At 70.7% G+C, this 45675-nt stretch carries 55 protein-coding genes and 1 pseudogene; 24 read left to right on the plus strand and 32 right to left on the minus strand.

Annotation, left to right across the window (positions count from 1 at the left end; genetic code table 11):
• Positions 1-610: NAD(P)/FAD-dependent oxidoreductase (locus tag ETD86_RS19425; RefSeq protein WP_138667573.1), on the minus strand; the 610-nt coding region annotated here is incomplete at its 3' end.
• 227 nt (positions 611-837) lie between these two features.
• Between ETD86_RS19425 and ETD86_RS19430 the strand changes: the two genes are divergently transcribed.
• Complete coding sequence (locus ETD86_RS19430; protein WP_138667574.1) at positions 838-1740, plus strand: hypothetical protein; 903 nt, start codon at positions 838-840, stop codon at positions 1738-1740.
• Between the two features lie 38 nt (positions 1741-1778).
• Here ETD86_RS19430 and ETD86_RS19435 read toward each other — a convergent pair whose 3' ends face one another.
• From ETD86_RS19435 to ETD86_RS55240, 3 genes are all read right to left on the minus strand, one after another.
• Complete coding sequence (locus tag ETD86_RS19435; RefSeq protein WP_138667575.1) at positions 1779-2762, minus strand: BtrH N-terminal domain-containing protein; 984 nt, start codon at positions 2760-2762, stop codon at positions 1779-1781.
• Positions 2763-2953: 191 nt separating this feature from the next.
• Positions 2954-3385, minus strand: coding sequence for a type II toxin-antitoxin system PemK/MazF family toxin (locus ETD86_RS19440; RefSeq protein ID WP_138667576.1), 432 nt, complete (start codon positions 3383-3385; stop codon positions 2954-2956).
• Positions 3386-3451: 66 nt separating this feature from the next.
• Positions 3452-3607, minus strand: a complete 156-nt coding sequence (locus tag ETD86_RS55240) for a hypothetical protein (protein WP_170223161.1) — start codon at positions 3605-3607, stop codon at positions 3452-3454.
• Between the two features lie 229 nt (positions 3608-3836).
• Between ETD86_RS55240 and ETD86_RS19445 the strand changes: the two genes are divergently transcribed.
• From ETD86_RS19445 to ETD86_RS19455, 3 genes are all read left to right on the plus strand, one after another.
• Positions 3837-4613, plus strand: a complete 777-nt coding sequence (locus ETD86_RS19445) for a thioesterase family protein (protein ID WP_246148009.1) — start codon at positions 3837-3839, stop codon at positions 4611-4613.
• Positions 4614-4712: 99 nt separating this feature from the next.
• Positions 4713-5384, plus strand: a complete 672-nt coding sequence (locus ETD86_RS19450) for a hypothetical protein (protein ID WP_138667577.1) — start codon at positions 4713-4715, stop codon at positions 5382-5384.
• Positions 5384-5932, plus strand: coding sequence for a DUF6529 family protein (locus ETD86_RS19455; RefSeq protein ID WP_138667578.1), 549 nt, complete (start codon positions 5384-5386; stop codon positions 5930-5932). The genes ETD86_RS19450 and ETD86_RS19455 overlap by 1 nt, the downstream gene beginning before the upstream one ends.
• Positions 5933-5972: 40 nt before the next feature.
• On the opposite strand, the gene gndA is transcribed toward ETD86_RS19455, so the two are convergent.
• Together gndA and ETD86_RS19465 are read right to left on the minus strand one after the other, a co-directional pair.
• Positions 5973-7397, minus strand: a complete 1425-nt coding sequence (gene gndA, locus ETD86_RS19460; RefSeq protein WP_138667579.1) for an NADP-dependent phosphogluconate dehydrogenase — start codon at positions 7395-7397, stop codon at positions 5973-5975.
• Positions 7398-7461: 64 nt separating this feature from the next.
• Positions 7462-8151, minus strand: a complete 690-nt coding sequence (locus ETD86_RS19465) for an HAD family hydrolase (protein ID WP_138667616.1) — start codon at positions 8149-8151, stop codon at positions 7462-7464.
• 24 nt (positions 8152-8175) lie between these two features.
• Between ETD86_RS19465 and ETD86_RS19470 the strand changes: the two genes are divergently transcribed.
• From ETD86_RS19470 to ETD86_RS58240, 6 genes are all read left to right on the plus strand, one after another.
• Positions 8176-8820 carry an SDR family oxidoreductase gene (locus ETD86_RS19470; RefSeq protein WP_138667580.1) on the plus strand — a complete coding sequence of 215 codons (645 nt, stop codon included), beginning with the start codon at positions 8176-8178 and terminating at the stop codon, positions 8818-8820.
• The gene (locus ETD86_RS19475; RefSeq protein ID WP_246148010.1) at positions 8817-9020 is read left to right on the plus strand and encodes an aldo/keto reductase; all 204 of its coding nucleotides are present in this window, start codon (positions 8817-8819) and stop codon (positions 9018-9020) included. Before ETD86_RS19470 ends, ETD86_RS19475 begins: the two co-directional genes overlap by 4 nt.
• 175 nt (positions 9021-9195) lie before the next feature.
• Complete coding sequence (locus tag ETD86_RS19480) at positions 9196-9435, plus strand: hypothetical protein (protein ID WP_138667581.1); 240 nt, start codon at positions 9196-9198, stop codon at positions 9433-9435.
• Positions 9436-9587: 152 nt separating this feature from the next.
• Positions 9588-10988, plus strand: a complete 1401-nt coding sequence (locus ETD86_RS19485) for a PP2C family protein-serine/threonine phosphatase (RefSeq protein WP_138667582.1) — start codon at positions 9588-9590, stop codon at positions 10986-10988.
• Between the two features lie 395 nt (positions 10989-11383).
• Positions 11384-11590: a cold-shock protein gene (locus tag ETD86_RS19490; RefSeq protein ID WP_138667583.1), complete on the plus strand. Its 207-nt coding sequence runs from the start codon at positions 11384-11386 to the stop codon at positions 11588-11590.
• 258 nt (positions 11591-11848) lie between these two features.
• Positions 11849-11986 carry a hypothetical protein gene (locus ETD86_RS58240; RefSeq protein ID WP_246148011.1) on the plus strand — a complete coding sequence of 46 codons (138 nt, stop codon included), beginning with the start codon at positions 11849-11851 and terminating at the stop codon, positions 11984-11986.
• A gap of 57 nt (positions 11987-12043) precedes the next feature.
• Here ETD86_RS58240 and ETD86_RS19500 read toward each other — a convergent pair whose 3' ends face one another.
• On the minus strand, positions 12044-12364 hold the full coding sequence (locus ETD86_RS19500) for an STAS domain-containing protein (protein ID WP_138667585.1): 321 nt from the start codon (positions 12362-12364) through the stop codon (positions 12044-12046).
• An 861-nt stretch (positions 12365-13225) separates the two neighbouring features.
• Here ETD86_RS19500 and ETD86_RS55245 point away from each other — a divergent pair.
• The 3 genes from ETD86_RS55245 to ETD86_RS19510 all read left to right on the plus strand — a co-directional run bounded on the left by ETD86_RS55245 (position 13226) and on the right by ETD86_RS19510 (position 14621).
• Positions 13226-13390 carry a hypothetical protein gene (locus tag ETD86_RS55245; RefSeq protein WP_170223162.1) on the plus strand — a complete coding sequence of 55 codons (165 nt, stop codon included), beginning with the start codon at positions 13226-13228 and terminating at the stop codon, positions 13388-13390.
• Positions 13387-13710, plus strand: coding sequence for an STAS domain-containing protein (locus ETD86_RS19505; RefSeq protein ID WP_138667586.1), 324 nt, complete (start codon positions 13387-13389; stop codon positions 13708-13710). Before ETD86_RS55245 ends, ETD86_RS19505 begins: the two co-directional genes overlap by 4 nt.
• Before the next feature lie 479 nt (positions 13711-14189).
• Positions 14190-14621 carry an ATP-binding protein gene (locus ETD86_RS19510; RefSeq protein ID WP_138667587.1) on the plus strand — a complete coding sequence of 144 codons (432 nt, stop codon included), beginning with the start codon at positions 14190-14192 and terminating at the stop codon, positions 14619-14621.
• A 66-nt stretch (positions 14622-14687) separates the two neighbouring features.
• On the opposite strand, the gene ETD86_RS19515 is transcribed toward ETD86_RS19510, so the two are convergent.
• The 11 genes from ETD86_RS19515 to ETD86_RS19560 form a co-directional block, all read right to left on the minus strand.
• Positions 14688-15425 carry a GAF and ANTAR domain-containing protein gene (locus ETD86_RS19515; protein WP_138667588.1) on the minus strand — a complete coding sequence of 246 codons (738 nt, stop codon included), beginning with the start codon at positions 15423-15425 and terminating at the stop codon, positions 14688-14690.
• 199 nt (positions 15426-15624) lie between these two features.
• Complete coding sequence (locus tag ETD86_RS19520) at positions 15625-16626, minus strand: acyl-CoA desaturase (protein ID WP_138667589.1); 1002 nt, start codon at positions 16624-16626, stop codon at positions 15625-15627.
• Between the two features lie 19 nt (positions 16627-16645).
• On the minus strand, positions 16646-16960 hold the full coding sequence (locus tag ETD86_RS19525; protein WP_246148012.1) for a UBP-type zinc finger domain-containing protein: 315 nt from the start codon (positions 16958-16960) through the stop codon (positions 16646-16648).
• A 371-nt stretch (positions 16961-17331) separates the two neighbouring features.
• Entirely contained in the window at positions 17332-18966 is a 1635-nt protein-coding gene (gene ptsP / locus ETD86_RS19530; RefSeq protein ID WP_138667590.1) for a phosphoenolpyruvate--protein phosphotransferase, read from the minus strand.
• Positions 18959-19240: an HPr family phosphocarrier protein gene (locus ETD86_RS19535; protein ID WP_138667591.1), complete on the minus strand. Its 282-nt coding sequence runs from the start codon at positions 19238-19240 to the stop codon at positions 18959-18961. The genes ptsP and ETD86_RS19535 overlap by 8 nt, the downstream gene beginning before the upstream one ends.
• 12 nt (positions 19241-19252) lie before the next feature.
• Positions 19253-20257 carry a zinc-binding dehydrogenase gene (locus ETD86_RS19540; RefSeq protein WP_138667592.1) on the minus strand — a complete coding sequence of 335 codons (1005 nt, stop codon included), beginning with the start codon at positions 20255-20257 and terminating at the stop codon, positions 19253-19255.
• A gap of 115 nt (positions 20258-20372) precedes the next feature.
• A complete protein-coding gene (locus ETD86_RS19545; RefSeq protein WP_138667593.1) occupies positions 20373-20822 on the minus strand; it encodes a PTS mannitol transporter subunit IIA in 450 nt (149 codons plus the stop codon).
• A complete protein-coding gene (locus ETD86_RS57055; RefSeq protein WP_211370162.1) occupies positions 20815-21114 on the minus strand; it encodes a PTS lactose transporter subunit IIB in 300 nt (99 codons plus the stop codon). Before ETD86_RS57055 ends, ETD86_RS19545 begins: the two co-directional genes overlap by 8 nt.
• A gap of 3 nt (positions 21115-21117) precedes the next feature.
• Positions 21118-22218: a mannitol-specific PTS transporter subunit IIC gene (gene mtlA, locus ETD86_RS19550; RefSeq protein WP_211370163.1), complete on the minus strand. Its 1101-nt coding sequence runs from the start codon at positions 22216-22218 to the stop codon at positions 21118-21120.
• Between the two features lie 51 nt (positions 22219-22269).
• Positions 22270-23232, minus strand: a complete 963-nt coding sequence (gene pfkB, locus ETD86_RS19555) for a 1-phosphofructokinase (RefSeq protein ID WP_138667594.1) — start codon at positions 23230-23232, stop codon at positions 22270-22272.
• A complete protein-coding gene (locus tag ETD86_RS19560) occupies positions 23229-23990 on the minus strand; it encodes a DeoR/GlpR family DNA-binding transcription regulator (protein WP_138667595.1) in 762 nt (253 codons plus the stop codon). The genes pfkB and ETD86_RS19560 overlap by 4 nt, the downstream gene beginning before the upstream one ends.
• Before the next feature lie 108 nt (positions 23991-24098).
• On the opposite strand from ETD86_RS19560, the gene ETD86_RS19565 reads away from it, so the two are divergent.
• From ETD86_RS19565 to ETD86_RS19575, 3 genes are all read left to right on the plus strand, one after another.
• Positions 24099-24944, plus strand: a complete 846-nt coding sequence (locus ETD86_RS19565; RefSeq protein WP_138667596.1) for a D-alanyl-D-alanine carboxypeptidase family protein — start codon at positions 24099-24101, stop codon at positions 24942-24944.
• Positions 24945-25151: 207 nt separating this feature from the next.
• Positions 25152-26300, plus strand: a complete 1149-nt coding sequence (locus ETD86_RS57060) for an RICIN domain-containing protein (protein ID WP_138667597.1) — start codon at positions 25152-25154, stop codon at positions 26298-26300.
• Positions 26301-26378: 78 nt separating this feature from the next.
• Entirely contained in the window at positions 26379-27248 is an 870-nt protein-coding gene (locus ETD86_RS19575; protein ID WP_211370164.1) for a hypothetical protein, read from the plus strand.
• 20 nt (positions 27249-27268) lie between these two features.
• Here ETD86_RS19575 and ETD86_RS19580 read toward each other — a convergent pair whose 3' ends face one another.
• The 5 genes from ETD86_RS19580 to def are packed head-to-tail and all read right to left on the minus strand — an operon-like array spanning position 27269 to position 30718.
• Positions 27269-27628, minus strand: a complete 360-nt coding sequence (locus tag ETD86_RS19580) for an MmcQ/YjbR family DNA-binding protein (protein ID WP_138667598.1) — start codon at positions 27626-27628, stop codon at positions 27269-27271.
• Positions 27629-27637: 9 nt separating this feature from the next.
• Positions 27638-28054, minus strand: a complete 417-nt coding sequence (locus ETD86_RS19585) for a CBS domain-containing protein (RefSeq protein ID WP_138667599.1) — start codon at positions 28052-28054, stop codon at positions 27638-27640.
• Between the two features lie 55 nt (positions 28055-28109).
• Positions 28110-29555: a pyridoxal phosphate-dependent decarboxylase family protein gene (locus ETD86_RS19590; RefSeq protein WP_138667600.1), complete on the minus strand. Its 1446-nt coding sequence runs from the start codon at positions 29553-29555 to the stop codon at positions 28110-28112.
• Entirely contained in the window at positions 29548-30168 is a 621-nt protein-coding gene (locus ETD86_RS19595) for a helix-turn-helix domain-containing protein (protein WP_138667601.1), read from the minus strand. The genes ETD86_RS19590 and ETD86_RS19595 overlap by 8 nt, the downstream gene beginning before the upstream one ends.
• A 7-nt stretch (positions 30169-30175) precedes the next feature.
• Complete coding sequence (def, locus tag ETD86_RS19600; RefSeq protein ID WP_246148013.1) at positions 30176-30718, minus strand: peptide deformylase; 543 nt, start codon at positions 30716-30718, stop codon at positions 30176-30178.
• A gap of 127 nt (positions 30719-30845) precedes the next feature.
• On the opposite strand from def, the gene ETD86_RS19605 reads away from it, so the two are divergent.
• A complete protein-coding gene (locus ETD86_RS19605; protein ID WP_138667602.1) occupies positions 30846-31640 on the plus strand; it encodes a class I SAM-dependent methyltransferase in 795 nt (264 codons plus the stop codon).
• Positions 31641-31644: 4 nt separating this feature from the next.
• On the opposite strand, the gene ETD86_RS19610 is transcribed toward ETD86_RS19605, so the two are convergent.
• Complete coding sequence (locus tag ETD86_RS19610; RefSeq protein WP_138667603.1) at positions 31645-32160, minus strand: hypothetical protein; 516 nt, start codon at positions 32158-32160, stop codon at positions 31645-31647.
• A gap of 39 nt (positions 32161-32199) precedes the next feature.
• The gene (locus tag ETD86_RS19615) at positions 32200-33144 is read right to left on the minus strand and encodes a hypothetical protein (RefSeq protein ID WP_138667604.1); all 945 of its coding nucleotides are present in this window, start codon (positions 33142-33144) and stop codon (positions 32200-32202) included.
• A gap of 130 nt (positions 33145-33274) precedes the next feature.
• Here ETD86_RS19615 and ETD86_RS19620 point away from each other — a divergent pair, with 130 nt between their 5' ends.
• A complete protein-coding gene (locus ETD86_RS19620; RefSeq protein WP_138667605.1) occupies positions 33275-34204 on the plus strand; it encodes a GNAT family N-acetyltransferase in 930 nt (309 codons plus the stop codon).
• A gap of 72 nt (positions 34205-34276) precedes the next feature.
• On the plus strand, positions 34277-35050 hold the full coding sequence (locus ETD86_RS19625) for an arylamine N-acetyltransferase family protein (RefSeq protein ID WP_138667606.1): 774 nt from the start codon (positions 34277-34279) through the stop codon (positions 35048-35050).
• Positions 35051-35159: 109 nt separating this feature from the next.
• Here the strand turns inward: ETD86_RS19625 and ETD86_RS19630 are convergent, their stop codons facing one another.
• The 4 genes from ETD86_RS19630 to ETD86_RS57065 form a co-directional block, all read right to left on the minus strand.
• Complete coding sequence (locus tag ETD86_RS19630; protein ID WP_138667607.1) at positions 35160-35879, minus strand: alpha/beta fold hydrolase; 720 nt, start codon at positions 35877-35879, stop codon at positions 35160-35162.
• The gene (locus ETD86_RS19635) at positions 35876-36838 is read right to left on the minus strand and encodes an alpha/beta hydrolase (protein WP_138667608.1); all 963 of its coding nucleotides are present in this window, start codon (positions 36836-36838) and stop codon (positions 35876-35878) included. The genes ETD86_RS19630 and ETD86_RS19635 overlap by 4 nt, the downstream gene beginning before the upstream one ends.
• Before the next feature lie 334 nt (positions 36839-37172).
• The gene (locus tag ETD86_RS19640; protein WP_138667609.1) at positions 37173-38903 is read right to left on the minus strand and encodes an L-aspartate oxidase; all 1731 of its coding nucleotides are present in this window, start codon (positions 38901-38903) and stop codon (positions 37173-37175) included.
• Between the two features lie 1063 nt (positions 38904-39966).
• Positions 39967-40506: a CGNR zinc finger domain-containing protein gene (locus tag ETD86_RS57065; RefSeq protein ID WP_211370165.1), complete on the minus strand. Its 540-nt coding sequence runs from the start codon at positions 40504-40506 to the stop codon at positions 39967-39969.
• Positions 40507-40598: 92 nt separating this feature from the next.
• Here ETD86_RS57065 and ETD86_RS19650 point away from each other — a divergent pair, with 92 nt between their 5' ends.
• Positions 40599-40916, plus strand: a complete 318-nt coding sequence (locus tag ETD86_RS19650) for an SMR family transporter (protein WP_138667610.1) — start codon at positions 40599-40601, stop codon at positions 40914-40916.
• 13 nt (positions 40917-40929) lie between these two features.
• Positions 40930-41235, plus strand: a pseudogene (locus ETD86_RS60120) (SMR family transporter); the annotation flags it as partial.
• 186 nt (positions 41236-41421) lie between these two features.
• On the opposite strand, the gene ETD86_RS60125 reads toward ETD86_RS60120, so the two are convergent.
• Entirely contained in the window at positions 41422-41703 is a 282-nt protein-coding gene (locus tag ETD86_RS60125; protein WP_425465646.1) for a YcxB family protein, read from the minus strand.
• A gap of 108 nt (positions 41704-41811) precedes the next feature.
• Between ETD86_RS60125 and ETD86_RS55255 the strand changes: the two genes are divergently transcribed.
• Together ETD86_RS55255 and ETD86_RS19660 are read left to right on the plus strand one after the other, a co-directional pair.
• On the plus strand, positions 41812-41973 hold the full coding sequence (locus tag ETD86_RS55255) for a hypothetical protein (protein ID WP_170223163.1): 162 nt from the start codon (positions 41812-41814) through the stop codon (positions 41971-41973).
• A gap of 74 nt (positions 41974-42047) precedes the next feature.
• The gene (locus ETD86_RS19660; RefSeq protein ID WP_138667612.1) at positions 42048-43631 is read left to right on the plus strand and encodes a sulfatase family protein; all 1584 of its coding nucleotides are present in this window, start codon (positions 42048-42050) and stop codon (positions 43629-43631) included.
• Between the two features lie 37 nt (positions 43632-43668).
• On the opposite strand, the gene ETD86_RS19665 is transcribed toward ETD86_RS19660, so the two are convergent.
• Both ETD86_RS19665 and manD read right to left on the minus strand, forming a co-directional pair.
• Positions 43669-44277 carry a gluconokinase gene (locus ETD86_RS19665; protein WP_138667613.1) on the minus strand — a complete coding sequence of 203 codons (609 nt, stop codon included), beginning with the start codon at positions 44275-44277 and terminating at the stop codon, positions 43669-43671.
• Positions 44267-45496 carry a D-mannonate dehydratase ManD gene (gene manD / locus ETD86_RS19670; protein WP_138667614.1) on the minus strand — a complete coding sequence of 410 codons (1230 nt, stop codon included), beginning with the start codon at positions 45494-45496 and terminating at the stop codon, positions 44267-44269. Before manD ends, ETD86_RS19665 begins: the two co-directional genes overlap by 11 nt.
• A gap of 35 nt (positions 45497-45531) precedes the next feature.
• Between manD and ETD86_RS19675 the strand changes: the two genes are divergently transcribed.
• The coding region (locus ETD86_RS19675) for an N-acetylneuraminate synthase family protein (RefSeq protein ID WP_246148015.1) at positions 45532-45675 on the plus strand (144 nt) is incomplete at its 3' end.

Here is a 45675-nt window from a genome sequence, read left to right on the forward strand (position 1 = left end):
GGCTGTGTCTACGAGACAGGGGCTGGAGCGGGGCCACCGGACGCTCGCCCGGGGCCGCGCCGACCAGCGCGTGCACGAGCACCTCGCCCTCCGGGGTGAGCCGCGCGGCGCCCGTGCGTACCTCGGCGCCCCGGGCGACGGCGGCGTTGAGCAGCGCGTCACGTACGGAACAGCCGTCCACGCGGGCCGCGCCCGGCACCAGGAGCGCGCTGAGCGTGTCCGACAGCGGCGGGAACAGCTCGGCCGGGGCCGCCACGTCGGTGATGTCGCCCATCTCCGGCGCGTCGGGATATCGGCGATGCAGCAGGGCGCGCACCGGCTCCAGGTCCGCCGGGTCCTCCGCCACCAGCAGCGCGCCCACCTTGGCGTAGCCGATGTCCTCGCCCAGCGTCTCCACCAGGTCCGGGTAGTGACGGGCGCCCTCGCGGGTGAGCCGGTACCAGTCGTCGTCCTCGGGATGGTCCACCCACGGGCACACGATGCCCGCCCCCGCCTGCGTCGCCTCGCCCTGGTACCCGCCGTCCACCACCGTCACGTCCGCGCCCCGGCCGGTCAGGTAGTAGGCCGCGCCGGCTCCGACGATGCCGCTTCCGATCACCACAACACGCATGAGCTCAATGATCGCAGCCCGGGTGACCTGGGCCGATGGCCGGGGCCGCCCCCTTGCCGCCCGCGCGCCCTCGTTCTCCTGAGGAAGCGCTGGTTTCCGCCCGTGAACGACATTCTTCGGCCTGTGGCGGCAAGGCGTGTCACCGTCCGCCTATGGCGTCCCAGCCACCTCCCCGTTTGGCGCCACGGCAGGTGAGGGGAGGCGGCGGTCTGGGGAAAAGGCAGCACATGGACCTCTCCGTCACGAAGATCGACCTGCCCTGTCCCGTCCGGGCCGCCGCGTCTGACGGGACCACCGTGTGGTGCGCGGGGACCGACGGAGTGCATGCCTACACGACGTCCGGTACGCCGCTGCCCCGGTCGGTGGCCGGCGATGAGAGCAGGTCACGCACGCCGGAGTTGCGGTGCCTGGCGGCGGTGCCGGGGACGGTGACGGGTACGGCAGGGGTGCCGGGTACGTTGCCGGAGACCGTGATGGTGCCCAGGACGTTCGCGGGCACGCCCGCATCCGAGGGCTCGCTGCAGGGGACGCTGGTCGGGACCGCAGCGGGCCGGGTGTATTGGCTCGACCCCGACGGCACGCCGCAGGCCAGCGCGCGCTTCGACGGCCGGGTGCGCGCCGGCGGCGGAGAGATCTGGGCCGTCGCAGGCGACCAGGCACGCAGGCTGACCGGGCCGGGCCGATTAGCCGAGCCGGTGGAGTTACCCGGCCTGGACATGTGCGCCGTGGAGGGGGAGCGGCTGTGGTGGACCTCGACGAGGGACACCCTGCTGCGGGGCGGCCCCAGGGAAATCGACCTGGGGCGGCGCGAGCGCGGCGCCATGACCGTGTGCGCCGGCTCCTTGTGGATCAGTGTGCGGGACGGGCTGCTGCGCGTCTCGGCCTGGTCGGGCGAGCCGAGACGGCTCGTGGCAGCGCCGGACGGGCCGGTGCCGTTCCTCGTCTGTGCGAACGGGGTCCTGGCGGGCGGCGGACGTGACCTGTTCGCGCTGGCCCCGGCCGCCGGCGCCGCGCTGCGCGTGGTCAAGCTCGGTCTGTGGCCGCCACTCGCGCTGATGATCGCGGCGGGCAAGCATGTCTGGGCCTTCCCCGCCGGCCGCGCCCAGGCCCTGATCGTCCCGGTGTCGTGATCAAGCGCGGCGGGGCCACGATGGCGATCCTGGTAGAGCTACAACTGACGCAGCACCTGCATGGCATTCCTCTCGATGCGCGAAAGATCGTGGAGAATGACGCTGGCCTGCTCGAGGTGCCCCACGTCGCCGCTCTCCCCAGCCTTCGTGATCAAGCTGGCCACGTCCGTCCACAGGGTCGCGGCCTCGGCGTACAGCGTGTGGCCGGCGCGGAGGTCGCTGTCGTCGATCAACTGGACGCATTCGCCGAGGAAGTCGCGATAGAGGGCACGGAACAAGGCGCCGCCGGTGCCCGCTCTCTCCATGAGGAGGGCGGCCTGCGGTAGGTCTTGCTGCGGGTCGCCGGTGCGCAGCAGCCATTTCGGCACCTGTTCGGCGGCCTTCTCGATGCCGCGGTGGCCCAGATTCGCGATGGGAGCGGCGAGAAAGGCGTCGGCGCAGTCCCTGATGGCGGGGATGATCTGGTCCTGCCAGCACGGTGAGTGCTCCGGCAGGGTGATGGTGAAGGATCGGTTCCTGGCGGTCATCGGGCCGCGTTCGGCCCGCGCCATGGCCAAGCTGACCCTGCTGGTGCGCACCGCTCCTCCCTGCTGGTCGGTGTCCACCAGGTAGACGTCGTGTTCGTCATAGCCGTACATGGCGACGACATGGCCGCCGAAGTGCACCTTGGACCGGAAGTACTCCAGGTGATGGCAGTCGAGTTGAAGGCCGACCGGCCGACCGGCATCGATAGGGGTGGCCACGTTCTCCCACGCCTTGCGCGGTGACGTGGTCTCCTCGACCAGCAAGGTCAGCCCCAGCCTGGCAGTCAGGTTCCTGGTGAGGTCGAAAGGCTTGACGCGGCCTCCGAGGAAGGGGAACGCCATGCTCTTGCTGTCCCAATAGATGAAGGACAGACCCGAGCCCAGCCCGAACAGCATGGGCTCGGACAGGTCAAGACCCTCATGCCGCAACAGCACCCCCAGCGCCGTCGTCTCGCAGTGGTGCATGCCGCGAGCCTCGATGTCCTTCACGATCGTCATACGTCCCTCTCCTCCTCGGCAACCGGGCGATCAGCGTGTACGCAGCCACCAGCTACCAGGATCGTCAGGAGCAGCATGAGGCCTCCCACAGGGGGAGAGTCCAGCCGCGTGATCCCCCTGCCGGGGGTCGGCTCGGCGCGTGCCGGCTCCCAGCCGGAGCCCGCACTCCAGGGGGAGCCTTCACGCCCTGGCTACCGGCCGGCGCCCCAGCCGTGCGCCTTCATGAGCCGGGCCGCGACCCGGGCGAAGCGGTCGGCGTCGAGCACCGCGCCCTCCCGCCTGATGTCGTCCTCGTCCAGCACGAACACCCGGTCCAGCCGAACGTAGGAGACCCGGCCGTCCCGCCCCCACGCGCCGACCGGCAGCCACTCGGGCCCGTCGTCGCCCTTGCTCGACAACATCATGCCCAGCAGCCTCCGCCCGGTACGGCCCACGACCAGCAGGGGCCGGTCCTTGCCCCGGGACGGGTCCTCCTCGTACGGCACCCACGCCCAGACGATCTCCCCAGGATCGGCCAGGCCGTCGAGGTCGGGGGAGTAAGCCAGGGTGGCGGGGCCGTTGAGCACGTGGATCTCGCGTACCGCACCCCGGGCGGGCCGGGGGTCCTCACCTAGATCGCGCATTGGGGGAGCTTACGGCGGCGGCCCGGCGAAATCCAGCGGTCGAAATCCGGTGAAGCCGCTCGCCGACTAGAGGGCGGAGAAGAACGTCCTGATGTCGTCCACCAGCAGCTCGGGGGCCTGCAACGCGGCATAGTGGCCGCCGGTGGCGAACTCCGACCGTGCCTGCCGGGCGCGCAATGGGAGTAGCCCGTCCGGGTCGGCGGTGACCGAGTACGCCTGCATGACCTTTCCTTTCCACTCAAGGCCGTCGCATTGAGTGATCGATAGGCTACAGCGCTCGACTCCTGCCGGATAGAACATGTGAGCGATACCTGGAGCGCCAGCCCAAGCACATCCGCGCCATGAGCGAGGCGGGCCCTGTGGCCGCAGCAGCACGCCTCAGCCGGTCTTATGGGTGGGGCTGGATCCATGCCGCAGTTATGGAGGCTGCTCTCCTCTAGAATCTGATTCTGTGTCGTCAGCGTTCTTCACGCCCAAGCGGGGCGAGCTCGTGCCCGCGCCGCACGCGCGCGGCCCCTGGTCGCCTGACATGCTCCACGGCCGCCTGCTGGGCGGGCTCGCCGCCCGCGCCCTCGAGGAGCGGTACGCCCAGCCCGGCCTGCACGTCGCCCGGCTGACCGTCGACCTGTTCCGCAACAGCCCGCTGCTGCCCGTCACGGTGGAGACCACCCTGGTCAGGGACGGGCGCCGGATCAGGGTCGCCGACGCGATCATCTCCACCGACCAGGGCGTGATCGGCCGGGCCAGTGCCGTGCTGCTGCGGGAGGGCGAGCAGCCCGCCGGCGGGCAGACCCTCGTCACGCCCGTGTGGGACGAGCCCGCGCCCGACGGCCCGCCGGTCCAGGGGGAGGGCTGGCGGCCGCCGTTCGACCTGTGGTGGACGACCGGCCGCGGAACATCCGGGCCCGGGCGGGTGTGGGTGCGGGAGACGCACCCGCTGGTGACGGACGAGCCGGTGACGCCGCTCGTCCGCGTGGCGCTGGCCGCCGACTTCGCCAGCCCGCTCAGCAACATGGGCGCGGAGGGGCGGCTGGGGTTCATCAACGCGGACTACACGCTGACGCTCGCCCGGCTCCCGGCGGGCGAGCTCATCGGGCTCGAGGCCACCGGTCACCTGAGCGGATCCGGCGTCGCGACCGGCCAGGTCACCCTGCACGACACCGAGGGGCCGATCGGCTTCTGCACGGTGACGGCGGTGGCGAACGCCGTCGGCCTCGGCGGCCGCTGACCCTCCCACCACCGAACTCCGCCGCTGGATCACTGAACCGCCGCCGCCTTTCCCGCGTACGCACAGGCAGAGGCACAAGATGATCCAAGGCAGGAGAGCATGACGCGGTCCGCCCCCATACTCACGCTCCTGATGGGCATGGTGACCACGGTTGCCTTGGCAGTGCTCAGCATCGCCATGGCGCCCGCACCACGGCCTGTCGCCGACGGCACGACCACAGCAGCCACGAGGGAGGACCCCGCGGCGGGAGGGCGAACCCCCGCACCACAGGCGCCGGCTGAGGAGCCGAGCGAGATACCCGCGGCCAAGGCCGACTACGCGGGAAGGGTTCAAGGCAGTCGCGGGCTCTTCGCGATCTCCGTCCGCGGCGACAAGGCGATCGCCTACTTCTGCGACGGCAAGACCGAAGCCTGGTTCCAGGGCACCGCTTCTGACGGAGAGCTCCTGCTGGAAGGCTTCGGCGGCGCCGGCGTGGTCGCGGAGGTCGCCGGCTTCAAGGTCACCGGCGAGGTGCAGATCGGCGCGCAGCGCTGGGAGTTCACCGCGCCGACAGTGCGCAGACCGTCCGGCCTCTACCGGGCGACCGCGCTGGTCAGGGGCGCGAAACTGGTGGCCGGGTGGATCTACCTGCCCGACGGGAGGAGGGTCGGCGCGGTGACCCTGGACGGCAACCTGATCACCGCGGAGGTCCCCGAGCCGGGAGAGCCCACGGTGATCAAAGGCAAGAGGATCGATCCCCAGGACGTCGACGAATTCATCGGAGCCCTCTGATGGACAGCACGCAGGCCATCCGGCCGAGCAGCCTCCTGCTGCTCCTCCCGCTCGCCTGGGGCGCGCTCGTCGCGGTCACCATCGGCGTCTACGGCGGGATGCACCAGCCCACCGGACACGCCGTCAGCATCGCCGGCTTCTCCGGCCCGATGCCGATGAAGGCCTGGATGACCACGGGGGCGCTCGTCCTCGCCCTGATCCAGATCTTCTCCGCACTGGTGATGTGGGGCCGGATCCCGCTGAACATGCCCCGGATCGACGTCCTGCACCGCTGGTCGGGCCGGCTGGCGTTCCTGCTGACGCTGCCGGTCGCCTTCCACTGCCTGTACGCCCTGGGCTCGCGCTACGACAGCCCGCGAGTGATGATCCACTCCATCGTGGGCTGCTTCTTCTACGGGATCTTCACCACCAAGATGCTGGCGCTGCCGCGGCGGGGTATTCCCTCCTGGGCCTTCGCCGTCCTCGGCGGGCTGGCCTTCACCGCGCTGGTCGTCCTCTGGCTGACCTCGTCGCTCTGGTTCCTCACGACCTTCGGCGTGAAGTTCTGAACAGTGCGGCCCGCTCCGCCGGAGCGGGCCGCACGATGAGCTAGGCGGAGTGTTCCGCGCGGTCGCCCGACCAGTCGGTGTGGAAGGCGCCCTCCTTGTCCACCCGGTGGTAGGTGTGGGCGCCGAAGTAGTCACGCAGGCCCTGCACCAGCGCCGCCGGCAGCCGGTCGCGCCGCAGCCCGTCGTAGTACGCCAGCGCCGAGGAGAACCCCGGCGTGGGCACGCCGATCTGCACCGCCGTCGTAACCACCCGCCGCCACGCCTCCTGCGCCGTGTCCAGGACCGCCGCGAAGGTCGGGTCGGCCAGCAGCGTCGGCAGGCTCGGGTCGGCGTCGTACGCGGCCCGGATCCGGTCCAGGAACTTCGCCCTGATGATGCACCCGCCCCGCCAGATGGTGGCCATGGCGCCCAGGTCCAGATCCCAGCCGTACTCCTTGGACGCTGCCGCCATCTGGTCGAAGCCCTGCGCGTACGCGACGATCTTGGACGCGTACAGCGCCTGCCGCACGTCCTCGATCAGCTCCCGGCCGCCGACACCGGACAACTTCGGCCCCCGCAGGGCCGCCGCGGCGGCCCGCTGCTCCGGATGGCCGGACAGCGCCCGCGCGAACGTCGCCTCCGCGATCCCCGTCACGGGAACCCCCAGGTCGAGCGCGCTCTGCACGGTCCAGCGGCCGGTGCCCTTCTGCTCGGCCTGGTCCACCACGATGTCCACGAACGGCTTGCCGGTCTCCGCGTCCACCTGGTCGAGCACCTCGGCGGTGATCTCGATCAGGTAGGAGTCCAGGTCGCCGCGGTTCCACTCCCTGAACACCTCGGCCAGCTCGGCCGGCGTCGCGCCCAGGGCCTGGCGCAGCAGGTCGTAGGACTCGGCGATGAGCTGCATGTCCGAGTACTCGATGCCGTTGTGCACCATCTTCACGAAGTGCCCGGCGCCGTCCGGGCCGACGTGCACCGAGCACGGCACCCCTTCCACCTTGGCCGCGATGTCCTGCAGGATCGGCCCGAGCGCCTCCCAGGACTCCTTCGAGCCGCCGGGCATGATGCTCGGCCCGTTGAGCGCGCCCTCCTCGCCGCCGGAGATGCCGGTGCCGACGAAGTGGATGCCGCGTTCGCGCAGCGCGGCCTCGCGCCGCCGGGTGTCGTCGAAGTGCGCGTTGCCGCCGTCGACGATCATGTCGCCGGGCTCCATGAGGTCGGCGAGCTGGTCGATCACCGCGTCGGTGCCCGCACCCGCCTTGACCATGATGATCGCCCGCCGCGGCCGCTTCAGCGAGGCGACGAAGGCGGCGAGGTCCTCGGACGGCACGAACGTGCCCTCCCCGCCGAACTCCTTGACCAGCTGCTGGGTACGGCCGTACGTCCGGTTGTGCACGGCCACCGCGTACCCGTGCCGGGCGAGGTTGCGTGCCAGGTTGCGCCCCATGGTGGCCAGGCCGGTGACGCCGATGTCTGCCAAGTCCATTCTCAAAGCTCCTCTATGGGGAATACGCATGATCCAGCCCCGGAGTTCGGGGGGATATTCCGTCTCAGTCGAACCGCACGCCGAGTTCGTCGAGCCTGGCCAGCATGTCCGCCGGATCGGCGTACACCCTGAAGGCCCCGGCGCGTTCCAGCTCGTCCCTCCCATACCCTCCGGACAGCAGCCCGATGCCGAGCGCGCCGGCCCGGCGAGCGGCGAGCAGGTCCCAGACGCTGTCGCCCACCACCATGGCATGCGCGGGATCCACGCGCACCAGGGCCGCACCCGCGAGGAACAGGTCGGGGTCCGGCTTGGCCCGGCGCACCAGGTCGCGGGTGACCATCGGGGTGTCCTCCGGCAGCCCGAGCATGCCGAGCGCCAGGCGGGCCGTGCGGGCGTACCCGCTGGTCGCGATCGCCCACGGCACGCCGCGCACGGTGAGCTCGGACAGCAGCTCGGCCGCGCCGGGCAGCGGCTTGACGGAGTGGACCTGCTGCTCGTACGCCTCCATGTGCGTGGTCTGCAGCTGCTCGATCTGCTCCCGCGACAGCTTCAGCCCGGTCTCCCGCAACAACGCGCTGACGAACAGTCCGCCGCTCATGCCGATGCGCCGGTGGATCCGCCACACCGACAGGTCGATCCCCATGCTCGAAAGAGCCTGCCGCCAGGCGATGACGTGCTGGTAGACGCTGTCGATCAGGGTCCCGTCGAGGTCGAAGAGGAAGGCCGGCGTCGGAGCCTGCGGGAAGTCACTCATATGGTCCATGACACCATGAGAGCCATGCGGATCATCATCGCGGGCGGACACGGGAAGATCGCGCTGCGCCTGGCGGAGCGCCTGAGATCGGGTGCGGTGGGCCTGGTGCGCAACCCGGCCCACGTCGCCGACGTCGAGGCCACCGGGGCCGAGGCCGTGGTCTGCGACCTGGAGAAGGCGAGCGTCGACGAGGTGGCGGAGATCGTGCGCGGGGCGGACGCCGTGGTGTTCGCCGCGGGCGCGGGACCCGGCAGCGGCGCGGCACGCAAGGACACCGTGGATCGCGCCGCGTCCGTGCTGCTCGCCGACGCCGCGGAGCGGGCAGGGGTGGGGCGGTTCATCCAGATCTCGTCCATGGGCGCGGGCAAGCCGCCGGCGCCGGACCGGGACGAGGTGTGGGCCGCGTACATCGACGCCAAGACCGCCGCCGAGGAGGACCTGCGCCGCCGCGACGGCCTGGCCTGGACGATCCTCCGCCCCGGCCGCCTCACCGACGAGCCCGGCACGGGCCTGGTCCTGCTGGCCCCCGAGGTGCCGCCGGGACCGGTGCCCCGCGACGACGTGGCCGAGGTCATCGTCGCGCTCCTCAACAGTCCCGGCACCGCCGGCCGGACTCTGGAGCTGGTCTCCGGCGAGACGCCCATCCGCAGCCTCGCTGGGCGAGAATGACGCCGCGACAGCCCGCGCCGCCTCGGCACGGACGGGATCGACGTCAGCCAGGCCACCGGTCCGACCCCGACCCCGACTCCGCCCCTGACATCGAGGAGACCCTCGGCGCGCTCACCGGCCTCGTCCGCCAGGGCAAGGTCCGCTACGTCGGCAGCTCCACCACCCCGGCCCACCAGATCGTCGAGGCCCCAGTGGGCTGATCGAATTGTCGATCGCGTTCACGATCAGGCATCGGGCGGTGACCTCGGCCATCATCGGGCCGCGCATCATGGAGCACCTGGAGAGCCGGCCCCTGACCGGATGCTTGCCGATTGCTGACTATCGCTGGCGGCATGGGCGGCTAGGTGTTCCCTGGAGCGTATAAGGGGGCGTCCGATGGCGGACATGCCGTTCAGGTCGTTTTTCGGGGGAGACCCGTTCAGAGGGTTCGAGGAGCTCACCGGCCGGGTGTTCGGCGGGATGGAGAGCTGGCCGCCGACCCAGCCCAGCGTGCAACGGGTGGACGTGGGCAAGCTGCTGAGCGCCTCGGCCAGAGAGGTGGGCGGCAGGGTCACGGTCGACGTGGCGAACGACCAGCTCCAGCTCAGGGCGTACAACCCCGAACCGGCCACCTGACCGGGACACTTCCGGCGCGACCGCCGCCCTGAGGGCCCGCAAGCTCCGGGGGCGGCGGGCCAGGTCTGTGGCCATGCTCGCCGGCGCACCCGTGCGCCACCCGCGTAGAGGCGTGAAAGGATCGTGGTGGGTGCGCGGGACGGGAAGCGGTGATGGGGCTGGACGTCCAGGAATATCTGGGTGTGCTTTCTGAAGTGTCCACGGCCATGACCAGCAGCCTGGACGCCGACACCGCGCTGCGGAGGCTGTCCAGGATCCTCGTGCCCAGGCTGGCTGACTGGTGCGCCGTCGATCTGGTCGAGGGGGAGACCATCCGGCGGGTGAGCGTGGCGGTGAGCGGCACGCAAGCGCGGTTCGCCGACCTGCCCGGCCAGGTCGGGCCGCTGCCTCCGGAGACGGAGAGCCTTTTCCTGCGGGTCCTGCGCACCTCGGGTCCGCTGCTGATCCCCGCTGCCCTGGCGGGACCGGCCGAGGGCGAATGGGGGGAGGTTCGCCTGCGACTGCGTCGTCTGCTGGCCGCCGACTCCGCGATCGTGGCCCCGCTGCGGGTCCGCGGCAACGCGCTCGGCGCGCTGACCCTGGCTCGCCTCGGACCAGAAGCCCCCCTGACCGCCGCGGACCTGCCTTTCGTGCAGGATCTGGCCCATTGCGCCGCCCTCGCCGTCGACAACACCCGCTTGTACGGTCTTCAGCACGAAATGGCGTCCCGGCTCCAGCACTCCCTCCTGCCGGGGCTTCCCGATATCAGCCCGCTTCGTCTGGCGGCCGGCTACCTACCCGCCCGCGAATCCTCACAGGTGGGCGGCGACTGGTACGACGCGTTCCGGCTCTCCAACGGTGCTCCCGCCCTCGTGATCGGCGACGTCGAGGGCCACGACATCACCGCCGCGACCCAGATGAGCGAGGTCCGCAACATGCTCCGGGCCCTGGCCTTCGACGGGCGTGAGGAGCCGAGCCAGGTGCTGTCCCGCCTGGACTCGGTGCTTGATGGGCTGGGGGCAAGCTTCCTGACCACCATGGTGCTGGCCCATGTGGAAGGCCCGCCGACCGGCCCTTGGCGGTTGCGCTGGGCCAACGCCGGTCACCCCGCACCCCTGCTGATCACCCATGATGGTGGCACCCGGTTCCTGGAAGCGGGGCGTGCGCCGCTGCTCGGCATCGATCCCGCTCTGTCCCGCGCCGACGCGGTCGAGGCGCTGGAGCCCCGCTCGACGGTTCTGTTCTACACCGACGGGCTGATCGAACGCCGCACCGAGCCGCTGGACCGGGGCATGACCAGACTGCGCAGGCAGGCCGGCGCGCTGGCCGGCGCGGATGTGCAGACGATCTGCGATGAACTGATCGCGACCGTCAACACGGCCAACGAGGACGACATCGCGCTGCTGGCCGTCCAGCTGCCGGACGGCGAACACGAAACCCCCCCACCTCCCCACGGGCGCCGCGGGCGGGCAGGCGTCGTCGGGACGAGCCACGACTTCGTGCCGTACGTCCAGCGGCGACCCGATGACCGAGAACCCGGCCCAGGGCCTGCCAACCGTCGTCACCCAGGCTGACGAGCCGACCTGTTGTCATGGGTCTTCTTCGGGGGCTGACGTCGCGTTCCGTGCCGACGCGGGTGGGGCGCCCGCCCGATCCCGTCGACGGGGTCGACGGCATCGGAACACCGGACCTGATCCTCGAATGTCCAGCAGGGAGACGACTGATCAGAGAGCCCTGTCAGCAGGGGTGATGAACCAGCACGACTAACCCTGTGCGGTGGACCGGAGACGTGTGCTAGACTGATAGTAGTTGTAGTTGTGGTACCCATAAAGACTTTGTGCGCGCCTGACAGACGATGATCTTCGGGCGCGTTTTTGTTTTCCGGTCATCTCCGGATGGGCTCATCGCGGCGACACGGCAATTCGCGCAGTGCGAATTGCGTTCCTGCACACATCTCGAGGAGATCGACATGGCATCCGGAACCGTGAAGTGGTTCAACGCCGAAAAGGGCTTCGGCTTCATCGCGCAGGACGACGGCGGCGCCGACGTCTTCGCGCACTACTCCAACATCGTCGCCAACGGCGGCTACCGCGAGCTGCACGAGGGCCAGAAGGTGGCCTTCGACGTCGTCCAAGGCCAGAAGGGCCTGCAGGCGGAGAACATCGTCGCCGCCTGACCTGGCAGAAGTCCTGGATCGGGGGCCCGCAGCGCTGCGGGCCCTCGACCCATGCCGTCCTCGGCACCTGCATTCGAGCGAAGGCCGGGGCAGCTGGACCGCATGCCCGTCCGCAGTTTCTTCGAGCGGTCGATTTATTGGCCGGTAGGGCGCATACTGACACTAATGAGACCTCACGCCGCGGCCCGGCGAAGCCTGCCAAGTAGTCCCTTCTACGTTGCCGAGCCCCCTCCAGCGCCGCCTATTGAGCAGTTCACCGTGCGAGACCAGGTCAGCCACGACAAATACGGCCTCGGCCGGGTCATCGCAGTCGAGCAGAACGTCGCCGTTCTCGTAGATTTCGGTGCGGAGACGCGTCGCATCAACGCGCCGTACGTCAAGCTCGTCAAGCTGTGACGGTGACCGCGCTCGTCGCGGGAGTGGGACGCTCCGAGCGCCCCTGCGCGGTGGCGGTCAAGCCGCCACCCGCAGACTCCGGTCCAGGCCGGTGAGACGCAGGAGCCGAGACATGTACGGGCGGGGCGCCGTCAGCGCCAGGGTGATGCCTTGCGCGCGAGCGCGGCGCTGGATGCCGATCAGCACGGCCAGTCCGCCGGCATCGCAGAAGGTCACCTGTGACAAGTCGAGGATGAGCAGGCTGCTGCTGTGGTCCAACTCGTTCAGGAGCTGCCGGCGGAGCGCCGCACTGGTGAAGAGGTTGATCTCGCCGCTGAGGTGAATCGTCGTGGGGGCCGATGCCCCCGTCCCGCCGGGCGGGCGGGTGTCGATGGTCATGCAGGTCTCCCATCGGAGCAATGAGGAATGAGACGCCTGCCGGCCGGAGATCGGTCCGCCGCGTTGGAAGGCGGTACCGCTCGATCCAGCCGGCAGGCTGCACGTGGTCTCGCTCGTACCCGCGAGCTGGTCGACGGGGAAATGGACCTGTGATTCAGCGGCGAGAGGCGAGTGGGGACGGTTGGCGTCATCTGTGCCTGTCCAGGCCCTGCGAAGGGCCCAAAACCATGGATCGCCGCGGGCGACGCCGACCTGAATGTCAACGCACGAAAGGTCCTCGGTATTCTGAGTATACCTCATATCCGAGAGCCATGTTCGGAAATTCGCCAATTTCAGCGCTATTTCGCCGGAGTGCTTTCCGCAAAACCACACAATGAGCTGCGCGCAGCCGTTGTGTGGTGGTCGTGAGGCGCCGGTTGGGAGATCAACGACGGCCTCTCCGGCCCCGCCATCCGGCCGGCCCACGAGGCGATCGAGCCTGCGGACTTGATCGACCGCTCTCCCGTCACACGCCTGGCCGACGTCCTGGGGGCGGGCGGAGTGGTTCGGGGGCGGTCGTCAGGTTTTCGGCCATCGGGTTTCCGGTAGTGGCCGCGGCGATTCACTTCGGGAATTGGCGAATTCCAGAACCGGCGGGTAAACTAAAAATACCGAGGACATTTCGTGCGTTGGCACCAGGTCGGCGTCGCCCGCGGCGATAGAAGATAGCCGGCCTTTCAGGCCGGGCGAGTCAGGCTGTAATGACGCCGACACTTCTTTCCTCTCTCCAGTCGCTGAGCCATGTCGCGTCCGGGCTTCCCGCCATCGATTCGGCACTCCGGCTCTCGCTGAGTCCCGTCCTGAACCGGCATGTGACCGTGGATGGAGCGCCAAGTGCGGGTCGGCTCGCTCAGCCAGGCCGATCCCCGCGTGGTGACGTTGAGCTTCGCCCGTGCCGAGCCGATCGTCTTGCTGGTGATTCCGCCAGGCACCGCTGGCGGCCGCGTCATTCCACATCCGGCTTTTCCGATCGGAGACTTCTCATGACCGTCATCGACACATCGCCTCTAGGCGTGATGGGGCCTTCGGCTCCCACCGTTGTTCGCCTGTCCGGCGAGATCGACATCTTCACCAGCGAGGCATTGCGCCGGCAACTGCTCGGCACGCTGCACTACAGCACCAGCCTGCTCATCCTCGACCTCTCGGAGGTGTCGTTCTGTGACGCCGCCGGGCTTGCCGTCATGATCGGGGTCCAGCGCCGCGCCCGGGTTCTGGGCATCAGGGTCGCCTTGGCCGCCCCGCGTCCGTTCCTGTCCCGGTTGCTGCACATCAGCGGCCTGGACCGCTGCCTGCCGATGGTGGCGTGAGCCGACGCCCACCAAGCTCGGCAGGAGGCCTGACCGTCCCACCGCGCATCATGCGGAGGTGGCCGGATGGTTCCGCCAGTGTGGCCGCGCGGTAGGGGATTCAGGTGGATAGACACGGGTTTCGAGGTAGTTTGGGGGCACTGGTAGAGAGATATCCAGGCTGCTCCGGACCCCGGCGGTCGCCATCTCCTCCGCGAACGCTCGCGGCGAAACGATGAGGACCGTGATGTCCAAGGCCTGCAGATTCCTTCTCTTTCGTGGTGTTTCCTTCCCCGCCGACGCGACGGCGATGACGTCCCACGCGGTCACCATGGCCGTGAACGGAGGCCGTGCCATCTGGCGTGCGGAGGTGCCGAGACCTTCTCGCTCGGGCGCCGGGCCGGCGCGGACACGGGTGGAGACCAAGATGCGGCCAATCCTGGTGCGCCGGATCCCTCGGCCTGGCCTGCGCTTCGTCACCGGTGACCTGCTGGTGTGACGTGGCCGGCGGCGAGCCGGCCGGCGGGGCGGACGGCGAGATCCGCAGCCGGCCGGTCATGATGTGGGGTTTCGGTCCGGGTGATGCCGCCGTGGTGCGGCGGGATGTGGCCGCTGAGGCCAGGCGCCAGGGATTGACGGGCGGGGGTTGTCACGACTTCGTGCTGGCGGTGTACGAAGGCATGGCCAACGCGGTCCGTCATGGCGGCGGATACGGCCGGGTGCGGCTTTGGAGAGCCGGCGGCCTGTTGTGCTGTGAGATCAGTGACGACGGCCCTGGCATCCCGGCGCGATGCCTGGATCGATCCCGGATGCCGGGACATGAGGGGGTCGGTGGCCGCGGGTTGTGGCTGATCGCTCAGCTCAGCGACAAGGTCAGCGTCGAGACGGGCGAGAAGGGGACCGTGCTCCGGATCGCGAAGATCGCCTCGTAGGCGACTCCTGGCGTTCACGGGGCCGGCGGTTGCCGGTGAACGACCGAGGCGGTGGTGCCGTCGCTGTCAGATGCGTTCCAGGTCGAGCTCCGTGGTACGGGTCACGATGGCATGCGCGAGGTCGGTCAGCTTCAGATTGTGGTGGCGGGCATGCCGGCGTAACACGTTGAACGCCTGGTCCATGGGCAGGGCGTGCCGCTCGCTGACCATGCCTTTGGCCTGCTCGATGATCACTCGGCTGTTCAGCGCGTGCTGTAACTGCTCGGTCAGGATCTGTGCCTCACGGATGGTGCGTTCCTGCAGCAGCCCGATCGTGGCGATGTCGGCCAGAGCCTGGGCCAGCGCCGCGGTTCCGGTGTCCAGCTCGCCGGGGGCCGACCGGAACAGGTTCATCGCGCCGATCGTCTGGCTGCGCAGCCGCATCGGCAGCGCGCTGACCGCGCCGTAGCCGGCCAGACGGGCCTGCCGGGCGAAGCGCGGCCACGCTCGGTCCGCGCCGCCTGCCGCCAGATCGGCGCAGTGCACCGCTTGCCCGGAGGCGAAGCAGTCCAGGCACGGGCCCTCGTGGCTCTGGAACAACTCCAGCACCTGGCTCTGCTCGCTGGAAGCCCCCATCAGCTGCAGCCGGCCCGCCGGATCGGTCATCAGCACGCCGGCGGCGTCCACACCCAGCAGTCTGACGCACCGCTCTGCCAGGGCGTGCATGAAGTCGATGATGTCGAAGCCGGTCACCAAAGTGTCCGCCATCGCGATGAACGCCTGGGCCACCTGGCGTTCCGGGCCTCGAGGCAGAGGGGTCTCCATCGCCGGCACCCTACGCCGCCCGGGCGCGCCGAGTGGACCCGTGCCGGGTCGTCTCGTCGCGAGAAGGCGCAGCGTAGGGGTCACGGTCCGCCGGCACCGGCGGGGCCGCCGCGGCGTACTCGTGACGGGAACGGGCGCCCGCGAGGGAGGCGGATCGGCGGGGACGGTCGGCCTGATGGCGCGGGGGCAAGGCCATGGGTCAGTCCGCGCCGGGTGCGGAGGCTGGTGACCGCAGGTCGGTCCGGCGGCGTTGGAGGCGGCCGGCGTCGGGCCAGTGCACGTCGCTCGCCCAGCCCAGCCGTTCGAACAGGCGGATCACACCGCCGGCCGGGTCGAGCTGGCCGCGCTCGAGGCCGTGGCGGGCGCAGGTGGGATCGCTGTGGTGACCGTTGTGCCAGCTCTCGCCGAAGGACAGCAGGGCCAGGGGCCACAGGTTGGTGGAGCGGTCGTGGCGGCGGGTCTTGAAGGGCCTGCTGCCGATGACGTGGCACAGGGAGTTGACGCTCCAGGTGACGTGCTGGAGCAGCGCGACGCGGATCAACCCGGCCCACAGGAAAGCCGTCAGGCCACCGTACAGGGTGCCGGTGATCGCCCAGCCGGCGAAGAACGGCAGCGCCAGCGACAGCGCGCACAATGCGGGGAAGGCGCGCGTCACCCGGACCATGGCCGGCTCGGCCAGCAGGTCCGGGGCGTAGCGCTCGGCCGGCGTCCGGTCGTCGGTGAACAACCATCCCAGGTGGGCGTGGGCAAGCCCCCGAAGCTGCCCGCGCAGGCCGGTGCCGTACCGGTAGGGAGAGTGCGGATCGCCTGGCTGGTCGGTGAAGGCGTGATGGCGGCGGTGGACGGCTACCCAGCCGATGAGGTTGCCTTGGAAGCTCATCGACCCCGCGATGGCCAGGGCAACGCGCAGCCACGGCCGGGCGGTGAAGGAGCCGTGGGTGAGCAGCCGGTGGAACCCGACCGTCACGCCGAGCCCCGTCACCCCATAGAGGACCGCCGCCAAGAGCAGATCGGTGAGTGCGATTCCCTGCCCCCACGCCAGGACGATCACAGCGCCAAGCGCGATGAACGGCAGGATCACGATCGACGCCGTCAGCGCCACCACGGCCCGGCCGGCCGGTGCGTGTTCTTCCGCCCCGGGGAACGGGGACGTGCCGTCGTAGTCCTGACGGCGTTTTACTGGTTGTTCGGAGATAGTCATCAAAGCTCTTTCGTCTCGCTCATACAGTTCGGCGGTGCACGTAGCACCAGCGCCAGGTCGAGCCCGGATCCAGGGCGCCGACCACCGGGTGGTCGGTTTCCTCGTAGTGAGCCTTCGCGTGGCCGCCCGGAGATTCGTCGGAACAGGCCACCCACCCGCAGGTCAGGCAGACCACCAGCCGCGTCCAGGTCCGGTCGGCGGTCAGACACGCCTGGCATTCGCGTTTCCCGGGTTCCGACGCCGGCAGCCGGTGGATGTGATCGCATCGCGGCGCCTGACCGTTGGGGCCGGTACGTGCGGTTGCCTTCGTCTCTTCTGCGTTCAGGGTGATCACGAGGCCCTCACGGTGACAGCGACGCAAGGTACGCCGGCTGATCGCTTACCAGTCAATGTGCTCGGCGGGCCGGCGGAAACGCCCAATCCCAGCAAGACCCATCACCAATCGCGATAGCAAGGTGTGAAGCCCGTCAGCGGCAGGCGCGAGATCCCCCTCCGCGGCGTCCGCTCGGGGGGTCGAAAACGCGTGCACCCCCGCACCCGTCGTGCTTCAGGACTTGATGGATCGTGACGTCGTGGCGCCGCTGGACCTCACGCAGGTTCTGACGGGTTGGCGACGGTACGGCCGCGACCGTCCGCCGCCGGCTCGTGCTTTTTCGCCCCGTCGCCCGGTCGTCGTCCGGCTCTCCGGGGGAGCGGGCGTTCGAACTAGTCGAGGGCCACGCGGGCGCGTTCGCGGCACTCCGCCAGGGTGAGGCCCGCCAGGGCCTCCCGGACCGCGGGGACGCACACCGGGGCCATGGACAGGCTCGTCACGCCGAGCCCCACCAGCAAGGGAGCGAGCAGCGGGTCGCCGGCCGCCTCGCCGCACACGCCGACCGGCTTGCCCGCCTCCCGGCCCGCCTCCGCGCACATCGCGATCAGCTCCAGGAGGGCGGGCTGGCGCGGGTCGAGCAGGTCGGCCAGGGCGGAGTGCTGGCGGTCGGCGGCGAAGGTGTACTGGGCCAGGTCGTTGGTGCCGATACTGAGGAAGTCCAGCTCCTGCAGCAGCCGTCTGGCCCGCAGCGCCGCGGCCGGCACCTCCACCATCACCCCGACCCGGGTGACGCCCTTGGCACGGGCGCGGCGGGCGAAGCCGGACGCCTCGCCCATGGTGGTGACCATGGGGGCCATCACCCACGCCTGCGCGCCGGTGGCCCTGGCCGCCTCGGCGATGGCGTCCAGCTGGGTCTCCAGCACCTCGGGCAGCAGGCGGTCGACGCGCAGGCCGCGGACGCCGAGCGCCGGGTTCGTCTCCTCCGGCAGGCCCAGGAAGGGCAGGGGCTTGTCGGTCCCGGCGTCCAGCGTGCGGACGATGACCGTCTCGGCCTGCCTGAACACCTCGGTGTACGCCGCGACCTGCTCCTCGAACGAGGGCGCCTGCGTGCGGTCCAGGAACAGGAACTCCGTGCGGAACAACCCGACGCCCTCCGCCCCCGGGCGCAGGTCGGCGGCCGAGCCGATGTTGAGAAGCAGTTTCACGGGGTGGCCGTCGGCGGTTCTGCCGGGGCCGTGGCTCGCCGCAAGCCGGGCCTTCTCGGCGCGGTCGCGCTCCCTGACCTCGGCCGCTTCCTCGGCGGAGAGGCCGACGGCGATCTCGCCGGTCGTGCCGTCCACTCCCACGATGGTCCCGTCAGGGACGCCGGCGATCTCCGGGCAGGCCACCACCGCGGGCAGGCCCCGGCCGCGGGCCAGGATCGCGGTGTGGCTCGTCGGCCCGCCCCGCTCGGTGATCAGCGCCAGCACGTCGTCGCCCAGGCCGGCGGTGTCGGCGGGGGAGAGGTCCTCGGCCACCAGCACGTACGGGTGGCCGGGCGAGGGGAGTCCCGGCATGGGCAGGCCGAGGGCGAACGCCACCGCACGGTGCTTGAGGTCGTCCAGGTCGGCGGCCCGCTCGGCCAGGTAGCCGCCCAGCGCGGCGAGGGCGTCCCGGTGGTGGGCGAAGGCCGCGTCCAGGGCGTGGGCGGCGTCGAGGCCGCCCGTCGCCTTCCCTTCGGCCTCCTCGCGCAACAAGGGGTCGTCGGCGATCATGGCGAGTGCCTCGAGGATCTCGGCGGCCTCGCCCTGCGCGCTTGTGGCCCGCCGGGCGAGGTCGGCGGCCAGTTCCCCGAGCGCCTTGACGACCGTGGCCGCCTCGGCGCCGGGGTCGGCGACCGCGCGGGGGGCGGGCAACCGCGGCGGACCGGCCATCCGGACCACCGGGCCCGCCACCCGCCCCTGACTGACGCCGAGCCCGGTGAGCCGCCCGGCGGCACCCGTCCAGGGGCCGTGGTCAGGACGGGTGCCGGGCGGGGTGTCAGGCATCGAGGGCCTCCTCCGCGTCCAGGTCGCGCGAGAGCAGCGACACCAGCGCGTCCAGCGCCTCCTCGGCCCCCGGCCCGTCCGCTTCCAGCGTCACCTCCGTCCCCTGGACGGCCCCCAGCGACAACACCCCCAGCATGCTCTTGGCCGGCACGGCCTTCTCGCCGAGCCGCACCGTCACCGGCACCCCGAGCCGCACCGCCTCCTGGACGAACAGCTTGGCGGGCCGGGCGTGCAGGCCGCTGGCCGAGGCCACGGCGACCGTTCGATGTGCCATCTGAGCGTCTCCCTACGGTTCGATGGTGACCTTGATGGCCGCGCCCCGGCTGACGAGGTCGATCCCGTCGAGCACCTGGGGCAGCGGCAGCCGGTGAGTGATCAGGTCGGACACCACGACGGACCCCTCGGCCACCAGCCGCAGCGCCGAGGCGTTGTGGGCGGGGCTGGAGCCGTTCGCGCCGACGATCGTCAGCTCGCGGTAGTGCACCAGGTTGGAGTCCAGCTCGATGATCGGGTCGTCCTTGGGCAGACCGCCGAAGAAGCTGATCCGGCCCTGCCGGGCGGCCATCCGCACCGCCTGCTCCTGCGCCGCCCCCGACGCCGCCGCAGTGATCACCACGTCGGCGCCCCGTCCGCCGGTCAGCTTGAGCACCTGCTCGACGGGGTCGGCGTCGATGGCCGCGTCCGGGCGTACCAGCTCGGCGGCCATCGACAGGCGCTGCGCGTTGACGTCCACGAGGAACACGCGGGCCGCGCCGCGCGCCCGCGCGAGGCGTACGTGCAGGCAGCCGATCGGGCCGGCGCCCATGACCACCACGTCGTCGCCCACGCCGACGCCCGCCAGCTCCTGCCCGTTGAGCACGCAGGCCAGGGGCTCGGCGACGGAGGCCTCCGCGTACCCGACGCCGGACGGGATGGCGTTGACGCCGTTGACGGCCAGGACCTTCGCCGGGACGATCATGTACTCGGCGAAGCCGCCGTCGTAGTGGTAGCCCATCGACTCCTGATGGGGGCAGACCGTCTGCCGGCCGCGCCGGCACTCGGCGCACGCGCCGCACGGGATCGCGGCGATCACCTGCACGCGGGCGCCCGTGTCCACGACCTCGCCGGCGATCTCGTGGCCCATCACCCGCGGCGGCCTGATGTGGTGGTGCCCGAACCTGTAGATCTTGGCGTCGGTGCCGCAGGTCGAGCAGTTGCGTATCCGGATCTTCAGCTCGCCGGGCCCGGCGACGGGCTCGGGCGCGTCCTCGATCCTGATGTCGCCCGGGGCGTGGAATCTGGCGACTTTCATGGTGATCCTTTGCTGAGAGACTCTGTCCTTCAGGACGGAGAAGGCCTGCGGAGTGGCGATAGGCGATGCTGTCCATCGCCCGGACGCCACGGTCGTCCGGGCGCCCAGCCGGAAGTCACGAGAGCAAGCCTTCTCCTTCCGGGTGGAGGCAGCTGACGACCTGCGAGACCTCGGTGGCCTCGCGGAGCGCCTTGGCGCGGTCGGGGTCGAGCAGGATCTCGGCCAGCGCCGCCAGCAGCGGCACGTGCCCGCCCTCCCTGGCGGCGATGCCGACGCACAGTGTGACCTGCTCCCCGTCCCAGTCCACGCCGCCGGGGAAACGCACCACGCAGATCGCGTCGCGCGCGATGTCCTCCTTGGAGGCGTTCGTCCCATGCGGGATGGCCACGCCCTCGCCGACGTACGTGGAGATGGACCGCTCGCGTTCGAGCATCGCCTCGATGTACGGCTCCCCGACCGCCCCCACCTCGGCCAGCACCCGCCCGCAGAGCCGGATGGCCGCCTCGCGGTCGGGGGCGCTCTCGTGCAGCAGCACCGCCCGCGGGTCGAGCAGGTCGTCACGCATCGACGGTGCCGCCGTTCTTGATGGTGTTCACCAGCCTGGTCACGGCCGGGTCGCCGAGGAAGATCTGGAACGGCACCAGCACCTTCCCCGGAGCGGCGGCCCTGGCACGGGCGGCCAGCCCGGCGTGGCACAGCACCACGTCGGCGTCGTCCGGGATGGAGTTGACCGGCGTGTGCTCCACGGTGACGCCGCTGTCCTTGAGCTGCTTGCGCAGCTGGGAGGCGAGCATCACGCTGCTGCCCATCCCGGCGTCGCAAGCGACGATGATCTTGCGAATGTCCTTGGCGTCCATGGCTTACGCCTCCTTGGTGGCGGGTTCGGTACTGGAAACTTCCTCATCGGCGGCCTTCTCGCCCCTGCCGAAGCCGAGCAGCAGCGCGGCGACGGCGAACGACACGCCCGTGGCCACGAGGATCCCGAGGCTGGAGCCCAGCCAGCCACCCTTCGGCGTGACCGCCAGGTAGGCGAAGATGCTGCCGGGCGACGGGGTGGCGACCAGGCCGGCCCCGGTGACCATGAACGTGAACACCCCGGCCGCGCCGCCCGCGATGACGGCCGCGATGAGGCGCGGCTTCATGAGCACGTACGGGAAGTAGATCTCGTGGATGCCGCCGAAGAAGTGGATGATCATCGCGGCGGGGGCGCTCGGCCGCAGCTCGCGCGGCCCGAACAGCAGGTACGCCAGCAGCAGCCCCAGCCCCGGGCCGGGGTTCGACTCGAGCATGAACAGGATCGACTTGCCCTGCTCGGCCGCCTGCGCGACGCCGAGCGGGCTCAGCACGCCGTGGTTGATGGCGTTGTTCAGGAACAGCACCTTGGCGGGCTCGATGAGCACCGACGCCACCGGCAGCAGGTTGTTGGTGATCAGCCACTCGACGGCGTTGCCCGCTGCCGTGGTGACCGCCTGCACGATGGGGCCGATGCCGAGGAATCCGACGACGGCCATCGCGCCGCCCACGATGCCGGCGGAGAAGTTGTCCACCAGCATCTCGAACCCGGCCTTGGTCCGCGCCTCCGTGAACTTGTCCACATATTTCAGGATCAAGGCGGTGAGTGGGCCGATGATCATGGCGCCGAGGAACATCGGGGCCTCGGTGCCCACCACGACGCCCATCACCGCCACCGCGCCGACGACCGCGCCGCGCTGCCCGTGCACCATCCGGCCGCCGGTGTAGGCGATGAGGACCGGCAGCAGGGTCGAGATGATGGGGCCGACCATCTTCGCGAGCGTCTCGTTCGGCAGCCAGCCGGTCGGGATGAACAGCGCCGTGATCAGGCCCCAGGCGATGAACGCGCCGATGTTCGGCATGATCATGCCGGCCAGATGGCCGCCGATGCGCTGGATGGTGGCCTTGACGCCGGTTCCGGTGACCGGGGGTGTGTAAGTGTCGGCCATGGGCTTGCTCCTTCGGGGGGTTGAGCAGTGGTTCAGCCGTTGTCGCCGGGACTACGGGAGCGGAGCGGGTGCGGGCGGGGTGGAGGAGAGCAGGCGAGCCGGGTCGGGCGGGCCGACGGCCACGCAGCCCGGGTCGATGTCGGCAGGGCCGGGCATGCGGCTGCCGGGCAGGCGTACGGCGGCGGCGCCCCAGGCCAGCGCCTGCGCGAGGGCGTCCGGGCCATGCCCGCCGCCGGCGAGGAAGCCGGCGAGCATGGCGTCTCCCGCGCCGACGGAGCTGCGCGGCTCGGTCACCGGCGCCTCGCCGTACCAGATGCCGGTGTCCTCGACGAGCACCGCGCCGTCCGCGCCGAGGCTGGCCAGCACCGTGCGCGCGCCCGCGGCCCGCAGCTTGCCCGCGGCCTCCACCACGTCGCCCAGGCGGCGGATGGGCATGCCGGTGGCCGCGGCCAGCTCCTCGGCGTTCGGCTTGACCAGGGCGGGGGCCGCGCCGAGCGCGCAGGCCAGCGCCGGTCCGCTGGTGTCGACGGCGACGAGGATGCCCGCTCCGGCGAACCTGCGGCACAGCCGGGCATAGACGTCGGCGGGCACCTCGGGCGGCAGGCTGCCGGAGGCGACCACCCAGTCCGCCTCGTGGGCGGCGGCCAGCACCGCCTCGGCGATCGTGTCCAGCTCCCCGGGCGACAGGGCCGTGCCGGGTTCGTTGATCTTGGTGATGGTGCCGTCGGGCTCGGCCAGCGTGACGTTCGACCTGGTAGGGCCGATCACCGGGACGGTGACCATGTCGAGCCCTTCGGCGGCGAGCAGGCGCACGAGCTGCCTGCCCTCGTCCCCGCCGAACGGGACCACCGCCCTGCTCGCGACGGCGTTGGCGAGCAGCGCACGCGAGACGTTCACACCCTTGCCGCCCGGGTCGAGGTGGGCGGCGGCGGCTCTGATGACCGCGCCCCTGTCCAGCGCGCCGATGGCGATGGTGCGGTCCAGGCTCGGGTTGAGGGTCAGGGTGAGGATCACGCCCTGATCACCTCCGGCCCCGCCGCCGCCACCTCGGCGGCCAGTGCGACGTCGAGCCCGGTGTCGCTGATCACCACGTCGATCTCGCTCAGCTCGGCGAACGTGGCCAGGTACGTGTTGGAGAACTTCGTGTGGTCGGCCAGCAACACGCTGCGCTGCGCGGCGTTGACCATGGCCCGCTTGATCGCCGCCTCGGCCGGGTCCGGCGTGGTCAGGCCCCTGGTGGGGGAGCAGCCGTTGGTGCCCATGAACGCCACGTCCACGTTGAGGTCGGCCAGCGGGCGCAACGCCCAGTCGTCGACCGTGGCGAGCGTCTTGCCGCGCAGCCGGCCGCCCAGCATGATCACGTGCAGGTTGGGGCGGGCGGCCAGCACCGTGGCCAGGGGCGGTGAGTTCACCACGACGGTCAGCTCCCGGTCGGCGGGCAACACCTGGACCAGCCGGCCCGTGGTGGTGCCCGCGTCGATGATCACCGATCCGTCCTCGGGCAGCTCAGCCAGCGCCGCCTTGGCGATGCGCTCCTTCTCGGCCGTCATCACCTCGTCGCGGGCGGCCAGCGCGGGCTCGAACCCCAGCCGCTCCACGGGGATCGCGCCGCCGTGCACGCGGCGCAGCACGCCCGCCCGCTCCAGCGAGGTCAGGTCGCGGCGGATCGTCTCGGTGGTCACGTCGAGCTCGGCGGCCAGCGTCACCACGTCGACGCGGCCCGTGGCACGCGCTCTCCGCAGGATCTCCTGCTGCCGCTCCTCGGCGTACATGATGTTGATTCACCGCCGTTTCGAGTTGGTTTCATCTGTGTTTATACCCGCTTCTGTTGGACGGTCAAGAGGGAGATGGATGAATCTGGTAGTTATAGGCGCGTGCGAATGAAGCCCTTGGCCGTAGTGCCCCTCGTCGTCGCCGCGCTCGCCGCGCCCGCTCATGCCGCCGCGGCGCCACCCCGTGTGCCGGCGGGCACTACGGCGGCGTGGGTGGTGTTCGACCGGCAGACGGGCAAGGTCGTGGCCGTGCGCAACGCGCACCGCAAATACCGCTCGGCGTCCGTCGTCAAGATCCTCATCGCGATCGACTACCTGGAGCGGCGCAAGAGCGTGCCCGCCGCCGACGCGAAGTTGCTGAAGGTCATGCTGCGCTCCAGCGACGACGACGCCGCCTCGGCGTTCTGGGACCGGGGCGGCAAGGGGCAGATCATCGTACGTATGGCCCGCAAGCTCCGCCTGGCCGATACCGCGCCGCCGCCCGCGTCCAAGCCCGGCTTCTGGGGTTACAGCTCGCTGAGCGCGTACGACATCGTCCGCACCTACCGCTACCTGCTGGACGCCGCCGACGCCCGGGTCAGGGACACCATCCTCGGCCACCTGCGCAAGGCCACGCCGTGCGGCACCGACGGCTTCGACCAGACCTTCGGCATCCCGGATGCGCTGACCCGGCCGTGGGCGGTCAAGCAGGGCTGGTCAGGGTTCGGCACGACCCCGCCGATCAGGTGCGACGCACGGGCGAAGAGCGCGCCCATCTCGTGGATCAGCCAGCGCGCCGTCGGCTCGGGCGTGCCCGACTACGGCCGTCCCGTGCTGTACACGACCGGCCTGGTGGGCAAGGGGGAGCGGTACGTGATGGCGTTGCTGACGGCCCACCCCGCGGGCAGCACGTGGAGCGGCTCCACCAAGCGCATCACCTCCCTGGCCAGAGACCTCTACCGCAGCGTCTCGTAGTGTTCTGAGCGGATCCATGCCGCCCCTGGCCAGGAGCGCACCCGACCTTTACGTGTCGGAATCTCTCGGTGGGTCGTCTGGTCCATGAGCCGTCGATCAGCCAATCGGTCCTTGAGGTGAGACCTCAAATATTGCTAAGGAAACTTTACTAAGAGTTGAAGGGCTGTGATACTCGCCGACCAGAACCCCCAGCGAAAAGAGGATCACATGCTCCGACGAGAGGTCATCATCGTCTTAGGACTGCTCGCGGCTCTGGCCCCCGCCGTCCCGGCCGCCGCCGCCGAACCCCCCGTGACCCTGGTCGGTCAGGCCTCCCTGCGCTGCCTGACGGTCCAGAGCGCCAGCACCGAACGCGGTGCCAAGGCCATCGTGTGGGACTGCAACGGCAAGCCCAACCAGGAGTGGACCTACACCGACGCCCAGGAGTTGCGCGTCTACAGCGGCAGCGACGTCAAATGCCTGGACGTCCAGGGCCGCGGCACCGCGCCCGGGACCGCCGTGCAGACCTGGAACTGTACGGGGGCCACCAACCAGAAGTGGACGCTCAACGCCAACGGGACGATCTCCAGCCACCACTCAGGCCTGTGCCTGGACGTCACCGGCGGCGGCGTCAGCCCCAACGGCACCGAGGTGAAGATCCAGACCTGCACGACCGGGGCGAACCAGAAGTGGGCCAGGCCCCTGGCCGATCTCCCCGCCGGGGTGTACTTCCAGGACACCGGGACTCTGACCGGCTGGAACGGCTTCCCGCAGAAACCGCAGAAGCAGGGCGTGCTGCGCACGGTCGGCAGCCCCGTCTACAAGGGGAGCACCGCCATCGAGGCCAGGCAGACCTACGTCAACGAGGGCGGCGGATACCACTCCGAGACCATCCAGCACCGCACCCAGGCCGTGGGCCAGGACCGCTACTACGGCCAGGCCATCTACCTGCCGCCGACCTGGCAGTTCCACAACCAGAACGTCACCTTCCAGCAGTGGTCGCCCGAGGACCCCGAAGGACCCTGGGAGCTGATGTTCGTGCAGAACGACGAGCTCAGGCTCGGCGGCTCCGGTGGCTTCTCCGCCACCCTCGGGAAGATCACGAACCTGCGGGGGACGTGGATCAGGATCGTCACCCGTCTGAAGTTCCACGCCACCGACGGCGCCTTCGAGGTCTGGGTCAACGGGCAGAAGACGTGGAGCCGTACCGGAGTCACGGTGTTGCCCAAGACATCGCAGACCATCCGATGGTCGTCGGGCATCTACTGCACCGGCTGGCGTGAGGGCACGCCGAGCGGGCAGAGCGTCCTGTCGATCTACCACGATCACGCCAGAATCGCCTCCTCCTACGCGCTCGCGGAGCCGGCCAACTGGTGACGCCCTCGCCACAAACGGCGCTCCCGGCGGTCCGAAAATGACGGGCGTCGCCGGGAATCGCCGTGATAGGGGTGGGGGATGACGGAGCGAGCGACCGCGCTGGACCGGGTGCTCAGGCAGGCGGGCGGACCCGAGATCCTCGACGTCCTGGCCGAGCGCCTGTCCGGCGCCGACCTGACCACGCTGCTGCTGGAGGTGATGCGCCGCCGCGCCCGGGCGCTGTCCCCGGCCGACGTGCTGCGCCGCTACGGCCAAGACCGCTTCGTCGCCCCCGCCCCTGTCCCGTTCGGCAGACTGCGGCGCGCGGAGGACGCCGTGTTGTCGGCGCTGCCCGATGGCGTCGAGGTGGTCACGCTCGCCCCGGTGGCCCCGCTCGGGGCCTGCTCGGCGCTCGGCCCGGTGGACCAGAACAAGGTCGTCTCCACCGTCAGGAACAGCGAGGTCGCCGCCGACCCCACCAACGCGCTCGCCCTGGAGGCGGCGCAGCGCCGCCGCGCCGCCGCCGGGCCGGAGCCGGTACGACTGGCGGCGCTGCAACGCGTCACCCGCGCCCAGCGCTTCGAAGGCGCCGCGTTCTACGCCCATTTCACCCTGTTCGCCCTGGTGACGGCGGGCCGCGACACCGGCGACCTGGCGTTCGAACGCCGGCACGCGGCCGAGCACCTGGCGATCCTCGCCGAGGCCGTACGCGCCTGCGGGATCCCGGACCCCGAGGCGCGGGTCACGGTCCTGGACGGACGCTTCGAGCGCGTGGCCGCACCGCTCGACGCGAAACCCGACCCGGACAGGGAGAGCGGCCGGGGTTACTACACCGGCCTCTGCTACAAGATCTACGGCGGCGGGCTGGAGGTCGGCGACGGCGGATTCGTCGACTGGACGGCCCGCCTGCTCGGCAACCGCAAGGAACGCCTGCTGATCAGCGCCCTCGGCGTCGACCGGCTCGCCTGAGCCCAGCGCTGGGCATCAGCTCAGGGGCGGGCGCGTTCGGCGGCCAGCTGCTGCTCCAGCCGCACCTTCTTCGGCACGCACATCCGCCAGGCCTCCAGCACCAGCTCACGCATCTCCGCGGCGTCGAGTGCGGACATGCGGGCCACCACCCAGTTGAAGCGCAGGTCCGACTCCCTCGGCATGAGGAACTTGTCCGGCTCTGCCGCCACCAGCGCCTCGCGTTCCTCCTTGGGGAACCCGAAGCCCATGAGCGTCTCGTCCCGCGAGAACGCCACGTAGACGATCTTGCCGACTCGGAACTTCACCCGGTCCCTGATGAGGTGCTCCGAGGAGCGCGGGAGCGTGCGCGCGAACTGTCGTACATCGTCGACCGTGACCACGCGGCCACGTTACCGGTTGCCCTCGGCCGCCGAAATGTCGCCGAGCGCCGAGTTCGGGTCGCGTTCGATCGCGAGGTCGCCGAGGCTGACGATGCCGACGGCGCGGCCGTCCTCGACCACCGGCAGGCGCCGCACGGCGTGCGAGCGCATGAGCTGCACGGCCTGGTCGATGCTGGTGTCGGGGCCGACGGCCTCGACGGACGGGCTGCAGGCCTCGCGGACCGGCGTCTGCGGGCCCTTCTCGTCGGCCACCACGCGCACCGCGATGTCGCGGTCGGTGACGATGCCGGCCATGCGGCCGTTGTCGTTGACGATCACGGCGCCGGCGTCGTTCTCGCGCATCAGGGCGGCGGCGACCGACACCGGCTGGTCGCCCTCGACCGTCGCCGGGTGGCTGGTCATCACGTCTGCCACGGTCTTCGCCATGGGAATCCTCCTGTAGGTCGGTCCGGCCGACCCCCTACCCGGGCGAATGAGCGATTCACGTCCGCAGGGTCTTGGCCGCCAGGCGGATCTCGTCGAGCAGCACGGCCAGATCATGCTCGGTGGTGTCCGGATGCAGGAAGCAGGCCCGCAGCGCGTCGCTGCCGCCGAGCCGGGTGCCGGTGAGGAAGGCGTTCCCGCGCGCCTGCACCGCGCCGGGGATCGCCCGGTTGAGCGTGTCCAGCCCGTCGCCGGGGTGCGGGCGGTAGCGGAAGGCCGTGATCGACGTGGTCACCGGGGCGAGCAGTTCGAAGTCGGCGGACTCCTCGACCATGGCGGCCAGCCTGCGGGCCAGGCCCGCCGTGTGGTTCACCAGGCTCGTGATGCCGGAGCGCCCGAGGTGCGACATGGTGGCCCAGGTCTTCAACGCGCGGAACGGGCGGGTCTGCTCGGGCCCGTACTCGGCGAACCAGCCCAGCTCGCCGGCGTTGTCGTCGATCAGGTACGACGGCACCAGGCTGAACGCGGCCCGCGCGGCCCCCGGGTCGCGCAGCAGGGCGCAACCGCAGCCCACCGGAACTCCGAGCCACTTGTGCGGGTCCAGCGCGAGGGAGTCGGCCCGGTCCAGGCCCGCGTAGTGCGGCGCGGCGCCGTCCGCCAGGATGCCGAGCGCGCCGTACGCGCCGTCCACGTGGAACCAGAGCCCGTGCTCGGCGGCCACGTCGGCGATCTCACCGAGCGGGTCGACGGCGCCGGAGTTGACGGTGCCCGCGCTGCCCGCCACGCAGAACGGCCGCAGCCCCGCGGCGAGGTCCTCGGCCACCATGGCGCGCAGGGCGCCCACGTCCATCCGGTACGCGGCGTCCACCGGCACCGCGCGCACGTGCCGTGCTCCCAGGCCGAGCAACTGGGCGGCCTTGTGCAGGCAGCTGTGGCCCTCTTCGGTGACGTACAGGACCATGGGCGGCCGGCCGGACAGCCCCTCCTCCCGGGCGTCCCAGCCGTCGGCGAGCGCGGCCCGCTGGCGGGCGGCGGCCAGGCAGATCACCGTGGCCATCGACGCCCCGCTGGTCAGCAGCCCGCCTCCAGGCGGGTGCGGGAAGGCGACGAGCTCGGCCAGCCAGCGCACCACCGCCCGCTCCAGGTGCGGCCCGGCGTGGTCGCCGCCGGCGCAGCTCGGGTTGAACGCGGCGGCCAGCGGCTCGACGAGCACGCCCGCCGGGTTGGGCGGGGAGTTCACCCAGCCGAAGAAGCGGGGGTGGCCGTTGCCCATCGGGTGGGGCAGCACGTGCGTGCGGGCGTCCTCGAGCAGGTCGTCCAGCGCGCGCCCGGCCTCGGGCAGCTGCTGGTCGGTCAGCCAGGCGCGCTCCGCGGCCGGCACCGGCTGCCAGACCGGCCGGGCGGCGAGGCCCGCGAGGTGCCCGGCCACGATCGTGGCCGCCTTGGCCCCGGTCACCCGCAGGTCCTCTCCGTCGGTGCCGTTCGCCGGGCGCGGGTCAATCATCGAGCGATTCCTTCCGTGGTTCGTGATGCCCGGCGCCGCCCAGCTCCATGGCCAGGTAGTACACGCAGTCGGCGGCGCCGTCGTTGGCGAAGGCGTGGCGGCAGTCGCCCGGGTAGTAGGCCGCGTCCCCTTGCTCGAGCACGTACGGCCTGCCGTTGATGGTCAGTCGCAGGCTGCCGTGCTCCACCGCGAGGTACTCCCGCGACCCCGGCGCGTGCGGCTCGAACTCGCCCGCGTCCACGCCCGGCCCGATGGTCGTGCGCATGAACTCGAACTCCACGTCACCGAGCACCGGCGACAACACCCGCCGCTCCCAGCCCGACGGGTCACGCAGCACCCGCTGCTCGCCGTGCCGCAGCACCCGCATCGCGCCGTGCGCCGGCTCGTCGAGCAGCCGCCCGATCGAGGTGCCGAGCGCCGTGGCCAGCCGGTCGAGCACCAGCACGGTCGGTGTCTTGGCGCCGCGTTCGACGTCCGACACCATGCTCCTGCTGATGCGGCTCAGCTCGGCCAGGCGCTCGATCGACAAGCCGCGCGCCCGCCGCTCGCCGCGAATCCGCTGTCCCAGCTCGGCCATCGACAGGCCGGTGGACAGGACCCCCTCGCCATCCATTCCTCCACTATAGCGGTGATTTGTCCGCTATGGCGGAGGGGTGTGACTCGCGGTAGGCGGCCAGCACTTGCTTGCGGCGTTTGGCGGGGAGGCGGTCGATGTAGAGGTGGCCGTCGAGGTGGTCGGTCTCGTGTTGCAGGCAGCGCGCCAGCAGGCCGGTGCCCTCGACCGTGACCGGCTGTCCGGTGGCGTCGTAGCCGTGCACGGTGGCGTGGTCCGGGCGGGGGAGCGGCGCGTACTGGCCGGGCACCGACAAGCATCCCTCGTCGTCGGGATCGAGGTGGCGCTCGCCGACCTCTGGCAGCTCCAGCGTGGGGTTGACGACCACGCCCTTGTGATGCTCGCCGTCCGCGTCCGGGCAGTCGTAGACGAACACGCGCAGCGGCACGCCGATCTGGTTGGCGGCCAGGCCCACGCCCTCCGCCGCGTACATGCTCGCGAACATGTCCGCCACCAGCGCCGCCAGCTCGTCGTCGAACCGGGTGACCGGCTCGCACGGGTGATGCAGCACGGGGTCGCCCACATGCACGATCGGCCGGACTTCTCCCACGACCAACGCCTTTCTCGACATCGCGAACTGTCGCAGCAAGTCTACTGTCTCATATAACAAGACATTCTCTCTTGAATGGTGAGATGAGCACTAGAGTGACCGCATGGGGCAACGAAGGAGTTCGACGATGGACGCCGTCTACACGCATGGCCACCACGAGTCCGTGCTGCGCTCGCACCGCTGGCGCACCGCGCAGAACTCGGCCGCGTACCTGCTGCCGCACCTGAAGCCGCACATGACGCTCCTGGACGTGGGCAGCGGGCCCGGCACGATCACCGCCGATCTGGCCGGCCTGGTCGGGCACGTGACGGCGTCCGAGGTCGCCGCCGAGGCGCTGGAGCTGGCGAAGACCGAGGTGGCCGCCAGGGGACTGGACAACGTGGACTTCGCCGTCGCCGACGTGCACGACCTGCCGTACGCCGACGACACCTTCTGCGTGGTCCACGCCCACCAGGTGCTGCAACATGTCGGCGACCCGGTGCGGGCGCTGCGCGAGATGCGCCGGGTGACCAAGCCCACCGGGTACGTGGGGGTGCGTGACAGCGACTACGCCGCGTTCACCTGGTATCCGCGGGTGCCGGAGCTGGATGAGTGGCTGGCGCTGTACCAGAAGATCGCGCGGGCCAACGGGGGCGAGCCGGACGCCGGCCGGCGGCTGCTGTCATGGGCGCGGGCCGCGGGCTTCGAGGACGTCACCGCCACCTCGTCCACCTGGTGCTTCGCCACGCCGGAAGACCGCGCCTGGTGGGCCGGCATGTGGGCCGAGCGGATCCTGCGTTCCTCCATGGCCGAGCAGGCCCTGGCGAGCGGCGCCGCCACGGAGGCCGACCTGCGGCGGATCTCGGACGGGTGGCTGGAGTGGGCGGCGGCCGGGGACGGGTGGTTGTCCATCCTGCACGGCGAGATCGTCTGCCGCGCCTGAAGGGTCAGATTCCCAGGGTGCGGGCCCGCTGCCACTGCGGGTCGCGATAGAGGACCATATCGGCGCCGACCATCTCGTCAGGCGCCGACAGCATGGTGATCTCGCCCGCCGCCTGCAACTGCAGCAGCAGATCGCGGACCCGCGGCCCGACCGGCAGCCGTCCGCCGGGCAGCCCGAGACCCGCTCGCACCGTGTCGGCGATCTCCGACAGGCGGAAGGGGCCGTCGACGCCGGCCACGATCCCGCGCACCACGCTCAGCGTGATCAGATTCTCGGCCTCCGCGTACGCCAGCTGCCAGGTGATCTGCCTTTTGCGCCGCCCGCTTCCCGCGCAGGCCGAGCAGCCGCGCGCCAGGCCCGGTGCCATCTGCTCCTCGGCCGAGCCGAGGCAGGCCGAGCACAGGCCGTTCTCGGCGGCGTGCAGCTCGGCCGTCATGCGGCCGCCGAGCAGCACACCGCAGTCACAGGCGAACGCCTCACCCAGGATGCCGTTCTGCGGGGAGATCGTATGGTTCGTCACCGAGTCGACTCTACCGGGACGCCGTCTGGACGAGACCGGTCAGGCGCGGAGGTCGGCCAGGCCACGCAGCCGCCGCAGCGCCTTGCGGGCCGCGGCGGCGACCCGTTCGTCCGGATGGTGGTCGATGAACACCTGCAGAACCCGCCCCGTCCACGGATGGTCCCCGAACGCCAGCATCGCGATCGTGTTCGTCTGCTCCTCGGAGTTCATCCCCATGGCGATGGAGTTGATCACCTCGCCCGGCTCGTCCCCGAACTCCAGCAGCGCCGCCGCCATGTCCACCAGGACCCACGCGATCTCCTCGGGCACCGGCTGCCGATCCTCGCGCCCGGTCCTGGCCGCGATCACCGCGCCCAGCTTCGGCTCCTCCAGCAGCCGGGAGAGCGCCAGCCGGCCCTCGTCGCCGAAGCCCGACGTGCCCGAGTCCGACCACAGCAGCTCCACGCCGACGGCCCGGCTCAGCGGGCTCACCGTGGCCAGCGCCGAGGCGATCTCCGTCGCGGCCGCGTCCGCGTCCCTGCCCTTGAGCCACCCCGCCAGCTCCTCGCCGCGCTCTGCCTCCGGATAGGAGCGCAGTCCGTGCAGCAGCGCCGCCGCGTCGCCGTCCGCGAGCGACCCCATGACGGGGATCTCCTGGCCCGTGGTGTCCGCGATGATCAGCCGCGCCGTCCACAGGCCGAGCCAGCTCAGCGTGTACGGCTCCGCCTGGCGTACCAGCCCGAGCCCGGACAGCGTCCCGGGAATGTCGCCCTGGGCCGGCTCGCGCGACAGGAACAACCGGAGGAGCTCCAGCAGCAGGCCCTCGTCGGCGGCCAGCCGCTCCCGGCAGTGATCCGCCCAGGCGGCCAGCACCTCCGTGTCGTCGCCCTCGGGTTCGAGCTCCTCGGCCAGCGGGGCGGCGCGTACGGCCGCGGCCAGCGTGGCCTCGTCGGGCAGCCGGATCGGAGGCTGTAGGGGCAGCGTGTCGTCGTCGTAGGACCTCACGAGCCCATCCTTTCGCGATAATTCCGCTAGAGTGCACGCGGACGCCGAAAAGTCGGAAGAAAGGAGGCGCTGAGATGTCCGGTTTTGCCCCGGGCGCTCGTCGCGCCCGCTTCTACTTCTCGGAGGAATCGTGCATTTCCGTACCGCGGTCGAGAGCGATCTAGACCGTCTCCTCGGCTGCGTCGTCGACGAGTCCATCAGCTGGGCCCATCCCGACCGCCTGTTGTCCTTTCTCGAAAGCGGCAACTACCGTTACGACCGCATCTGGATCGCCGAGGACGGCGATCGGATCCTGGCCCGCGCCGTCTGGTGGGGCTTCTCCGGCGGTGACAAACCGCCGCTCGCGATGGACTGCCTGTACGTCCATCCATCTGTCGACGACCGTGTGGGCCTGGCGGCCGAGTTGCTCCGGCACGCGTTCGCCGCGTCCGGGGAGCGGCCCGCGTACCACGTGTTCCTCTCCAACGGCTGGCGGGACGACCCGAAGGCCACGGCGGCGATCGCCTGGCGGTGGGAGGCCGCCGGCCGCGCCGGGCTGACGGAGGAGCTGGAGCGCCTGGGGTACGAGTGGACGGCCGATGAGCCCGTGCCCGAGCCGTCGGAGCGGCTCGTGTTCCGCGGGGATGACGACGACGAGGCGTTCGTCGCGGCGTTCCGGCGGGTGGCGGAGGGCTCGCTCGACTACGACACGCGGCAGGGGCTGCTCACCATGGACCCGGAGACGCAGGCGCGCGAGGACGTCGACATCTACAAGTCGATGCCGGGGGACCGGTCGTGGTGGCGGCTGGCGTACACGAAGGACGGCGACCTGGCCGGGGTCGCGCTGCCGTCGGCCAACGACGCCTCGCCCGTGGTGGGCTACCTCGGCGTGGTGCCCGAGCACCGCGGCCACGGGTACGTCGACGACCTGCTCGCCGAGATCACCCGCTTCCACTTCGAGCGTGGTGTGCGGCGGATCGTGGCCGACACGGACAGGGGAAACGTGCCGATGGCTCGGGCCTTCGAACGCGGCGGTTACCGCAATTTCGCCATCAGGATGGTCTTGTCCGCCAAGCCGTAAGTATCGGCGAACGCCGCTCATCCCGTGAATACGTGATGCGCGCGGGCCGTCGTACCCGTCATTGTTGATCACATGACGTGGGAGATGGAGAAAATCGACCTGGACGCGTACCTGACCAGGATCGGCTACGACGGCCCGCTCGCCGCGACGGCCGCGACGCTGCGCGCCGTGCACCTGGCACACGTCCAGGCCATCCCCTTCGAGAACCTGGACGTGCTCCTCGGCCGCGGCGTGCGACTCGACCTCGGCAGCCTGCAGGACAAGATGGTGACGGGCGGGCGCGGCGGCTACTGCCACGAACAGAACCTGCTGTTCGCGGCCGCGCTCGAACGCCTCGGCTTCACCGTGACCCGCCACCTGGCCCGGATCCGGCTCGGCCGGTACCATCTGCCCCGCTCGCACGCCACGCTCACCGTGGCGGCGGACGGGCTGACGTGGCTCGCTGACGTCGGGTTCGGGGGTGAAGGGTTGGTGGAGCCGATGCCGTTCGAGGACGGCGCCACACTGGAATCGGGGCCGTGGCGGTGGCGGCTGGGCCGTGACGGCGACTTCTGGGTCCTGCACGCGGGGCCGCCTTCGGACGAAACGGAGCTGTACGCCCTGCGCCCCGACGAGCCGCACTATCCGAGCGACTTCGAGGTGGCCAACTTCTACGTCTCGGAGTATCCGCAGTCGCCGTTCCGGCACCATGTGCTCGTCCAGCGGACCACCGCCGGGGAGCGGATCCGCCTAGAGGATCTCCCGGTGAGGACCGCGGAGGAGCTGATGGCGACCCTGCGCGACCACCTCGGCATCGAGATCGGGGCGGCGGACGCAGAGGCCGTGCTGCCCAAGCTCGCCGACTGACCGCCCATGACCATGGGCGCAGGGGAGCCGGCCGTGTCCTGACCTCGCGGCAGCCCGGCTTCCTGCCGGCCCCGGCGAGAGCCGCCGAGACCGGCAGGACGAGCTCCGTTCAGCCCTGTACGTGGCCGACGGCGTCGAGGACGGCGGCGACCACGGCGTCGGGCTGGGACGCCGCGATCGCATGCGAGGCGCCGATGACCTCCTGGGTTCCTCGTGAGCCGGCGCGTTCGGCCATGAACCGCAGCGCCGCGGCCGGGATGTTGAGGTCGCGCTCGCCGTGGACGAACCAGGACGGTGTGGCGCGCCAGGCGGGCTCGTCCACCGTCAGCCCGTCGGTCAGGGCCTGCTCGGTCACCGGCCGCTGGGTGGCGGCCATCAGGGCGGCCTCGCCGGCGTCGAGGTCGGCGCAGAACTGGTAGTGGAACTTGTCCTCGGCGATGCGGAACTCGTTGCCGCCGGAGGCGACCGGGTAGGCCTCCAGCGCGGCGCCCAGGGTGCTGCCCTCGAACTTCCCGGACAGCAGGAGCGCGCTCTCGCCGGGTGCGGGGGCGAAGGCGGCGACGTAGACCAGGGCGCGGACGTTCGGGTCGCCGGCCGCGGCCTGGGTGATGACCATGCCGCCGTAGGAGTGGCCGACCAGGATGACCGGGCGGCCGATGCCGGTGATCAAGTCGCGCACGTAGGCGGCGTCGCCCTCGACGCTGCGCAGCGGGTTGGCCGCGGCGACGGCGGTGCGCCCGTGGCCGTGCAGGCGCTGGATGACGCGGTTCCAGCTCGCCGACTCGGCGAAGGCGCCGTGGACCAGGACGATGACGGGCTGCTCACTCATGAGTCGGCCTTTCCGGTGTTCAAGGCGGTCTTGAGGACCTCGATGGCCTGCGCGGTCGCGGCGCGCGCGGCGCGGGTGCCGCAGAGCGGGTTGAGCATCATGAAGTCGTGCAGGGTGCCGTTGTAGCGGACGCTGGTGGTCGGCACGCCGGCCGCGGTCAGCTTGCGGGCGTAGGCCTCGCCTTCGTCGCGCAGCACGTCGTTCTCGTCGACGATGACGAACGCTGGCGGCAGGCCGGCCAGGTCGTCGAGGGTGGCGCGCAGCGGTGAGGCGGTGATCTCGGCGCGCTGGGCGGGGTCGGTGGTGTAGGCGTCCCAGAACCAGGCCATCGCGTTGGCGGTCAGGTACGGGCCGTCGGCGAACTCGCGGTAGCTACCGGTGTCCTGGGCGGCGTCGGTGACCGGGTAGTACAGCGACTGGTGCACGAAGGTCACGTCGCCGCGCCGCTTGGCCAGGATGGTCAGGGCTGCGGTCATGTTGCCGCCGACCGAGTCCCCGGCCACCGCCAGCCGGGAGGCGTCCAGGCCCTCCTCGGCGCCGTCCCGGGTGATCCACTGGGCGGTGGCGTAGGCCTGCTCGATCGCGACCGGGTAGCGGACCTCGGGCGAGCGGTCGTACTCCACGAAGATCACCGCCGCTCCCGCGCCGACGGCAAGTTCGCTGACGAGGCGGTCGTGGGTGCCGGCGTTGCCCAGCACCCAGCCGCCGCCGTGCACGTACAGGACGGCAGGGAGCGTCCCGGCCGCTCCGGCGGGCTTGACGATCCGTACCCGCACGTCGCCGGCCTCGGCCGGGACAGTGATCCACTTCTCGTCCACGCCGGGCTTGGCGACCGGGGCGGCCTGCAGGTCGTCCAGCACCTTGCGGGCGCCGTCGACCCCGAGCTCGTACAGGAACGGAGGCTTGGAGGTCGCTTCGGCGAGCTCCTGCGCCGCCGACTCCAGGATGTGCTTGCTCATATGGTTCTTCCCTTTTTGTTCGTGAGACTGGGTCACCGGCTGCCCGGGTCGGGTGGACGGCGAGAGGCGACGGGCCTTGCCCGTGGTCGCCGTCGTGGTCCGGTGTTTCCTCGCCGACCTCTCGGTGACTTCCCTCGCAGAACGTTGGGAATCCGAGTGGCGCACCGGCAGAGCGCAAACACTGTCCTGCGGCGCGCGGAAGGGGCCGGGCGCGCCACATGATCGTGTGGCGCGCCGGGGCCTACGGGTGGACGGGGACGATCGCCACTGGGCAGGTGGCGTGGTGCAGCAGCGCGGTGACGGGCCCGCTTTCCGGCAGGCTGGTGGTTGATCGTTACTCGACGAGTTTGCCGACGGTTGAAACCTCGCGCATGAGCGCCGCGATCTCGCCCGGAATCGGCGGGATGGCCTCCCGCTCCACCGATCCCGGGCCGGACCACACGAGGTTGACCTGCAGTGCGGGGTCGAGCTCGGGGTAGTCGGAGCGGTTGTGGCAGCCGCGGGTCTCGCGACGTTCCAGCGCGGTCTCGATCGTCGCGCGGGCGGCGAGCGCCGCCGACTTCAGGTCGAAGGCGTGGGCCAGGTCCTGGAAGCCGGCGATGTCCGGATGCACGCCGACGTCGGCGATGCGCGCCTGCGCCGCGGCGAGTTCGGCGAGGCCTTTGCGCAGACCGCTCTCGTCGCGCACCACGCCGGCGTACTCGGTCATGATGTCGCGCAGGGCGCGCTGCAGTGAGCGCACGTTCTCGGGGCCGTCGGCGGCCAGGAGGTTGTCCACCTCCGCCCGTGCCGCGTCGAGCGCGTCGGCCGAGCGGCGCTGGGCGTCGAGGCCCGCGGAGTACTCGGCCGCCGCCTGCCCGACGATGCGGCCGAAGACCAGGAGTTCGATGAGGGAGTTGCCGCCGAGGCGGTTGGCGCCGTGCAGGCCGCTGGCCGCCTCCCCGATCGCGTACAGGCCGCCGACGCCCGTGCCGTGGTCCTCGGGCCGCACCCAGACCCCGCCCATCGAGTAGTGCGCGGTCGGCGCGATCTCGATCGGGTCCTTGGTGATGTCGAGCATCTGCAGCTCCAGAAGCGTCTGGTAGACGCGCGGCAACCGCGTCATGATCGTCTCGCGCGGCAGATGCGACACATCGAGCCAGACGCCGCCGCCCGGAGTCCCGCGGCCTTCCTTGATCTCCGTGTAGGCCGCCAGGGCGATGCGGTCGCGCGTGGACAACTCCATCCGCTCCGGGTCGTACCGGGACATGAACCGTTCGCCGAGCTGGTTGCGCAGGATTCCACCCTCGCCCCGTGCCGCTTCGGAGACGAGGGTGCCGGCGGCGTTCTCGGGTGCGATGAGACCGGAGGGGTGGAACTGCACCAGCTCGGGGTCGCGGATACGGCAGCCCGCCAGGACCGCCAGGCGGAAGGAGTCGCCGGTGTTCTCGTCCCTCCGGGAGGAGGTGCGCCGCCAGATCCGGGTGTGGCCGCCGGCGGCCAGGATCACCGCGTCGGCGTGGATGACGTAGCGGCTGCCATCGGTCAGGTCGAACCCGTACGCACCGAAGACCGCGTTGTCGCGGACGAGGATGCGCGTGATGTACACGGTGTCGAGGATGGGGACGTCGAGCTGCGCCGCGCGGTTGATCAGGGTGCGCTGGATCTCCAGTCCGGTGTAGTCCCCGGCGTAGGCGGTGCGCCGGTAGGCGTGGGCGCCGAAGAAGCGCTGCGAGATGCGCCCGTCCTGCTCGCGGGCGAACGGCATGCCCCAGCGCTGGAGGTCGTCGATGCCCCGCGCGGCTCCCTCGGTGACGATTCGCACGGTCTGCGGGTTGGCGAGGAGGTAGCTCTCCTTGAGGGTGTCCGCCGCGTGCTGCTGCCAGGTGTCCTCGGGGTCCATCGTGGCGAGCGCCGCGTTGATGCCGCCTGCCGCGAGCGAGGTGTGCGCGTCCGCCTTCGGCCGCTTGCCGACCGCGAGGACGTCGACACCGCGCTCGGCGAGCTCTATCGCGGCCCGAAGCCCGGCTCCTCCTGTGCCGATGACCAGGACGGACGTGGCAATCCGGTGCTCTGGCGAGTGCATGGTGCTCCTTTGGCCGCATGTGACGAAAGCCCCTCCAGAAGCAAGACCGGATAGCGGCGTGATTTGTGACGTCCATGCCGGCTCGTAGATCAGCAGGTCGCCGTCGACACGCAGAACAAGGACCCGGCCATCCCGAACAGCTCGTCACCGAGGTGCTGGAGTATGCGCCCCCGGGCCGGTGCCGGAGGTGGGGGCGGGCCCTGCACATCTCCCGGGCGAAGGTGTCCGGGCTGCTCAAGCGACCAGGCGAGATCGGCGTCGTACGCACCATGGCCGTCGACTCCCAAGGTGTTCACCTGGCGCTCGAGCAGTTCGCGGCCGATGGTCTCGGAGAAGACTCTCTGACTCGCGTTCAGACCAGACAGGTTCGGCGGCCCGCGGAACGCCGTCGTGCCGACTGTGATGGCCGGCCGTCGGCGCACAGGATCCGCCGCCGTCCTGCGCCGCTGAGTAGAGTTGCCCGGTGCGACGCATATCGGTGGTGGGGAACTCCGGCTCGGGCAAGTCCTCCCTGGCGGCCGCGCTGGCGGCGCGGCTGGGCGTGCCATGGTTGGAGCTCGACTCGATCTTCCACATGCCGGGGTGGGCGCCGCGACCCGTCGGCGAATTCCGCGCGGAGGTCGACCGGTTCACCGTCGGCGAGGGGTGGGTGGTGGACGGCTGGTGTGTCGCGCGCCGACACCGTGGTCTGGCTGGACCTGCCGCGCCACCTGGTGATGCGTCAACTCCTGTCCAGGACGCTGCGCCGCATGGCCACCGGCGCCGAAGTGGAACGGAAACAAGGAGTCGTTCCGTTTCCTGCTGGACAAAGACGAGTCGATCATCCGCTTCGCCTGGACGAAGCACGCGGCCTACCGCGACCGCTATCGGCGGGCCGCCGCCGACCCCGCCAACGCCCACCTGACCTTCGTCCGCCTCACCTCCCGCGCCGCCGTCACCAGCCTGACCCGCTCGCTCATCTGGCGCCCCGCGCCAACCGATCAGGTTTCCGTGCGGCGACCTGCCCGTAGAAGACCTTGTGCCCTTCTCCCCACACTCGGCGCCGGAACGCGGTTGTCTGGCTCTAGTCGCCGACGGCTTGACGTTGCCGCCAAGCGCGGTTCTTGGCCCGGTTTCCGCATTCGGCCATGTCGCACCAGCGGCGGGACCGATTGCGTGAACTGTCCAGGTAGGCCCATCGGCAGTCGGGCGCGGCGCAGGACTTGACTCGGGACCACTCGCCGCTGGCGGCTGCGGTGAGGTAGCAGCCCGCGGCGTCTGCGAGCGCACGCTCGGCCAGGCCCGCGGCGGAATACGCCCCGAGCCGGGGCGGCGTCTCTGGTCCGCCGAACTCGACGATCAGGGGCACCGACCGCAGCACGGCCGCAGCCCGATCCGCGATCTCCTCGTCGCACTGCTGCCCGTTGTTGGCGGCGGCGAGCTGCCGCAATCCTTCGCGCAGGTCGCGCAGCCGGGCCACCGTCCCTGCGTCGACGGCCTCTTGCCGCCTGCCGTCCGTCCACTCCTGCAGCCAGGCGACCGCCCGCTGGTCGGCGAGCACGTCGTCACCATCGACACAGTGCCGGGTGTTGATCAGATCCACGAGCCGCTCGACCACAGTCATGGAGACCACTATATCAACTTGACTGGTTAGTAAGCGCGTGAAACACTAACCAGTGTAAGCCATTTACTGGTCTCGAATCAGAGGTGTGGCTCATGGGCTGGGTATTCCTTGCGGTCGCGATCGCCGGCGACCTCGCTGGAACCGCGGCGCTGGAGCGGGGCACTCACGGCCGGTACGCTCGCCACCTCGTGCTGGCCGCAGCGGCTTATCTGGTGGCGTTCTTCGCGTTCTCGCGTGCGCTGCTGACCGTGCCGACGAGCATCGCCGACTCGGTCTACTTCGCCGGCGCAACGGCGCTGGTCACTGTCTACAGCACGCTGTGGCTCGGGGAGCGGCTCACCACCCGCAAAGTCACGGCGCTGGTCCTGATCGGCGCCGGCGTCGTTGTCCTGCGGCTGCAGAACACGTAGCGAGGGAGGCTCCATGAACACGTCGGCCCTCGACCGCCCCATCGCGAGACCGCGGGCCTTGGTGAGCTGGGCCGCACTGTACGGCGCGATCGCCCTCGATGTCGTGCAGGTCTTCGCTCTCGTTCACTCCGACGGCTTCACCCGGCCGCTCCTCATCGTCGCCGCCCTCGTCACGTTCATCGTCGAACTGCTCCTGCTCGCGGTCGCGCTGCGACGACTCTCGAGCAGCGTCGCCTACGGCCTCTTCGGACTCAGCACCGCCAGTGTCGCCGGCATCAGCATCGGCTGGCTCGGCGAGCCGCTCACCCCCGTCAAAGCCATCGCACTGCTCGCCGTCGTCACCGGCGCTGTCCTGCTCAACACCGAGTCGACAACGCGCAAGGCGACGCGGAAGGCAACGCGGAAGGCGACGCGGAAGGCGACGCGGGAGGCGACGCGGGAGGCGACGCGGGAGGCGACGCGCCAGCCGGCGCCGCTGCGGCAGCCGAGCGGTCGCCTTACCGGGTCAGGCGGCCTCTATCTTGGTGGGGCGCGACAGGACGGCGTCCAGATCAGCTTGCTGTTCCGGGGTGAAGGCGCGCCTGGGGAGGAAGGCGGCGGGCTGCTTGTTCACGAAGAGCAGCCAGAACTCCGGGCCGGTCACCACGTCGCTGAAGAAGGACCACCGGAGTGTGGTGGTGACCTGCTCCGTGTGGCATTCGTAGCCGTCGCCGGTGATGTGCAGCGTGGTCGGCACGCAGAGGTAGGTGAGCTGGCGTTTGGCCATCCGCCGGACCGACCAGGTCATGACGAAGGGGGCCACGGCCGCTCCGGCCAGCAGGCCTATGCCCAAGGAGAGGTCTCCCACCAGGACGCAGACGACGCCTGATATCGCCAAGACCGCCGGGAGTAACCGGTGGACGAGCTTGAGCTGGCGTTTCAGGCCCTGCTCGAAGGCCCGCACCACTTCGTCCAGAGCCGGTTCGTACTGAACGGTGAAGTCCACCCTGCCGCCTTGTCCGTCGAATGGTGGCGACAATCCTGCCCGGAGATGGGGGAAGCGCCAAGCGGTGGGTGATTTGAGGGGTCGCGTCGGGGGAGATTAGCGTTCATCGCAACGCTGATCTCTCGTCTGTTGTAAGTGGGGTAGTCATGTCCGTGACTCGAAGCGGCCGGCGCGCTCTGGCGGTGCTCTTAACCGTGGTCCTGGGGGTGACTCTGGCGTCGTCCCAGGCCGTCGCCAAGCCCAGACCGCCGAACATCATCTTCTTCCTCGTCGACGACATGTCGGCGGACCTGCTCCCGTACATGGACACCGTCAGCGGCCTGGCGCGCGGCGGCACCACGTTCACCGACTACTACGTGTCCAACTCGCTCTGCTGCCCGTCCCGGGCCTCCATGTTCACCGGACAGTTCCCACACAACACCGGCGTGGCCACGAACAAGGGCTCCGACGGCGGCGGTTACCAGGCGTTCGAGAAACACGAGGGCAGGACGTACGCCGTCGCGCTGGATCAGGCCGGCTATCGGACGGGGTACCTGGGCAAGTACATCAACGAATATCCGGTCGGTACCGACTACAAGGTGCCCGTCGGGTGGGACGAGTGGCATGTGGCGGCGGGGGGCGGATACAGCGAGTTCAAGTATGAGCTCACCCGCTATATCAAGGAGGAGACGGCCGGGGAGAAGCCGGTCGATCCCTCCGGTGGCAAGTATCTGGTGGACGAGCTCGGGCGGCGGGCGGTCGACTTCATCGAGCGGAGCAGGAAGCACGCTCCCGGCGAGCCGTTCTTTCTCCAGGTCTCGCCGTTCGCGCCGCATTCCAGGGTCGGCGTCAAGCCGGGGGAGAAGGAGCCGCGCTTCCCGCCCGCGCGGCGGGATTGGCCCAAGACCGAGTGGCCCGCCGGGGAGTTCCCGAACGGTGACTGCGGTGGTCCCGACTGCCTCGGCATCGACGTGAGGACGACGGCCGCCTTCAACGAGGACACCGCCGACAAGCCGGCCTGGGTGCGGCGGGAGCCGATCGCGCCCAAGGTGGTCAACGAGCTTCGCGAGGACTTCCGGGATCGGATCCGCATGGTGCAGTCGGTCGATGACATGGTGGAGCGGGTTCTGGGCACGCTGACGGACGCGGAGCAGCGCGACACGTATGTGGTGTTCACCAGCGATAACGGGTTCCACCTCGGGCAGCACAGGCTCGTGCGGGGCAAGTCCACCGCCTATGATCACGACGCACGGGTGCCGCTGCTGGTCAAGCGGCCGGCGGCGGGGCGGCACGGCGATCTCGTCACCGACGCCATCGCGCAGAACGTGGATCTCTTCGCGACCTTCCTCGACATGGCCGGAGTGCGGCGCGACAACCGTGACGGGCGGAGCCTGCTGCCGCTCATCCAGGGGCACAAGGTCAAGGACTGGCGCCAGGCGGCGTTGATCGAGCACGTCAAGCCGGATCCCGCCGCGCCCGGTGAGCCGGATCCGGACGCGGACGACCTCCCGGCGGGGAACTCGCAGCCGCCTACCTACGCGGCCGTGCGCACGGCCGGCGACTTGTACGTGGAGTACGAGGGCGACCCGCGGCCGGAGTACTACGACACCGTCGCCGATCCGCATCAGGAGACCAACGACCCGGCCAACGCCAGGACGGGTGAGCTCCGCAAGGTGCTGGACAGGTTGCGGAACTGCGGGCGGCCGGGGACGGCCGACTGCTGGACCGCCTCGCTCGCACAACGCGGCTGAGGGCGGCCCCGGCACGCGGCCGGCCCCTCGGCGGCACCTAGCTGGACGCGCCGCCCGGCTGACCAAGACCGGACCGGGCGCGCCGCCCGGAGCGGCCGGTCGCCGGGGGAGCGGCCGGCGTGGCCGGCGGCAGGCCGAGCCGGGCGACCACCGCCGCCACCAGCTCGTCCGGCGACAGCGCCACTTCCAGCACCATCCCGGACTCCTCCGGGTCGAGGTGCTCCAGGATCGCCCGCTGCGAGTCGAGCAGGCCGGCCGACATGTAGTGGTCGGTGCGGCGGGTCATCCGGTCCCGGATCAGCTCCGCAGACCCGTGGAGGTGGACGAACTCCACGTCCGGCGGGCCCTGGCGTAGCACGTCCCGGTAGGAGCGCTTGAGCGCCGAGCAGGCCAGCACTGTGGAGACACCCTCGACGTGCCGGGCGGCCATCCAGGAGGCCAGGTCACGCAGCCACGGCCAGCGGTCCGCGTCGTCCAGCGGGATGCCGGCGCGCATCCGCGCCACATTCGCCTCTGGGTGGAACTCGTCCGCCTCGGCGAACCGCAGCCCGGTCAGCTCGCTGATCCCGCGGGCCACGGTCGTCTTGCCCGCGCCCGACACGCCCATGACGACGATGTGCCGGGTGGGCCGGCGCTCACCAGTCATGGACGGTGCCGTCCTTGAGCCGGTTGAAGGGCAGGTATGCCGGTTGGTACGGGAAGCGCGCCGCGGCCTCCTCGTCGAGCTCCACGCCGAGTCCCGGCAGCCCACCGGGGTGCAGGTAGCCGTCGGCGAAGCTGAACGACTGCTGGAACACTTCGTTGGTCGCAGGGCCGTGCTGCATGTACTCCTGGATGCCGAAGTTGTGGATCGCCAGGTCCAGGTGCAGGGCGGCGGCCATGCCGACCGGCGAGATGTCGGTCGGGCCGTGGATGCCGGACTTGATCTGGTACTGGGCGGCGTAGTCCAGGAGCTTCCGCATGGCGGTGATCCCCCCGGTGTGGGTGACGGCGGACCGGACGTAGTCGATGAGCTGTTCGCGGATCAGGGTCTGGTAGTCCCACACGGTGTTGAAGACCTCACCGATGGCCAGCGGGGTGGTGGTGTGCCGGCGGACCAGGCGCAGCGCCTCCTGGTTCTCCGCCGGCGTGCAGTCCTCCAGCCAGAACAGGTCGTACGGCTCGAGGGCCTTGCCGAGCTTGGCGGCCTGGATGGGGGTCATGCGATGATGCCCGTCGTGCAGCAGCGGCAGCTCGGGGCCGAACTCGTTGCGCACCGCCTCGAAGACGCCGGGCAGGTGGCGCAGGTAGGCGCGGGTGTCCCAGTCCTCTTCGGCGGGCAGCGCGGTGCGCTGGGCCGGCTCGTAGTCGTACCGCTTGCCGTCGATGCTGGGCTGGGCGGCCACGCCGTACACGGCGTTGATGCCCGGCACGGAGGTCTGCACCCGGATCGACCGGTAACCCATCTCCAGGTGCCGGCGGATCGAGTCGAACAACTCGGGCAGGTCCCGGCCCGAGGCGTGCCCGTACGCCATGATCCCGTTCCGGGAGGCTCCGCCGAGCAGCTGGTAGAGCGGCATTCCGGCGGCCTTGGCCTTGATGTCCCACAGCGCCACGTCCACGGCCGCGATGGCGGCCATGGTGACGGGCCCGCGCCGCCAGTACGCCGAGCGGTAGAGGAACTGCCAGGTGTCTTCGATGCGATGCGGGTCCCGCCCGATCAGCAAGGGGACAACGTGGTCGGCCAGGTACGACGCGACCGACAGCTCCCGCCCGTTGAGGGTGCCGTCGCCCAGCCCGGTGATCCCCTCATCCGTTGTGATCTTGAGGGTGACGAAGTTGCGGTCGGGGCTGGTGACGACGACGTCCGCTGCGATGATCTTCACGTGGGTGCCTTTCTCACGGGTGGTGCGAGCGAAGGATGCCGCCGGGCCGCGGACCGTGGGAGTGGCACGAGCCGCTCTTCGAGCGGGCGCGCTCGCACGGGCTCATCGCTTTCTCCTCGCCCTTCGACCCGACGGCCGTCGAGCTGCTGGAGAAGCTCGACGTGCCGGCCTACAAGATC

The sequence above is a fragment of the Nonomuraea turkmeniaca genome (assembly GCF_005889735.1).
Taxonomy (GTDB): Bacteria; Actinomycetota; Actinomycetes; order Streptosporangiales; family Streptosporangiaceae; genus Nonomuraea; species Nonomuraea turkmeniaca.

Coding starts and splice junctions, on each gene's coding strand:
- ETD86_RS19430 (WP_138667574.1), top strand. CDS start 838: ATGGACCTCTCCGTCACGAAGATCGACCTGCCCTGTCCCGTCCGGGCC.
- ETD86_RS19435 (WP_138667575.1), bottom strand. CDS start 2,762: ATGACGATCGTGAAGGACATCGAGGCTCGCGGCATGCACCACTGCGAG.
- ETD86_RS19440 (WP_138667576.1), bottom strand. CDS start 3,385: ATGCGCGATCTAGGTGAGGACCCCCGGCCCGCCCGGGGTGCGGTACGC.
- ETD86_RS55240 (WP_170223161.1), bottom strand. CDS start 3,607: ATGCAGGCGTACTCGGTCACCGCCGACCCGGACGGGCTACTCCCATTG.
- ETD86_RS19450 (WP_138667577.1), top strand. CDS start 4,713: ATGACGCGGTCCGCCCCCATACTCACGCTCCTGATGGGCATGGTGACC.
- ETD86_RS19455 (WP_138667578.1), top strand. CDS start 5,384: ATGGACAGCACGCAGGCCATCCGGCCGAGCAGCCTCCTGCTGCTCCTC.
- gndA (WP_138667579.1), bottom strand. CDS start 7,397: ATGGACTTGGCAGACATCGGCGTCACCGGCCTGGCCACCATGGGGCGC.
- ETD86_RS19465 (WP_138667616.1), bottom strand. CDS start 8,151: ATGAGTGACTTCCCGCAGGCTCCGACGCCGGCCTTCCTCTTCGACCTC.
- ETD86_RS19470 (WP_138667580.1), top strand. CDS start 8,176: ATGCGGATCATCATCGCGGGCGGACACGGGAAGATCGCGCTGCGCCTG.
- ETD86_RS19475 (WP_246148010.1), top strand. CDS start 8,817: ATGACGCCGCGACAGCCCGCGCCGCCTCGGCACGGACGGGATCGACGT.
- ETD86_RS19480 (WP_138667581.1), top strand. CDS start 9,196: ATGGCGGACATGCCGTTCAGGTCGTTTTTCGGGGGAGACCCGTTCAGA.
- ETD86_RS19485 (WP_138667582.1), top strand. CDS start 9,588: ATGGGGCTGGACGTCCAGGAATATCTGGGTGTGCTTTCTGAAGTGTCC.
- ETD86_RS19490 (WP_138667583.1), top strand. CDS start 11,384: ATGGCATCCGGAACCGTGAAGTGGTTCAACGCCGAAAAGGGCTTCGGC.
- ETD86_RS19500 (WP_138667585.1), bottom strand. CDS start 12,364: ATGACCATCGACACCCGCCCGCCCGGCGGGACGGGGGCATCGGCCCCC.
- ETD86_RS55245 (WP_170223162.1), top strand. CDS start 13,226: ATGGAGCGCCAAGTGCGGGTCGGCTCGCTCAGCCAGGCCGATCCCCGC.
- ETD86_RS19505 (WP_138667586.1), top strand. CDS start 13,387: ATGACCGTCATCGACACATCGCCTCTAGGCGTGATGGGGCCTTCGGCT.
- ETD86_RS19515 (WP_138667588.1), bottom strand. CDS start 15,425: ATGGAGACCCCTCTGCCTCGAGGCCCGGAACGCCAGGTGGCCCAGGCG.
- ETD86_RS19520 (WP_138667589.1), bottom strand. CDS start 16,626: ATGACTATCTCCGAACAACCAGTAAAACGCCGTCAGGACTACGACGGC.
- ptsP (WP_138667590.1), bottom strand. CDS start 18,966: ATGCCTGACACCCCGCCCGGCACCCGTCCTGACCACGGCCCCTGGACG.
- ETD86_RS19535 (WP_138667591.1), bottom strand. CDS start 19,240: ATGGCACATCGAACGGTCGCCGTGGCCTCGGCCAGCGGCCTGCACGCC.
- ETD86_RS19540 (WP_138667592.1), bottom strand. CDS start 20,257: ATGAAAGTCGCCAGATTCCACGCCCCGGGCGACATCAGGATCGAGGAC.
- ETD86_RS19545 (WP_138667593.1), bottom strand. CDS start 20,822: ATGCGTGACGACCTGCTCGACCCGCGGGCGGTGCTGCTGCACGAGAGC.
- ETD86_RS57055 (WP_211370162.1), bottom strand. CDS start 21,114: ATGGACGCCAAGGACATTCGCAAGATCATCGTCGCTTGCGACGCCGGG.
- mtlA (WP_211370163.1), bottom strand. CDS start 22,218: ATGGCCGACACTTACACACCCCCGGTCACCGGAACCGGCGTCAAGGCC.
- ETD86_RS19560 (WP_138667595.1), bottom strand. CDS start 23,990: ATGTACGCCGAGGAGCGGCAGCAGGAGATCCTGCGGAGAGCGCGTGCC.
- ETD86_RS19565 (WP_138667596.1), top strand. CDS start 24,099: ATGAAGCCCTTGGCCGTAGTGCCCCTCGTCGTCGCCGCGCTCGCCGCG.
- ETD86_RS57060 (WP_138667597.1), top strand. CDS start 25,152: ATGCTCCGACGAGAGGTCATCATCGTCTTAGGACTGCTCGCGGCTCTG.
- ETD86_RS19575 (WP_211370164.1), top strand. CDS start 26,379: ATGACGGAGCGAGCGACCGCGCTGGACCGGGTGCTCAGGCAGGCGGGC.
- ETD86_RS19585 (WP_138667599.1), bottom strand. CDS start 28,054: ATGGCGAAGACCGTGGCAGACGTGATGACCAGCCACCCGGCGACGGTC.
- ETD86_RS19590 (WP_138667600.1), bottom strand. CDS start 29,555: ATGATTGACCCGCGCCCGGCGAACGGCACCGACGGAGAGGACCTGCGG.
- ETD86_RS19595 (WP_138667601.1), bottom strand. CDS start 30,168: ATGGATGGCGAGGGGGTCCTGTCCACCGGCCTGTCGATGGCCGAGCTG.
- ETD86_RS19605 (WP_138667602.1), top strand. CDS start 30,846: ATGGACGCCGTCTACACGCATGGCCACCACGAGTCCGTGCTGCGCTCG.
- ETD86_RS19625 (WP_138667606.1), top strand. CDS start 34,277: ATGACGTGGGAGATGGAGAAAATCGACCTGGACGCGTACCTGACCAGG.
- ETD86_RS19630 (WP_138667607.1), bottom strand. CDS start 35,879: ATGAGTGAGCAGCCCGTCATCGTCCTGGTCCACGGCGCCTTCGCCGAG.
- ETD86_RS19635 (WP_138667608.1), bottom strand. CDS start 36,838: ATGAGCAAGCACATCCTGGAGTCGGCGGCGCAGGAGCTCGCCGAAGCG.
- ETD86_RS19640 (WP_138667609.1), bottom strand. CDS start 38,903: ATGCACTCGCCAGAGCACCGGATTGCCACGTCCGTCCTGGTCATCGGC.
- ETD86_RS57065 (WP_211370165.1), bottom strand. CDS start 40,506: ATGACTGTGGTCGAGCGGCTCGTGGATCTGATCAACACCCGGCACTGT.
- ETD86_RS19650 (WP_138667610.1), top strand. CDS start 40,599: ATGGGCTGGGTATTCCTTGCGGTCGCGATCGCCGGCGACCTCGCTGGA.
- ETD86_RS60125 (WP_425465646.1), bottom strand. CDS start 41,703: ATGACCTGGTCGGTCCGGCGGATGGCCAAACGCCAGCTCACCTACCTC.
- ETD86_RS19660 (WP_138667612.1), top strand. CDS start 42,048: ATGTCCGTGACTCGAAGCGGCCGGCGCGCTCTGGCGGTGCTCTTAACC.
- ETD86_RS19665 (WP_138667613.1), bottom strand. CDS start 44,277: ATGACTGGTGAGCGCCGGCCCACCCGGCACATCGTCGTCATGGGCGTG.